58 protein-coding genes (1 of these 58 running past the window's edge) are annotated in these 55,935 nt (G+C 59.3%); 28 read left to right on the plus strand and 30 right to left on the minus strand.

Features of this window, described 5'->3' with window-relative positions; genetic code table 11:
* The 6 genes from K5E40_RS05460 to K5E40_RS05485 all read right to left on the minus strand — a co-directional run.
* A protein-coding gene (locus tag K5E40_RS05460; RefSeq protein ID WP_221729997.1) for a DUF1302 domain-containing protein crosses the window boundary here: on the minus strand, positions 1-1,749 show its 5' portion. Its footprint begins 45 nt before the window's first position; only the first 1,749 of its 1,794 coding nucleotides appear in the window; it begins with the start codon at positions 1,747-1,749; its stop codon lies beyond the left edge, outside the window.
* 514 nt (positions 1,750-2,263) lie between these two features.
* Positions 2,264-3,175 (minus strand): SDR family oxidoreductase, encoded by a 912-nt coding sequence (locus K5E40_RS05465; protein ID WP_221729998.1) that lies wholly within the window; start codon positions 3,173-3,175, stop codon positions 2,264-2,266.
* Positions 3,176-3,332: 157 nt separating this feature from the next.
* Positions 3,333-4,235, minus strand: a complete 903-nt coding sequence (locus tag K5E40_RS05470; protein WP_221729999.1) for an alpha/beta fold hydrolase — start codon at positions 4,233-4,235, stop codon at positions 3,333-3,335.
* A complete protein-coding gene (locus tag K5E40_RS05475; protein WP_221730000.1) occupies positions 4,235-5,017 on the minus strand; it encodes a class II aldolase/adducin family protein in 783 nt (260 codons plus the stop codon). The genes K5E40_RS05470 and K5E40_RS05475 overlap by 1 nt, the downstream gene beginning before the upstream one ends.
* Positions 5,018-5,148: 131 nt before the next feature.
* Positions 5,149-5,835: an LrgB family protein gene (locus K5E40_RS05480; RefSeq protein ID WP_221730001.1), complete on the minus strand. Its 687-nt coding sequence runs from the start codon at positions 5,833-5,835 to the stop codon at positions 5,149-5,151.
* Complete coding sequence (locus tag K5E40_RS05485; protein WP_221730002.1) at positions 5,825-6,211, minus strand: CidA/LrgA family protein; 387 nt, start codon at positions 6,209-6,211, stop codon at positions 5,825-5,827. Before K5E40_RS05485 ends, K5E40_RS05480 begins: the two co-directional genes overlap by 11 nt.
* A 95-nt stretch (positions 6,212-6,306) precedes the next feature.
* Between K5E40_RS05485 and K5E40_RS05490 the strand changes: the two genes are divergently transcribed.
* Positions 6,307-7,194, plus strand: coding sequence for a LysR family transcriptional regulator (locus tag K5E40_RS05490; protein WP_221730003.1), 888 nt, complete (start codon positions 6,307-6,309; stop codon positions 7,192-7,194).
* Here K5E40_RS05490 and K5E40_RS05495 read toward each other — a convergent pair.
* Complete coding sequence (locus K5E40_RS05495) at positions 7,184-7,639, minus strand: flavodoxin (RefSeq protein WP_221730004.1); 456 nt, start codon at positions 7,637-7,639, stop codon at positions 7,184-7,186. The genes K5E40_RS05490 and K5E40_RS05495 overlap by 11 nt on opposite strands.
* Before the next feature lie 153 nt (positions 7,640-7,792).
* Between K5E40_RS05495 and K5E40_RS05500 the strand changes: the two genes are divergently transcribed.
* Positions 7,793-8,251, plus strand: coding sequence for a PAS domain-containing protein (locus K5E40_RS05500; RefSeq protein WP_221730005.1), 459 nt, complete (start codon positions 7,793-7,795; stop codon positions 8,249-8,251).
* Positions 8,252-8,323: 72 nt separating this feature from the next.
* Complete coding sequence (locus tag K5E40_RS05505) at positions 8,324-8,929, plus strand: hypothetical protein (protein WP_221730006.1); 606 nt, start codon at positions 8,324-8,326, stop codon at positions 8,927-8,929.
* An 18-nt stretch (positions 8,930-8,947) separates the two neighbouring features.
* Here K5E40_RS05505 and K5E40_RS05510 read toward each other — a convergent pair whose 3' ends face one another.
* Entirely contained in the window at positions 8,948-9,907 is a 960-nt protein-coding gene (locus K5E40_RS05510) for a MerR family transcriptional regulator (protein ID WP_221730007.1), read from the minus strand.
* A gap of 213 nt (positions 9,908-10,120) precedes the next feature.
* Here K5E40_RS05510 and K5E40_RS05515 point away from each other — a divergent pair, with 213 nt between their 5' ends.
* From K5E40_RS05515 to K5E40_RS05540, 6 genes are all read left to right on the plus strand, one after another.
* Positions 10,121-10,696 (plus strand): antibiotic biosynthesis monooxygenase, encoded by a 576-nt coding sequence (locus K5E40_RS05515; RefSeq protein ID WP_221730008.1) that lies wholly within the window; start codon positions 10,121-10,123, stop codon positions 10,694-10,696.
* 110 nt (positions 10,697-10,806) lie between these two features.
* A complete protein-coding gene (folM, locus tag K5E40_RS05520) occupies positions 10,807-11,517 on the plus strand; it encodes a dihydromonapterin reductase (RefSeq protein WP_221730009.1) in 711 nt (236 codons plus the stop codon).
* 21 nt (positions 11,518-11,538) lie between these two features.
* Positions 11,539-12,099, plus strand: coding sequence for a GTP cyclohydrolase I FolE (folE, locus tag K5E40_RS05525; RefSeq protein ID WP_221730010.1), 561 nt, complete (start codon positions 11,539-11,541; stop codon positions 12,097-12,099).
* On the plus strand, positions 12,100-12,471 hold the full coding sequence (gene folX, locus K5E40_RS05530; RefSeq protein WP_221730011.1) for a dihydroneopterin triphosphate 2'-epimerase: 372 nt from the start codon (positions 12,100-12,102) through the stop codon (positions 12,469-12,471). It abuts the gene before it with no gap.
* Between the two features lie 99 nt (positions 12,472-12,570).
* On the plus strand, positions 12,571-12,867 hold the full coding sequence (locus K5E40_RS05535) for a DUF1244 domain-containing protein (RefSeq protein ID WP_038357554.1): 297 nt from the start codon (positions 12,571-12,573) through the stop codon (positions 12,865-12,867).
* Positions 12,860-13,198: a HopJ type III effector protein gene (locus tag K5E40_RS05540; RefSeq protein WP_221730012.1), complete on the plus strand. Its 339-nt coding sequence runs from the start codon at positions 12,860-12,862 to the stop codon at positions 13,196-13,198. Before K5E40_RS05535 ends, K5E40_RS05540 begins: the two co-directional genes overlap by 8 nt.
* 188 nt (positions 13,199-13,386) lie before the next feature.
* On the opposite strand, the gene trxB is transcribed toward K5E40_RS05540, so the two are convergent.
* Positions 13,387-14,349, minus strand: a complete 963-nt coding sequence (trxB, locus tag K5E40_RS05545; protein WP_221730013.1) for a thioredoxin-disulfide reductase — start codon at positions 14,347-14,349, stop codon at positions 13,387-13,389.
* A 310-nt stretch (positions 14,350-14,659) separates the two neighbouring features.
* Between trxB and cysZ the strand changes: the two genes are divergently transcribed.
* Both cysZ and K5E40_RS05555 read left to right on the plus strand, forming a co-directional pair.
* A complete protein-coding gene (cysZ, locus tag K5E40_RS05550; protein ID WP_221730014.1) occupies positions 14,660-15,412 on the plus strand; it encodes a sulfate transporter CysZ in 753 nt (250 codons plus the stop codon).
* 40 nt (positions 15,413-15,452) lie between these two features.
* Positions 15,453-16,652: a glycosyltransferase family 1 protein gene (locus tag K5E40_RS05555; protein WP_221730015.1), complete on the plus strand. Its 1,200-nt coding sequence runs from the start codon at positions 15,453-15,455 to the stop codon at positions 16,650-16,652.
* 107 nt (positions 16,653-16,759) lie between these two features.
* Here K5E40_RS05555 and K5E40_RS05560 read toward each other — a convergent pair whose 3' ends face one another.
* The 3 genes from K5E40_RS05560 to K5E40_RS05570 all read right to left on the minus strand — a co-directional run bounded on the left by K5E40_RS05560 (position 16,760) and on the right by K5E40_RS05570 (position 19,112).
* Positions 16,760-17,863 carry an NADH:flavin oxidoreductase gene (locus K5E40_RS05560; protein ID WP_221730016.1) on the minus strand — a complete coding sequence of 368 codons (1,104 nt, stop codon included), beginning with the start codon at positions 17,861-17,863 and terminating at the stop codon, positions 16,760-16,762.
* Positions 17,864-18,019: 156 nt separating this feature from the next.
* Entirely contained in the window at positions 18,020-18,502 is a 483-nt protein-coding gene (locus tag K5E40_RS05565; protein ID WP_221730017.1) for a glutathione peroxidase, read from the minus strand.
* Positions 18,503-18,626: 124 nt separating this feature from the next.
* The gene (locus K5E40_RS05570; protein ID WP_150604393.1) at positions 18,627-19,112 is read right to left on the minus strand and encodes a peptidylprolyl isomerase; all 486 of its coding nucleotides are present in this window, start codon (positions 19,110-19,112) and stop codon (positions 18,627-18,629) included.
* Between K5E40_RS05570 and K5E40_RS05575 the strand changes: the two genes are divergently transcribed.
* Genes K5E40_RS05575 through K5E40_RS05585 form a run of 3 tightly spaced genes read left to right on the plus strand, consistent with a single transcriptional unit; the run spans position 19,081 to position 22,473 of the window.
* Positions 19,081-19,407 carry a DUF3565 domain-containing protein gene (locus tag K5E40_RS05575; RefSeq protein WP_221730018.1) on the plus strand — a complete coding sequence of 109 codons (327 nt, stop codon included), beginning with the start codon at positions 19,081-19,083 and terminating at the stop codon, positions 19,405-19,407. The two genes, K5E40_RS05570 and K5E40_RS05575, sit on opposite strands and share 32 nt — an antisense overlap.
* Positions 19,408-19,467: 60 nt before the next feature.
* The gene (gene pta, locus K5E40_RS05580; protein ID WP_221730019.1) at positions 19,468-21,567 is read left to right on the plus strand and encodes a phosphate acetyltransferase; all 2,100 of its coding nucleotides are present in this window, start codon (positions 19,468-19,470) and stop codon (positions 21,565-21,567) included.
* On the plus strand, positions 21,568-22,473 hold the full coding sequence (locus K5E40_RS05585) for an acyltransferase (RefSeq protein WP_221730020.1): 906 nt from the start codon (positions 21,568-21,570) through the stop codon (positions 22,471-22,473).
* Between the two features lie 170 nt (positions 22,474-22,643).
* Here K5E40_RS05585 and cysN read toward each other — a convergent pair whose 3' ends face one another.
* From cysN to K5E40_RS05600, 3 genes are all read right to left on the minus strand, one after another.
* On the minus strand, positions 22,644-24,542 hold the full coding sequence (cysN, locus tag K5E40_RS05590; protein WP_221730021.1) for a sulfate adenylyltransferase subunit CysN: 1,899 nt from the start codon (positions 24,540-24,542) through the stop codon (positions 22,644-22,646).
* A 9-nt stretch (positions 24,543-24,551) separates the two neighbouring features.
* A complete protein-coding gene (gene cysD / locus K5E40_RS05595; RefSeq protein WP_098967227.1) occupies positions 24,552-25,469 on the minus strand; it encodes a sulfate adenylyltransferase subunit CysD in 918 nt (305 codons plus the stop codon).
* A gap of 256 nt (positions 25,470-25,725) precedes the next feature.
* Positions 25,726-26,484 (minus strand): Nif3-like dinuclear metal center hexameric protein, encoded by a 759-nt coding sequence (locus K5E40_RS05600; RefSeq protein WP_221730022.1) that lies wholly within the window; start codon positions 26,482-26,484, stop codon positions 25,726-25,728.
* A 103-nt stretch (positions 26,485-26,587) separates the two neighbouring features.
* Between K5E40_RS05600 and algW the strand changes: the two genes are divergently transcribed.
* From algW to K5E40_RS05615, 3 genes are all read left to right on the plus strand, one after another.
* A complete protein-coding gene (gene algW, locus K5E40_RS05605; RefSeq protein WP_221730023.1) occupies positions 26,588-27,745 on the plus strand; it encodes a Do family serine endopeptidase AlgW in 1,158 nt (385 codons plus the stop codon).
* Positions 27,746-27,832: 87 nt separating this feature from the next.
* A complete protein-coding gene (locus K5E40_RS05610) occupies positions 27,833-29,950 on the plus strand; it encodes a TonB-dependent siderophore receptor (protein WP_221730024.1) in 2,118 nt (705 codons plus the stop codon).
* Between the two features lie 12 nt (positions 29,951-29,962).
* A complete protein-coding gene (locus K5E40_RS05615; RefSeq protein ID WP_221730025.1) occupies positions 29,963-30,682 on the plus strand; it encodes a DUF4198 domain-containing protein in 720 nt (239 codons plus the stop codon).
* 104 nt (positions 30,683-30,786) lie between these two features.
* On the opposite strand, the gene hisC is transcribed toward K5E40_RS05615, so the two are convergent.
* From hisC to K5E40_RS05665, 10 genes are all read right to left on the minus strand, one after another.
* Positions 30,787-31,839, minus strand: a complete 1,053-nt coding sequence (gene hisC, locus K5E40_RS05620) for a histidinol-phosphate transaminase (RefSeq protein ID WP_221730026.1) — start codon at positions 31,837-31,839, stop codon at positions 30,787-30,789.
* Positions 31,840-31,841: 2 nt separating this feature from the next.
* Complete coding sequence (gene hisD / locus K5E40_RS05625; protein WP_221730027.1) at positions 31,842-33,167, minus strand: histidinol dehydrogenase; 1,326 nt, start codon at positions 33,165-33,167, stop codon at positions 31,842-31,844.
* Positions 33,168-33,291: 124 nt separating this feature from the next.
* Entirely contained in the window at positions 33,292-33,927 is a 636-nt protein-coding gene (gene hisG / locus K5E40_RS05630) for an ATP phosphoribosyltransferase (protein WP_221730028.1), read from the minus strand.
* Between the two features lie 127 nt (positions 33,928-34,054).
* On the minus strand, positions 34,055-35,320 hold the full coding sequence (gene murA, locus K5E40_RS05635; protein WP_045122295.1) for a UDP-N-acetylglucosamine 1-carboxyvinyltransferase: 1,266 nt from the start codon (positions 35,318-35,320) through the stop codon (positions 34,055-34,057).
* A gap of 22 nt (positions 35,321-35,342) precedes the next feature.
* Complete coding sequence (locus K5E40_RS05640) at positions 35,343-35,582, minus strand: BolA family protein (RefSeq protein ID WP_007912386.1); 240 nt, start codon at positions 35,580-35,582, stop codon at positions 35,343-35,345.
* A gap of 115 nt (positions 35,583-35,697) precedes the next feature.
* Positions 35,698-36,003, minus strand: coding sequence for a lipid asymmetry maintenance protein MlaB (locus K5E40_RS05645; protein ID WP_221730029.1), 306 nt, complete (start codon positions 36,001-36,003; stop codon positions 35,698-35,700).
* On the minus strand, positions 36,000-36,653 hold the full coding sequence (locus tag K5E40_RS05650) for a phospholipid-binding protein MlaC (RefSeq protein ID WP_221730030.1): 654 nt from the start codon (positions 36,651-36,653) through the stop codon (positions 36,000-36,002). Before K5E40_RS05650 ends, K5E40_RS05645 begins: the two co-directional genes overlap by 4 nt.
* Before the next feature lie 11 nt (positions 36,654-36,664).
* Positions 36,665-37,132, minus strand: a complete 468-nt coding sequence (gene mlaD, locus K5E40_RS05655; protein ID WP_095190863.1) for an outer membrane lipid asymmetry maintenance protein MlaD — start codon at positions 37,130-37,132, stop codon at positions 36,665-36,667.
* Positions 37,132-37,929: a lipid asymmetry maintenance ABC transporter permease subunit MlaE gene (mlaE, locus tag K5E40_RS05660; protein ID WP_221730031.1), complete on the minus strand. Its 798-nt coding sequence runs from the start codon at positions 37,927-37,929 to the stop codon at positions 37,132-37,134. The genes mlaD and mlaE overlap by 1 nt, the downstream gene beginning before the upstream one ends.
* Positions 37,929-38,738: an ATP-binding cassette domain-containing protein gene (locus K5E40_RS05665; RefSeq protein ID WP_221730032.1), complete on the minus strand. Its 810-nt coding sequence runs from the start codon at positions 38,736-38,738 to the stop codon at positions 37,929-37,931. The genes mlaE and K5E40_RS05665 overlap by 1 nt, the downstream gene beginning before the upstream one ends.
* Before the next feature lie 276 nt (positions 38,739-39,014).
* Here K5E40_RS05665 and K5E40_RS05670 point away from each other — a divergent pair, with 276 nt between their 5' ends.
* The 10 genes from K5E40_RS05670 to K5E40_RS05715 all read left to right on the plus strand — a co-directional run bounded on the left by K5E40_RS05670 (position 39,015) and on the right by K5E40_RS05715 (position 46,042).
* Positions 39,015-39,989, plus strand: a complete 975-nt coding sequence (locus tag K5E40_RS05670) for a KpsF/GutQ family sugar-phosphate isomerase (protein ID WP_221730033.1) — start codon at positions 39,015-39,017, stop codon at positions 39,987-39,989.
* Positions 39,989-40,513 (plus strand): HAD family hydrolase, encoded by a 525-nt coding sequence (locus K5E40_RS05675; RefSeq protein ID WP_221730034.1) that lies wholly within the window; start codon positions 39,989-39,991, stop codon positions 40,511-40,513. The genes K5E40_RS05670 and K5E40_RS05675 overlap by 1 nt, the downstream gene beginning before the upstream one ends.
* Before the next feature lie 8 nt (positions 40,514-40,521).
* On the plus strand, positions 40,522-41,094 hold the full coding sequence (gene lptC, locus K5E40_RS05680; RefSeq protein WP_221730035.1) for an LPS export ABC transporter periplasmic protein LptC: 573 nt from the start codon (positions 40,522-40,524) through the stop codon (positions 41,092-41,094).
* Positions 41,081-41,626: a lipopolysaccharide transport periplasmic protein LptA gene (lptA, locus tag K5E40_RS05685; protein ID WP_221730036.1), complete on the plus strand. Its 546-nt coding sequence runs from the start codon at positions 41,081-41,083 to the stop codon at positions 41,624-41,626. Before lptC ends, lptA begins: the two co-directional genes overlap by 14 nt.
* Positions 41,626-42,351, plus strand: a complete 726-nt coding sequence (gene lptB, locus K5E40_RS05690; protein ID WP_008085069.1) for an LPS export ABC transporter ATP-binding protein — start codon at positions 41,626-41,628, stop codon at positions 42,349-42,351. The genes lptA and lptB overlap by 1 nt, the downstream gene beginning before the upstream one ends.
* Positions 42,352-42,539: 188 nt before the next feature.
* Positions 42,540-44,033, plus strand: coding sequence for an RNA polymerase factor sigma-54 (locus K5E40_RS05695; RefSeq protein WP_221730037.1), 1,494 nt, complete (start codon positions 42,540-42,542; stop codon positions 44,031-44,033).
* 73 nt (positions 44,034-44,106) lie between these two features.
* Positions 44,107-44,415: a ribosome hibernation-promoting factor, HPF/YfiA family gene (gene hpf, locus K5E40_RS05700; protein ID WP_187676780.1), complete on the plus strand. Its 309-nt coding sequence runs from the start codon at positions 44,107-44,109 to the stop codon at positions 44,413-44,415.
* Between the two features lie 11 nt (positions 44,416-44,426).
* Complete coding sequence (ptsN, locus tag K5E40_RS05705) at positions 44,427-44,891, plus strand: PTS IIA-like nitrogen regulatory protein PtsN (RefSeq protein WP_221730038.1); 465 nt, start codon at positions 44,427-44,429, stop codon at positions 44,889-44,891.
* 2 nt (positions 44,892-44,893) lie between these two features.
* A complete protein-coding gene (gene rapZ, locus K5E40_RS05710; protein WP_221730039.1) occupies positions 44,894-45,751 on the plus strand; it encodes an RNase adapter RapZ in 858 nt (285 codons plus the stop codon).
* A 15-nt stretch (positions 45,752-45,766) separates the two neighbouring features.
* Complete coding sequence (locus K5E40_RS05715; RefSeq protein WP_221730040.1) at positions 45,767-46,042, plus strand: HPr family phosphocarrier protein; 276 nt, start codon at positions 45,767-45,769, stop codon at positions 46,040-46,042.
* 101 nt (positions 46,043-46,143) lie between these two features.
* Here the strand turns inward: K5E40_RS05715 and pmbA are convergent, their stop codons facing one another.
* Positions 46,144-47,496 carry a metalloprotease PmbA gene (pmbA, locus tag K5E40_RS05720; RefSeq protein ID WP_221730041.1) on the minus strand — a complete coding sequence of 451 codons (1,353 nt, stop codon included), beginning with the start codon at positions 47,494-47,496 and terminating at the stop codon, positions 46,144-46,146.
* Between the two features lie 102 nt (positions 47,497-47,598).
* On the opposite strand from pmbA, the gene yjgA reads away from it, so the two are divergent.
* Positions 47,599-48,123, plus strand: coding sequence for a ribosome biogenesis factor YjgA (gene yjgA / locus K5E40_RS05725; protein WP_221730042.1), 525 nt, complete (start codon positions 47,599-47,601; stop codon positions 48,121-48,123).
* A 51-nt stretch (positions 48,124-48,174) separates the two neighbouring features.
* On the opposite strand, the gene tldD is transcribed toward yjgA, so the two are convergent.
* The 4 genes from tldD to rng all read right to left on the minus strand — a co-directional run bounded on the left by tldD (position 48,175) and on the right by rng (position 55,880).
* Positions 48,175-49,617, minus strand: a complete 1,443-nt coding sequence (tldD, locus tag K5E40_RS05730) for a metalloprotease TldD (RefSeq protein ID WP_034154473.1) — start codon at positions 49,615-49,617, stop codon at positions 48,175-48,177.
* Positions 49,618-49,621: 4 nt separating this feature from the next.
* Positions 49,622-50,482: a carbon-nitrogen hydrolase family protein gene (locus K5E40_RS05735; RefSeq protein WP_221730043.1), complete on the minus strand. Its 861-nt coding sequence runs from the start codon at positions 50,480-50,482 to the stop codon at positions 49,622-49,624.
* A gap of 58 nt (positions 50,483-50,540) precedes the next feature.
* Positions 50,541-54,347 (minus strand): YhdP family protein, encoded by a 3,807-nt coding sequence (locus K5E40_RS05740; RefSeq protein ID WP_221730044.1) that lies wholly within the window; start codon positions 54,345-54,347, stop codon positions 50,541-50,543.
* A 75-nt stretch (positions 54,348-54,422) separates the two neighbouring features.
* On the minus strand, positions 54,423-55,880 hold the full coding sequence (gene rng / locus K5E40_RS05745; protein WP_221730045.1) for a ribonuclease G: 1,458 nt from the start codon (positions 55,878-55,880) through the stop codon (positions 54,423-54,425).
* Positions 55,881-55,935 lie beyond the last annotated feature (55 nt).

A 55,935-nucleotide genomic window follows, 5' to 3' on the forward strand; every position in this document is an offset into this window, starting at 1 on the left:
GAGGACGTTGTAATCGCCACCAAAGAAGTCGGTGTAACTGAGGCTCGCGGTGTAGGTGTTGCGGTAGTCGGCATCGACGCCGACGCTGATCGCTTTGGCGCCTTCGTTGAACAGGCCATTGGGGCCGTAACCGGCGACGTCATGCGACCACGACAGGTTCGGCTTGAGGTTGACCCCGCCAATCACGTTGGCGTAGTCGAGAATCGCCCGGGCGCGGTAGCCCCACGAAGTCGACGTGACGAAGCCATCGGTGTCGCCGCCGAAACCGTATTGGCCGTAGACCGAGTCGCGGCCGTAACGCAGCTTGCTGCGCGACTCCAGACCGCCGACCCGCACCACCGCCGCTTCACCGACGACGGTCAGGCGCTGGGCACCTAATACCTGATCAAAGAAGTGCGTGAGGGTGCTTTGGATCTGGGTGATTTCCTTGCGGCGATACCCCTTGTTGTCAGCACCGGGCGAAGTCGACAGTGGCGAAGCAGCGCCCCCGGCAATCGGGTTGAGCAACGCCAAGGTCAGGTCGTTGGTGTTGACCTGCACCGGAGCGTTTGGCCGGTAGCTGATCTCGCCGGTCCACGCGGTGCCGGTGGGCAGTGTGGTAGAGAAACTGGCGCCGTACAGACGAATGTCTTCCGGGTATTGGAGGTAATACTGACCGCGTCCCAGCATCACGCTTTGCGCCAGTCCCGAGCCGCTGCCGGGGGCCAGACCATTGGCGATGCCGACCATGCCCGGCAACGCGGCAAGCGTCGAACGCCCGGCCGTGGTGGTGCCCACCGTCGGTGTGCGGCTGTGGTAGTTCATGAAATAGAGGCCGTATTCGGTGTCGTCGCCGAGCCAGCGCAACGCCGTGCCCCACTGCCCGGAATCCCTTGCATCGCGATCGCCGCCCCGGGGCACCACGACGCCTTCGCGAGTCACCTCAATGCCCTGACCGAAGGCCTTGGTCAACGGCACAAACGGCGCAATCGCGGGGCTGCCGACGGTATACCCGTTGTTGCAACCGTCCGCCGCCACATCGACGCCGAAGAACGTACCGCAGTTGTCGAGAACGGTCTGGTCCCATTCCAGTTGGTAGAAACCTTCGACAGAGAGCTTGTCCGTCAGGCTTTGCGAGCCGAACAGCATGTTCACCGGGATCAGACCTTCCTTGATCTCGGCGCCAGGACGACGGAACGCCGACACGTCGATCGGGTTGATGCTGTTGATCGAGTTGCCGATAAAGGTACTTTCGCCCCAGCTCACCACTTGCTTGCCGGCACGCACGGTGCCCGGCAAGTCAGCGATGGAGTAGTTGTGATAGACGAACGCATCGAGAATCTGCGCGCCGGAAGACTTGGCGCCCTCCTTGCGCCCCTTGTCGCTGATCTGTTTGAACTCGCGGTCTTCATCCTTGAGTTCGAAGTCGTACCAGTATTTGCCACGCACAAACACCCCGGTGTCGCCGTACTTCAGTTCGAGGTCGTGAATGCCTTTGAAGATTTTCGAAAAGGTTTCGCCCTTCTTGAAGTTCAGGCGTCCGTCATCACCCGTCGAAGATTGCCCGGTACCACCGTTGACCGTGCCGACCAGCGACTTGTCAGCATCGCGCATGCCCCAGCTCGCACCGACCGACAGTGACGAGTCGAAGGTGCCCTCGATTTCCCCGATGTTGAACGAAACCGCGTGCGCCTGGGCACAGCAGCCCATAGCCACCGCGGCTGCCAGCGCCTGCGGTGTGAAGATGGCGCGCATTGTTCTTGTTTTCATGCGTCTTCCCCGGTGAGTGACAGAAGGCCCCACCCTACTGCCGGTTGACCGGGTCGATAAGCGCACCAAGGAGGTATTCGCGTTGTCGCTCGAAAGGATGAATACCCTTGCGGGTTAAGGCTTGGCGTCGTCCATGTGTCGGCTGGATGAAGGATCATCAGTGCCGCGCATGGTGCCGTTGGTGCGGGATGACTGTTACATGCCCCGTAACAGTTCATGTCCGCAATCGCTATTTTTCCTACAGACTCAAATCCGTATTCTGAGCGGGCTTTCACGGGACACGCCGCAAAGCACTCGGCCTTGGCGCCTTAACCACTCAAGCCATTGCTGACAGATTTCAGATCAGCCGAAGGTCTTCGGTTGATCGCCCCGGTGTTCACTGACGTTGATTTGTAGCTCCTTGATCCAACGTCTTACCTTGGCCGCTGCGTTTGCAGCGGCCTTTTTTATGGGTGACGGGTTTTAGCGGGGAGATGGCAGGGATGACGCAGCCCTGCCGATTGTTGCGCAGGGTTCAGAGCGAATATTTCTGCAAATTCGCCATCATTTCCTTCAGCGCCTCAATGTTGTCCTTGGGGTGCGCCGCGCCTTCAAAATCGCAAATCTGCTGCCAGTGCGCCGCGACATCGTCCGGCGAAAATCCAACACGCGGATCAAACCCGGCCCCCAAACTGCGCTCCCACCGCACCTTGCCCATCCAGCCACCACCGACCTCAAACAGCCCGGAAGTCTCCTGGCACTGTTCACTGGCCAGATACACCACCAACGGACTGACCAGTTCCGGCTTCAGTTGCTCGAATACTTGCGGCGGGATCAGGCCTTCGGTCATGCGCGTGCCGCCAGTCGGGGCGATGGCGTTGACCAGAATGTTGTTCTTGCGGCCCTCGATGGCAAGGGTGCGTGTCAAGCCGTACAGGCCAAGTTTGGCCATGCCGTAGTTGGACTGGCCGAAGTTGCCATAGATGCCTGAAGTCGACGCGGTGAAAATCACTCGACCGTAGTTTTGTTCACGCAGGTGCGGCCACGCGGCGCGGGTGACTTTGTAGGCGCCTTCGACATGGACGCGGTAAACCAGATCCCAGTCGGCATCGTCCATTTTGTGGAAGGTCTTGTCGCGCAGGATCCCGGCGTTGTTGACCACCACGTCGACGCGGCCAAAGACGTCGAGGGCGTTCTGCACCAGTTTGTCGCCGTCAGTGACCGAGTCGTGGTTGGCTTCGGCGATGCCGCCGGCCTCACGAATTTCCGCCACCACGCGGTCGGCGGCGCTAGCATTGGCGCCTTCGCCCTGGGTCGAGCCACCGAGGTCATTGACCAGCACTTTGGCGCCCTGTTTGGCGAACAGCAGTGCATGCGCCCGTCCAAGACCGCCACCGGCTCCGGTGACGATTACGACTTTATCTTCGAAACGCACAGACTCATTCATCAGGGCAACTCCAGCAGGCCAAAGGACAGAGAGCCCGAGTGTCAGGCACGGGGCTTTGGGTCACAACGAACACGGCTGAGGCTGAATGGTGCGCGATAAGGTGAGGGGATGATGCCAAGCAAGATCAATAGATCGCTGGCGGCGATCCATTGATCTTTCAGGAGCACGCCACTTTGCGCGGCGGCAGCACCAAACGGTCGCGGAACGCCAGGTAATGCGTGAGCACCTGCACCGGCGCTTCGGTCTGCGGATAGTGACCAATACCCGGCAACAGCACGGTGTCCGCGTCTGCAATCAACTCCCGGTACCGCTCGACCATGTGCGCACCGGAGATCGGATCGACTTCGCCATCGATCACCCGCAACGGGATTTCGCCACGCTGCATGGCCGCCACCCAACGGTCGCGCTGCACGCGACGCTCGGGGATGTAGCCAATCAGCTTGTGCATGATGCGCGGGCCTTGATGGGTGTCGATCAGACTCCAGAAATCATCCAGTTCGCTCTCGCTTGGCCGGGTCTGCGGGCCGAAAATCTGTCCGAAACTTTTCACCAGCGCGTCTCGGGTGAAAGCGCGACCGATCATCCAGCCTAAAGGGCTGAGCAGCAGTTTTTGCATCAACACCGGGCGGTGGGTTTCCGGGAACAGTCCACCGTTGAGGAACACGCAACTGGCGACCTTGATGTGCGCCTCGTAATGCCGGGCGAGCAGTTCCTGCGCGACGCTGTCGCCATAGTCATGAGCGAGGAGGTGTACCGGCTGCTCGACCTGCAGATGCGCGAGCAACGCCTGTTGCAGATCGGCTTGTTCCAGCAGGCTATAGCGGTGATTGACCGGTTTGGCCGAGTCGCCGAAACCGAGCATGTCACAGGCGATCACGCGATACCGTTGAGCCAGTGGCTGCCACAGGTAATGCCAATCCCAACTGGCGGTCGGGAAACCATGGATCAGCAGCAGCGGCTCACCCTGCCCCGCCGTCCAGTAACGGATCGACTGACCACCAAAAACAAAGGTCTGGCTGCGCTTGCGCCAGACACACAACGGAATCTCGGCAAGAGGCATCAGAGTTGATATCCAGGGTTCTGTTTATCGAGTTTGCGCAGCAATGCCGGCCACGCCAGCGCGCCGCCCATGCCTTGAGCACTTTTGGTGACGCCGGCGATCATCGCTTTGGCGCCCGCCAGAACCTGCGGTTCGATGGCAATGAGTTCAGCGCCGCCGGTCTGCGCCATCACCTGAATGTCGCAGGCACGCTGGAAGGTGAACATCATCAGAAAAGTGTCAGCGATAGTGCCACCACAGGTCAGCAGACCGTGGTTGTGCAGCATGAGGAAATGGTTATCGCCGAGGTCGGCCTGCAAGCGCGCCTTCTCCTCGTGATTGAGGGCCACGCCTTCATAGGCGTGATAAGCGAGGCTGGACAGGACAAACAGCGATTGCTGACTGATTGGCAGCACACCCTGCTTTTGCGCCGACACCGCAACCCCCGAGGCCGTGTGCGTATGCAGCACGCAAACCACATCGTGTCGAACTTCGTGCACGGCGCTGTGGATGGTGTAACCGGCGGGGTTGATTTCGTAAGGACTGTCCATGAGTTTGTTGCCGGCCTGATCGACTTTCACCAGGCTTGATGCGGTGATCTCGTGGAACATCAGGCCAAACGGATTGATCAGGAAATCTTCGGTGCCCGGCACCTTGGCCGAAATGTGCGTGAAGATCAGATCATCCCAGCCATGCAGCGCGACCAGACGATAGCAGGCGGCGAGATCGACTCGGGTCTGCCATTCCGCAGCGCTGACCTGATCTTTGACATTTAGGGACGATTGGACGGGGGCTACGCTCACTGTATGCACCTCTGCGTTCTTATTGTTCTGCACGTGTGAGCAGTCTAGTCAGGCGCAGGCCATCGCGTAGTTGCATTGGCAGCCAGCTTGATGACTGAACGAGTCAGCCCGGCAAACAGCTTGGATCCGTGTCAAAGCAACGACGCCAACAAAGGGGCCGCGAACAGATTGAGCAACCCGGTGAGGACCATCACCAGCCCCGCCACCGAGCCCTCCTCACCGCCCACTTCATGGGCGCGGCTGACACCGGCGCCATGGGCACCGACACCGAACAGGGCGCCACGGGCCAAGGCACTGCGCACTGGCAACCACTTCAAAAGAACGCCGCCGAGCATCGCGCCAAACACCCCGGTAAACATCACGAACACCGCCGTCAATTCCGGTACGCCGCCGAGATCATGAGCCAGCGGCATGGCGAATGGCGTGGTGATCGAGCGCGGCACCAGCGACATCGTCACCGAACTGTCCAGTGCCAGGGCCTTGGCCAGTCCGAACGAGGTGGCGATTGATGCCGTGCTGCCGGCAACCATGCCGAGCATCAATGCAGGCCAGTGCCGCATCAACAGATGCCGCTGCTGCCAGATCGGCACGGCGAAGGCGACTGTCACCGGGCCGAGCACCCGCATCAACCAATGGGTGTTGCTGGAATACTCGGCGTAAGCGGTGTGCAGCGGCACGGCCAGCGCCAACAACAGCGTTGGCACCAGAATCAGCGGCGACAGCAGGTAACGGCCGGTGCGCCGATAAATCCAGCGGCTGAACAGGTACGCCAGCAGGGTGAATGCGAGCCAGAACACTGGCATCAGTTCAAGCTTCATGGGACCGCCTCAGGCGCACGGCCCATTCAACGGTGAACGCCGTCACCAGCATGACCATCAACGTGCTGGCGGCGATCACCAACAGAATCCGCCAACCGTCATTGCGCAGCAGCGCACCATAATCAAGCAGGCTCATCAGCGCCGGGATGAAGAACAGCAGCATCTCCGCCATCAGCAGCCCCGCGCCTAACTGCAATGACTTCGGTTTGACCCAGCCAAAGGCGAACGCCAGCAGCAACAGCGCCATGCCGATCACGCCACCGGGAATCGGCCACGCCAGCCAAGCGGCGAGTTGGCAGCCAAGCAAGTAGAGACCGAGTAACACGGCCAGTTCGGCACTAAGACGGGAGAGATACTTTAAGGGTGCGGCGTTCATGGTTTTGCTCCTGACAGGGGCTTATTTTACGAACCGAGCCCCCATCCCAGAAGCGAATTGTTAGACTCGAAGCCATTCCAAAAAGGAATCAGGCCATGGAATTCAAACAACTGCGCAGTTTTGTCGAAGTCATGCATCAGGGTGGCTTTACCCAGGCCGCGAAAACCCTGCACATCAGCCAATCAGCCGTGAGCAAACAAGTCGCACAACTCGAACTAAGCCTGGGCACCCCGTTGCTCGAACGGCTGGGTTCGCAGTTGCGCCTGACCGCCGCCGGCAGCGTGGTGTTGCAACGAGCCGAAGGCATGCTGCGCTTGCGCAATGAATTGCTCAGCGAACTCGACGACCTCAGCCATCTGGCCCGCGGCGAATTGCGCCTGGGCCTGCCGCTGTTGGGCAGTGACACGTTATTCGCCGGGCTGTTTGCCGAATACCGTCGGCGCTATCCGAATATCAAGATCCAATTGCTTGAAGGCGGTAGCCGCCATATTGAGCAAGCCGTGTTGAGCGCAGAACTGGAATTGGGCGGCAGTTTGTTGCCCAAGGATGCGCAGTTCGACTATCAGCCGTTCTGCGATGAGAAGCTCGATGCTCTGTTGCCGATGGATCATCCGTTGGCTGAGCGAGGCGAAATCGGTCTGGAAGAGTTGGCCGATACGCCGTTTCTGCTGTATCAACGCAGTTTTGTGCTCAATGATCGCTTGCTCCAGGCGTGCCAGCAGATGGGCTTCACACCGAAGGAAGGCGGGCGCAGTGGTCAGGCGGATTTTCTGGTGTCACTGGTGGCCGCCGGGCAAGGCGTGGTGTTGCTGCCCAGCGTGGTCGCGCGTGGGCTGGTGCGGCCAGGCGTCGTGCGCCTGACCCTGAAAGCACCGGACTCTCTTCGCTGGGATATCGTTTTCATCTGGCGTCAGGGCGCCTATCTGTCGAAAGCTGCGCAAGCCTGGTTGTCTCTGCTGCGCGAGCGGCCGGTCAGCCCTTGAGCGCGCCGATGAAATCAGCCAGCCAAGGCTCGGCGTCAGTTTCCGGTGTCACGCTTTCGCTGGCGTCGATGCGCAGCATGTCCTGCACTTCGCGCACGCCCAGTTCGCCGAACAGTTCGCGCATCTGCTCGCCGCCGCCGCAGAAGGTGTCGCCGTAACTGGCGTCGCCCAGCGCAATCACCGCCCCCGGCAAACCGCGCCAGGCAGCGGGTAGTAGATCACGAAGGGTCGAATACAAAGGCTGCAGGTTGTCCGGCAACTCGCCCATGCCGGTGGTCGAGGTCACCGCCAGCAGCGCTTCAGGGCCAAAAGACTGAATGTCCGTCAAGCTGGCGCGCGAGTTGTAGAAGGTTTCAAAGCCGGCGGCTTTCAGCAGATTCTGGGCGTGGCGGGCGACTTCTTCGGCGGTGCCGTAGACCGAACCGGAGAGGATGGCGACTTTCATCAATCTGATCCTGGAGCTGAAAAAAAGAGCGTCGATATTAACAGCCTGAACGGCGAAGTTGCGATTAACTCCCAATAAGCGCTAATGACCTATAGACAGCCTCCGCCGATCTTCTAGAATGCCCGCCACTGACACCTCTGAAAGGATTCAAAGATGATCAACGCCAGCCTGCTGCAAATGGTGATCAACGCATCGAACGATGGAATTGTGGTCGCGGAAAAGGAAGGCGATCAGGACAACATCCTGATTTACGTCAACCCGGCCTTCGAGCGCTTGACCGGTTACGCCAGCGAGGAAATCCTCTATCAAGACTGTCGCTTTCTGCAATCCGGAGACAGGGATCAGGAAAACCTGACACTGATTCGCGAAGCGCTGCGCAATAGCGGATCTTGCCGGGAAATCCTGCGCAACTATCGCAAGGACGGCACACCGTTCTGGAATGAACTGTCGCTTTCAACGGTGAAAAACGCCGATGACGGACAAACCTATTTCGTCGGTGTTCAAAAAGATGTGACGGTTCAGGTCAAGGCCCAGCAACGCGTTGCGCAATTGGAAGCCCAGGTCGCCGCACTCAAAGCCGAACTGGCTGAACTGAAAGCGACAAACGGTTAAAACAAAACAGCGAACCAATTGTCATTAACTACAATCACCAAAGACTTTGTAACTATTCCTTTCGAGTCCGCCATGCAACGCGACGCCCTCCTCACTCAGGATGAGCTGGATTTCATCCAGACCATGCAACACAACCCGCAATTGAATGTGCGGGATGCGACGTCGAGCCTGCTGGTGAATGGTGGTTCGCAGATCCGTGACTTGCTCACGCGTCTGGCCGCTCACGAACAGGTCACCATCCAGGCCAACTTCGAAAATCAGCAGATGACCTTCCCGCTGCATTTGGTGGAGGACGAGTTTCACGCGCTGCATCTGCGCCTCGGCGTACCGAGCATTTACGAAGACGGCCCGATGGTTCGCCCATGGCGACTGGCTCTTGAAGAACCGGTGGCACTGGAGAACGCCAGAGGCCAGCCGGGCCCGCTGTGGGTACACGAGATCTCGCACAAAGGCGTATTGCTGGAAGTGCGCAACAAAACCAAACCGCCCAAGCATTTCGCTCTGTGGTTCAGCCCATCGGGTTATGAGCGGATTTCATTGCGTGGCCATTTCGAACGAGAAACCGAGCAAGGTTTCTTCGCCTACGAACTGAGCCAGACCGATGCCGATGAAACCGAACGTCTGCGCCAGTTCATCCTGCAACAACATCGCCTGACACACCCGGCCCTGCACACCTGAGCCTTTAAAACCTGACCTTCAGGTATCCAGCGTGCCCGCCATAAACTGCTTCAGACGCTGACGCATCGTCGCCCCTTCATTACCAATGCAACCGATTGAAGTTCCGGCCAGGCTCTCCTGCGCCAGATCGGAGGCATCCCCCGCCAGCAACACCTGACAATCAAGGCTCAACGCCAGCCGGCTCAAGCGCCGTGGAAGGTCGGCACTCGGCGCGTGGTTGGAAAACAATACCAGTACCTCAGGCCGGGTCCTTTCGCAGACCAGGGTGAGTTCATCGAACGGCTGGCCGGTGGTCAGCACGCGGACCCCTGCGCCACTACCACTCAGGAACAGTGCCGTCACCAGCGGTTCCAGCTCTCGGCATTGTCCGGCCAAGGCACTGACAATCACCCTGCGCGGTTTCGAGCCGCGCAGCATGACGATCCGCTGCAATACCCGAGCTCTGAGAAATCCATCGAAGAACAGCCATTCGCTGGTTTGCCCGAAAGCATCTTGTCGCTGCAGCAGTTGCAGCCACAAGGGCATCAGAATGTCCTGGAACACGACGGGCAACGCATAAGAAGAAAAGATCTGACCGTAGACCAGATCCAGTTGCTGATCATCGAACGAACTGATCGCATCCTGCAGTTGCACCTGCCATTGCAGATAATCGGCCTGCACCCGATCGTCGGGGATGATGTGCGCCAGCACTTTCAACGGCTCGGTCTTGGCCAGAATCTTGCCGACTTTGCTGACGGACACACCACGATCGATCCAGTCGAGAATGCTGCGAACGCGCTCGATATCGGCCATCGAATACAAGCGATGCCCACTTTCGGTGCGTGTAGGTTGAATCAAACCATAGCGCCGCTCCCATGCACGCAACGTGACCGGGTTAACGCCGGTCAATCGTGCGACTTCACGTATGGGGAACAGATCTTCACATCCCAGCGCAATGGATGCCTGCGAAGCAGGGCTTTTGTCCGTGATGACAGACATAAGACAATCAACTTCCTTGTTGGCGAATTGGATCCCATTCTAACCTTGATGGGGCATTAAGATTCAAGCGATGAACAGCGACCAAAGTCGCTGGTTAAATCGGTAAAATCCGGAATATTCCTTGCATACTGTAAAACGCTGGCCACTACCCCCGGCCCTGCGTCAGGCGAAACTCCTACCCGGAGCGGCGCACTCGAAATACGGAGATATACAATGTCTACTTCCCCCGTCACGCTGATGGTTGCGCGTCGCGTCGCCGATGGACGCTATCAGGATCTGATCGCCTGGCTGCGCGAAGGTGAACAACTGGCCACCGACTTCCCCGGTTATCTCGGCTCCGGTGTGCTCGCTCCACCGCCCGGCGATAACGAGTTTCAAATCATTTTCCGGTTTGCCGATGAGCACACACTGCATGCGTGGGAGCATTCGGCCTCGCGTACTGCCTGGCTGGATCGTGGCAGCGACCTGTTTGCGCACCCGAAGGAGCATCGCGTCAGCGGCATTGAGGGCTGGTTCGGCGCCGATGCGATCGGCCAGCGCCCGCCACGCTGGAAACAGGCTGTCGCGATCTGGCTGGCGTTCTTCCCGGTATCGCTGCTGTTCAACTTTGTCCTCGGTCCGCTGCTCAGTGAAATGAGCCTGCTGCCGCGGATGCTGATCAGCACGGCATGCCTGACGCCGCTGATGGTTTATTTCTTTATTCCATTGTCGACCCGATTACTGGCAAATTGGTTGAACCGCACGCCAGCGCGCCCCTTGCCGGTTACCCCTTGCGCCCAAAATCGCTGATCCCTCTGGGGGAGCGGGCTTGCTCGAACCCACCTGAAGTCGGTTCTGCAATAGGTGGGTCGCTCGTGTCGCTGTTATAGTTTTTACTTCAACCGCGACGCGAGCCGTACATGACCACAACCTCCGCCCCGATCCTCATCACCGGCGCCGGCCAGCGTGTCGCCCTGCATTGCGCGCAGCGTTTGCTTGCAGACGGCCACGCTGTGATCTTCAGTTACCGCAGCGAACGTCCTGGCGTGCAAGTGCTGCGTGATCTGGGCGCCACCGGCGTGTTTGCGGACTTTTCCAGCGAAGCCGGCATACTCGCCTTCATCGCCGAACTGAAAACCCACACCGACAGCCTGCGGGCAATCGTACACAACGCCTCCGAATGGCTGGCCGAAACCCCGGACAACGAAGCTGAAGCGCTCACACGCATGTTCAACGTGCACATGCTCGCGCCCTATCTGATCAACCTGCATTGCGCCGACCTGCTCACGCAATCGACGCCTGCGGACATCATCCACATCAGCGATGATGTCACCCGCAAGGGCAGCAGCAAGCACATCGGTTACTGCGCCACAAAGGCCGGGCTCGACAGCCTGACCTTGTCGTTCGCCGCTCGCTATGCGCCAGCGATCAAGGTCAACGGCATCGCCCCTGCCCTGCTATTGTTCAATCCCGATGACGACGCGGCGTACCGCGCCAAAGCGCTGGCCAAATCCGCGCTGGGTATCGAACCCGGCAGTGAAGTGATCTATCAGAGCCTGCGCTACCTGCTCGACAACCCGTATGTCACCGGCACGACCCTGACCGTCAACGGCGGACGGCACGTCAAATAATACCGCCCGCGAGGATGTTGCATGACCCGCTCCCTGCCCGAGCATTACCGCGACATACTGATCGGTCTTGGTGAAGATCCCGACCGCGAAGGACTGCGAGACACGCCGCTACGCGCAGCCAAGGCGCTGCAATACCTGTGTCACGGCTACGAGCAGAGCGTCGATGAGATCGTCAATGGCGCGCTGTTTGCCTCGGACAGCGACGAGATGATCATCGTCGCCGACATCGAGCTGTACTCATTGTGCGAACATCACCTCCTGCCCTTCATCGGCAAGGCCCATGTGGCTTATATTCCGACGGGCAAGGTGCTGGGGTTGTCGAAGATCGGGCGACTGGTGGACATGTTCGCCCGGCGCCTGCAAATTCAGGAAAACCTCACCCGACAGGTTGCCGATGCGGTGCAACAAGTCACCGATGCCGCCGGCGTCGCCGTGGTCATTGAGGCCAGACACATGTGCATGATGATGCGCGGTGTCGAGAAACAGAATTCGACCATGAACACCTCGGTCATGCTCGGCGCCTTTCGTGAGTCGAGCAACACCCGCCAGGAGTTCCTGCAATTGATTGGACGGAGCAAGTAAATGGCACAACTTCAACCGGGAATGGCGCGCATCCGGGTCAAGGATCTGCGCTTGCGCACCTTTATCGGGATCAACGAGGACGAAATCCTCAACAAGCAGGATGTGCTGATCAACCTCACTATCCTGTACGCGGCGCAGGAAGCGGTGCGCGACAACGACATCGATCATGCGCTGAACTACCGCACCATCACCAAGGCGATCATCGCCCACGTCGAGGGCAACCGCTTCGCGCTGCTCGAGCGTCTGACCCAGGAATTGCTGGATCTGGTGATGACCAACGGCTCGGTGCTGTATGCCGAAGTCGAAGTCGACAAGCCGCATGCATTGCGCTTTGCCGAGTCGGTGTCAATAACGCTCGCGGCCAGCCGCTGAGCTTCAAGCTTAGCGCTGCAAGCGATAAGCTACGGCACCCCACCATTGAAATCTTGCAGCTCGCAGCTCGCCGCTCGAAGCTGTCTCGCAGAGACTTTTATGACTGAGCAACAACGCCTCGAACTCGAAGCCGCCGCCTTCCGCCGGCTGGTCGCCCACCTGGACAGCCGCAAGGACGTGCAGAACATCGACCTGATGAATCTTGCCGGGTTCTGCCGCAACTGCCTGTCGAAGTGGTACAAGGCCGAAGCCGACGAGCGCCAGATCGAGGTCAGCCTCGATGACGCCCGCGAAGTGGTTTACGGCATGCCGTACGCCGAATGGAAAGCTCAATTTCAGCAAGAGGCCAACGCCGAACAACAAGCGGCGTTCGCCAAAGGAAAACCTCATGAGTGATCTGAACACCCTGCGCACCAGCCTCAAGAGCGGCGAGCACCTTTTTGCCGACACCTTGGCCTTCATCGCCGCCGGTTACGACTACCAGCCTCAGGCGTTCAACAACGGTGGCGTAGAAAACGCCGCCGGGCAGAACGAAGGCTCATGCAAGACCCTGGGTCTGGCAATGCTGGAAGGCTTTAGCGATGAAGAAGCACTGCTGGCATTCGGCGAACATTACCGCTCAGTGGTGGCCACGCCTGAGGGCAGTGATCACGGCAATATTCGTGCGCTGATCAAAAATGGTCTGGCCGGTGTGAAGTTCGAAAAACAGCCGCTGAGCCGCCGCTGATCCTGCGTTGCCACCCCGGTCCCCTTATGGGAGCGGGCTTGCTCGCGAAATCGGTGTGCCAGTCACCCAAAATATCGCCTGAAACGACGCCTTCGCGAGCAAGCCCACTCCCACCTTTGGACTGTGGCGCCTGTGAGTAACGGGCACAAAAAAACCGGCCGAAGCCGGTTTTTTTTGTGCCCGCGATCTTAGAACGAAGCGTTCTGCAGACCGTCCAGGTAACGCTCGGTGTCCAGTGCCGCCATGCAGCCGGCGCCGGCCGAGGTGATGGCTTGACGGTAAACGTGGTCAGCCACGTCACCAGCGGCAAAGACACCTTCGACGCTAGTTGCGGTGGCGTTGCCATCACGGCCGCCCTGCACTACCAGATAACCGTCTTTGAGGGTCAACTGGCCTTCGAACAGCGAAGTGTTCGGCGTGTGGCCGATGGCGATAAACACGCCGTCGACTTTGATCTCGTCGAAGCTGCCATCGTTGTTCTTCAGACGCGCACCGGTCACGCCCATGTTGTCGCCCAGCACTTCGTCGAGGTTGGCGTTCAACTTGAGGATGATCTTGCCTTCGGCCACACGGGCGTTGAGCTTGTCGATCAGGATCTTCTCGGCGCGGAAGGTTTCGCGACGGTGGATCAGGGTCACAGTGCTGGCGATGTTGGCCAGGTACAGCGCCTCTTCAACAGCGGTGTTGCCGCCGCCAACCACTGCAACAGGCTTGTTGCGGTAGAAGAAACCGTCGCAGGTCGCGCAGGCCGAAACGCCTTTGCCCATGAACGCTTCTTCCGACGGCAGGCCCAGGTAACGAGCGCTGGCGCCGGTGGCGATGATCAGGGCGTCGCAAGTGTAGGTCGCACTGTCGCCGGTCAGGCTGTAGGGCTTGGAAGCGAAATCAACGGCGTTGATGTGGTCGAACACGACCTCGGTTTCAAAACGCTCGGCGTGCTCGCGCATCCGCTCCATCAACACAGGACCGGTCAGGCCGTGGACGTCGCCCGGCCAGTTGTCGACTTCGGTGGTGGTGGTCAGTTGACCGCCGGCCTGCATGCCGGTGATCAGCAGTGGCTTGAGGTTGGCACGGGCCGCGTATACCGCAGCGCTGTAACCGGCAGGGCCGGAACCGAGAATAATCACTCGCGAATGACGGACTTCAGACATGACCTGCTCCTGTAGACCGGGCCGAAAAGCTGGCACGGATCGCCGGACTGCCGGCGGGAATAAAAAAGGACCGTGGAAACCTTGGGGAAGGCTTGAGCTCGACAGTCCTGTAAAAAGTTGGGTGCAGCGTATCGAGGGGGGCAAGATTAAGGAAATACGGTTTAACAATCCAGCTCATAGGTGGTCTCTATGCCGACCCACTGACGAGATGGACGTCTTTGTTACAGTGAATGTCGATCGCTCTGCCGCGCTTTCGCACATCTTGCAAAGTCGGTAAGGTCGGCGCGTTTTCCCTTGCTCGGAGCCCCTTATGCCCGCCCCTGTTCTGTCCGGCCCGCAATACCTGCGCGAAGGCCTCAAACTGGTTCTCAGCCCGGGCCTGCGCCTGTTCGTGTTGTTGCCGCTGGCAATCAACCTGGTGCTGTTCGTCGGATTGATCTATCTGGCCGGCCATCAGTTCAGCCTATGGGTCGATACGCTGATGCCGTCACTGCCCCAGTGGCTGAGTTTCCTCAGTTACATTCTGTGGCCACTGTTCGTGGTGTTGGTGGCTTTGATGGTGTTCTTCACCTTCACCATGCTGGCCAATATCATCGCCGCGCCCTTCAACGGCTTCCTCGCGGAAAAAGTCGAAGTGGTCGTGCGCGGTAGCGATGACTTCCCGGCGTTCAGCTGGGGCGAATTGATCGCGATGATCCCGCGCACCCTCGCCCGGGAAATGCGCAAGCTCGGCTACTTCCTGCCGCGGGCCATTGGTCTGTTCATCCTCTCGTTCATCCCGGTGGTGAACATCGTCGCCGCCCCGCTGTGGTTGCTGTTCGGCGTGTGGATGATGGCTATCCAGTACATCGACTACCCGGCGGATAACCACAAACTGGGCTGGAACGAGATGCTCGCCTGGCTGCGGCAGAAACGCTGGCAGAGCATGAGTTTTGGCGGGATTGTTTATCTGGTGTTGCTGATCCCGGTGGTGAATGTCCTGATGATGCCGGCCGCTGTGGCCGGGGCGACACTGTTCTGGGTGCGTGAGCGTGGTGCCGAGAACCTTGTAACCCAACGCTGACCCCGTCACAAATCCATCATCCGACCGTCACAAGCGCGACATGGCCTCAGCCGACACTGAGGTCATGACGACAGCTCTACACATCACACTGATCAGCGAAACCTTCCCACCGGAAATCAACGGGGTGGCCAATACCCTTGGTCGCTTGTGCGATGGATTGCGCGCGCGCGGCCATCAAGTTGACTTGGTGCGGCCGCGTCAGGGCGGTGATCCGCAGCGCAGTGACGACGATGCAGTGTTGTTGTGTCGTGGCTGGCCGTTGCCGGGTTATCCGGGGCTGCAATGGGGCCAGTCGTCGATGCACAAACTGCTGCGGCGCTGGAAGCACCAGCGTCCTGACGTGCTGTACATCGCCACTGAAGGCCCGCTCGGGTTGTCGGCGTTGCGTGCAGCGCGGCGCCTGGGGATCTCGGTGGTCAGCGGTTTCCACACCAATTTCCAGCAATACACCAGCCAGTACGGCCTCGGTCTGCTGACCCGGATGCTGACGCATTACCTGCGCTGGTTTCACAATCGTTCGGCGCTGACGCTGGTGCCCAGTGTCAGCCAGCGACTGGAGCTGGAGCGCCGGCATTTCGAGCGATTGGCGTTGTTGTCCAGAGGCGTGGACAGCCAGTTGTTCCACCCAACCAAACGCATGAACGCTTTGCGTGAGCAATGGGGGCTGGGTGAGCGCGACATTGCTGTGATTCATGTAGGAAGACTCGCGCCAGAAAAAAACCTCGGTTTGCTCAAACGCTGCTTTGAAAAGCTGCGCAGCACTTATCCACAGCGCAATCTGAAGCTGATCGTGGTCGGCGACGGGCCGCAACGTATGGCCCTGGAAAAAGATCTGCCCGAGGCGATTTTCTGTGGGGCGCAGCGCGGTGAAGCGTTGGCGGCGCACTATGCGTCCGGTGATGTGTTCCTGTTTCCGAGCCTTACGGAAACCTTTGGCAATGTGGTGCTCGAAGCGCTGGCTTCAGGGCTTGGCGTGGTGGCTTACGATCAGGCAGCGGCGGCGCAGCATATTCGCCATGGCTATAACGGCGTACTGGCGATGCCGGGCGATGAAGAGGCGTTCTGTGATGCGGCGGCGTGGTTGCTGGAGGTGCATGAGACATTGCGTTGCGTGCGCCTGAATGCGCGGCAACATGCAAGTCGCCAGGGATGGGCGGCGGTGATCGAACAGTTTGAAAGCCATTTGCGTGGGGCATGTGTCGGGGAGCAGGTGGTGCCGAATGCGCAGACATTGCCTTGATTACCGCTGGCTTTGAGCCGTCTTCGCGCGCAAGCCCGCTCCCACATTGGAATGCATTTCAATTGTGGGAGCGGGCTTGCTCGCGAAGGGGCCTATGAAGGCGCCCGTTAAACCAGCGTCATCAACGCCTCACGGCTGAACGGCAGAATGTCCTGCTCACGTCCTTCGCGCACTTTCTGCGCCCAGTCCGGATCCACCAGCAGCGCACGGCCTACTGCCACCAGATCAAATTCCTCTTTATTCAAACGCTCCAACAGGTTCTCCAGACTGGCCGGTTGGGCGACCTTGTCGGTGTTGACCATGAACTGCAGGAATTCGCCATCGAGCCCGACGCTGCCGACAGTGATGGTCGGTTTACCCGTTAGCTTACGCGTCCAGCCTGCCAGGTTGAGCTCGGACCCGTCGAACTCCGGTTCCCAGAAACGCCGGGTCGAGCAGTGGAAAATATCCACGCCTGCCTCGGACAATGGCTTGAGAAACTCGCCCAACGCTTGCGGGGTTTGCACCAGACGTGCGGTGTAATCCTGCTGCTTCCACTGCGAGAAACGGAAGATGATCGGGAAACCTTCGCCGACCGCCGCGCGTACTGCCTGAATAAGTTCGATAGCGAAACGCGAACGGTTGGCCAGGCTGCCACCGTATTCGTCGGTGCGCTGGTTACTGCCTTCCCAAAAGAACTGGTCGACCAGATAGCCGTGGGCGCCGTGGATTTCCACGCCATCCATGCCGATGCTTTGTGCATCTTTGGCCGCCTGAGCGAAAGCGGCGATCACGTCCTGAATGTCTTGTTTGCTCATGCCGTGAACCACGACCTGACCGTCCTTGAGTTTTTCCGACGGACCGTAACCCGGCACGCTGGCGTCCGGCTCGGTGCCGATACGACGTACGCTGCCGACGTGCCACAGTTGCGGAACAATCTTGCCGCCTTCAGCGTGGACGGCGTCGACGACTTTTTTCCAGCCGGCCAACGCGGCCTCACCGTAAAAGTGCGGCACGTTCGGATAGCCGTTCGAGGCCTTGTGGCCGACGGTGGTGCCTTCGGTGATGATCAGGCCGACACCAGCGGCTGCGCGACGGCGGTAATACTCGATGACTTTAGAGTTCGGTACGCCGCCCGGAGAAAACGAACGGGTCATTGGCGCCATGACCACGCGGGTCGGCAGTTCGAGGGCACCGAGGTGGAACGGTTTGAACAGGGCTTGAACGGGCATCACAAGGCTCCACGAAAACATTATCGACAGGGCATAACCCATATGATGGCGATAATATGAATAGTGACGCCAGCGCGGAAGCACTATTGATCTGAATGATTAAGGGTCAAAAGGCAGGCAAAAAAATCGCAGCGCGATGGCTGCGATTTTCAGGTTTCAGCTCAGCGCTTTTTCAATCGCATGAACAATGGTCGGATCGTCTGGCGCCGTGCGTGGCGAGAACCGGGCCAACACCCGGCCGTCCTTGCCGAGCAGGAACTTCTCGAAATTCCAGGTGATGTCACCGGGAAATTCCGCCCCCTCGCCCGCCAGCAAACGGTAGAGCTGGTGACGATCGTGACCGTTGACTTCGAGCTTGCTCGACAACGGAAATGTCACGCCATAGTTGAGGCTGCAGAATTCCTGAATTTCCTGTTCGGTGCCTGGTTCCTGACCGGCAAACTGGTTGCACGGCAGGCCCAACACACTGAAGCCTTTGCTTTTGAACTGCTGATAAAGGTTTTCCAGCGCCGCGTACTGTGGGGTCAAGCCGCATTTGGAGGCGACGTTGACCACCAGCACGACGTGGCCCTTGAAGGGCGCCAGCGGTAGCTCCTGACCATCCAGGGCTGTCAACTTAAGGTCGTGAAAAGCACTCATGACGAACTCCAGGATTCCCGTGTTCTACTCGAAACGGCCACTTGGCGAAGCTACCAAGGACAGCCGCGGACTAAAAAGGCGCCCGCAGGCGCCTCTCCAGTTCTCGAAAGCTTAGCGCAGAAAATCAGTGCTGATGGCCGCCTTCGCCATGGACGTGACCATGAGCGACTTCTTCCTGGCTGGCGTCACGGATAGCAACGATCTTCACTTTGAAGTTCAGGCGCTGACCGGCCAGTGGGTGGTTGCCGTCAACAGTCACATCGTCGCCGTCCAGGTCACGGATGGTCACGATCTGCATTTGGCCGTCCGGCGCCGATGCGTGGAACTGCATGCCGACTTCCAGTTCGTCAACACCTTCGAACATGCTGCGGCTCAGAGTGCTGACCAGTTCGGCCGCGTATTCGCCGTAAGCGTCTTCCGGCTCAACGGAAACTTCCAGCTCGTCACCAACAGCTTTGCCTTCCAGGGCTTTTTCCAGGCCCGGGATGATGTTGCCTGCGCCTTGCAGGTAGACCAGCGGAGCGCCGCCGGCGGAGCTGTCGATGACCTCACCAGCGTCGTTGGTCAGGGTATAGTCGATGGAGACAGCCTTATTGGCGGCGATCAGCATGGGGCGAGACCTTTTGCATAAGAATTTAGAAAGGCGAAGTTTAGCGAAGCAATCGCGCGAAAGCGAACACAACCCGGACAAACGGGATTCGACGATTACTGGCTTCCATCAGGACAAAGAGGATCACTGGGTGGCCGAGCTTTCCTGTGGCCACACTCAGCACCTGCGTCACCAGCCACCCTGGCAATCGCGGGCGTGGGTGCTGGACCCGGCGCAACGTATTGAAAAAATAGGCCAACCCTTTGCCTGCGGTTGGTGCGCACAAGGCTCGGTTAGCGATAACCTTGGCGACTGAAATTCGGCAGATCGTCAGAGATAGATGATCGCCATTGCCATGCACCCTTAGAGAATTCGCATGCAAACTTTTTTTATCGCGCCCACCGATTTTGGTGTGGGTCTGACCTCCATAAGCCTCGGGCTGGTGCGCATGCTTGAGCGAGCCGGGTTGAAAGTCGGTTTCTTCAAGCCGATTGCCCAGCCGCATCCGGGCGACACCGGCCCTGAGCGCTCCACCGAACTGGTGGCCCGCACCCATGGTCTGAAACCGCCACAACCGTTGGGCCTGGCCCACGTTGAGCGGATGCTCGGCGACGGCCAGCTCGATGAGCTGCTCGAAGAAATCATCACCCTTTATCAGCAGGCAGCCGTCGGCAAGGACGTGCTGGTCGTGGAAGGCATGGTGCCGACCCGCAGCGCCAGTTACGCCGCGCGGGTGAATTTGCACCTGGCCAAAAGCCTCGATGCCGAGGTGATTCTGGTGTCGGCACCGGAAAACGAAGTGCTCGCCGAACTCTCCGGCCGCGTCGAATTGCAGGCGCAATTATTCGGCGGCCCGAAGGACCCGAAGGTTCTCGGCGTGATCCTCAACAAGGTCAAGACCGACGAGAGCATGGAGGCCTTCGCCGCACGTCTGAAGGAGCACTCGCCATTACTGCGCAACGGCGATTTCCGCTTGCTCGGCTGCATCCCGTTCCAGCCCGAACTCAACGCACCACGCACCCGTGACGTGGCCGACCTGATGGGCGCGCAAGTGCTCAACGCCGGCGACTACGAAACCCGGCGCATGAGCAAAATCATCATTTGCGCGCGGACCATGCGCAACACCGTCGAGCTGCTCAAGCCCGGCGTGCTGGTGGTGACGCCGGGCGACCGCGACGACATCATCCTCGCCGTCAGCCTCGCGGCGATCAACGGCGTGCCACTGGCCGGCCTGCTGCTGACCAGCGACACCCTGCCCGATCCGCGCATCATGGACTTGTGCCGTGGCGCCTTGCAGGCCGGTCTGCCGGTGTTGTCGGTGAGCAGCGGCTCCTACGACACCGCCAACCTGCTCAATGGCCTGAACAAGGAAATCCCCATCGATGACCGCGAGCGTGCGGAAATCATCACCGATTTCGTCGCCAGCCATCTCGATGCCAACTGGCTGCACCAACGCTGTGGCACGCCACGGGAAATGCGCCTGTCGCCGGCGGTGTTCCGCTATCAATTGATCCAGCGCGCCCAAGCCGCCAACAAGCGCATCGTCCTGCCCGAGGGTAGCGAGCCGTTCACCGTGCAGGCAGCGGCGATCTGCCAGGAGCGCGGCATCGCCCGTTGCGTGTTGCTGGCCAAACCCGAAGACGTCGAAGCCGTGGCCCGTGCCCAAGGCATCGTCTTGCCGCCAGGGCTGGAAATCCTCGATCCGGACCTGATCCGCGAGCGCTATGTCGAGCCGATGGTCGCCCTGCGCAAGACCAAAAGCCTCAACGCGCCGATGGCCGAACAACAATTGGAAGACACCGTGGTGATCGGCACCATGATGCTGGCACTGGATGAAGTCGACGGGCTGGTTTCCGGTGTCATCAACACCACCGCCAATACCATCCGCCCAGCCTTGCAACTGATTAAAACCGCGCCGGGCTGCACGCTGGTGTCGTCGGTGTTCTTCATGCTGTTCCCCGAAGAAGTACTGGTCTACGGCGACTGCGTGATGAACCCGCACCCAAGCGCCGCCGAACTGGCCGAGATTGCCCTGCAAAGCGCTGACTCTGCCGCCGCGTTCGGCATCACCCCGCGCGTGGCGATGATCAGTTACTCCAGTGGCGAATCGGCCACAGGCGAGGAAGTCGAGAAAGTCCGCGAAGCCACCCTGCTCGCCCATGAGCAACAGCACTCGCTGCTGATCGACGGCCCATTGCAATACGACGCTGCCGCCAACGAGAACGTGGCACGGCAACTGGCGCCCAACAGTCCGGTCGCCGGTCGCGCCACGGTGTTCGTGTTCCCTGACCTGAACACCGGCAACACCACCCACAAAGCCGTACAGCGCAGCGCCGATTGCGTCAGCCTCGGCCCGATGCTGCAAGGCCTGCGCAAACCGGTGAACGACTTGCCACGCGGTGCACAGGTCGACGACATCGTCTACACCATCGCCCTCACGGCGATCCAAGCCGCCAACCGACCTATGGATGTGTAAATGCTGGACTTTCTACCTGCACCACTGCGCGGCGTGATCGCCTCGCTGCTGTTGGCGCTCAATACCATTGTGCTGTGCTCGTTTCTGTTCTGCGTGGCGCTGGTCAAGGCCTTGCCGTTCGCCGTCGCTCAGCGCATCGCCGGCTGGCTGATGCGCCACACCCACGAAGCCTGGATCAGCAACAACAAAGGCTGGATGAACCTGGTGCGCCGCACGCGCTGGCAACTTAGCGGCCTGCAAGGTCTTGACTATCAACACTCGTACCTGATCACCAGCAACCACCAGAGCTGGGTCGATATTCTGGTGCTGCAATACGTCCTCAACCGGCGCATCCAGCCACTGAAGTTCTTCCTCAAGCAGGAGCTGATCTGGGTGCCGGTGATCGGTCTGGCCTGGTGGGCGCTGGGCTTTCCGTTCATGAAGCGCTACTCCAAGGCTTACCTTGCCAAGCACCCGGAGAAGAAAGGCAAAGATCTGGAAACCACCCGCAAGACCTGCGCGAAATTTCGCAACAATCCGGTGGGGATTTTCAACTTCGTCGAAGGCACGCGCTTCACTGAAGGCAAGCATGCTCAACAGCAATCGCCGTTCAAATACCTGCTCAAGCCCAAGGCCGGGGGCATTGCCTTTGTACTGGACGCAATGGGTGAACAACTGGAGTCGATCGTCAACGTGACGATCCACTATCCGGCCGGACGTCCGGGTTTCTGGGACCTGCTGTGTGGGAATGTGCGGGATGTCGTGGTGCACTTTGAAGCGCTGAAGATCCCGCCGCAATTCATCGGCAAGAACTACGACCAGGACGGCGAATATCGCCTGCAGTTTCAAGGCTGGATCAATCAGCTATGGCTGGACAAGGATGCGCTGTTGGAACAGATGCACCGCGAATATCCAGACCGCCATTGATTCCTGTGGGAGCGGGCTTGCTCGCGAATACGGTTTACCATTCAAAGCTGATGCTGGCTGATCCACCGCTTTCGCGAGCAAGCCCGCTCCCACAGTTGACCGAGTTGGCCCGAAATAAAAAGCCCGCCGATGATTGCTCATCGGCGGGCTTTTTGGTTTGCAGCTAACGCTTAGATCGCACCACGCTGACGCAGCAGATCCAGCACTTGCTTGACGCTTTCTTCCAGCGACAGCGACTGGGTGTCGATCACCAGATCAGCATTGAGCGGCACGTCATACGGGAAGGATTCGCCCGGAATGTTGTCGCCACCGGCAGCATACAACCCTTGCGGATCACGCTCGGCGCACACAGTCGGCGAGGCCTGGACGTAGACCGTCAGCAGACGTTCCTTGCCGATCAGGTCCTTGGCCTGCTCACGCCCCTCTTCGCTGGGTGCCACGAATGCCGCCAGCGTCAGCAGACCCGCTTCGTTGAACTGACGCGCAACATGCGCGGCACGACGCCAGTTTTCGGTGCGACCGACGCGATCATGCGGCAGACCTTTGTTGAGGTCGTGACGCAGATTTTGGCCATCCAGCACGAATACCGCACGCCCCATGTCGAACAGCTTGCGCTCAACGGCGTACGCCAGCGTGCTCTTGCCCGCGCCCGACAAACCGCTGAACAACACGGTGGCCGGTTGCTGGCCGAAACGCTGAGCGCGCTCTTCGGTAGCAACATGGGCCAGTTTGCCGTGGTGCGTCGCGGTGCCGTGAGTCACGGGCTGCGCGACGATCATGCCGGCGCCGACGGTGCCGTTGGTCAAGCGGTCGATGATGATGAAGGCGCCAGTGGTGCGGTTGCTCTCGTAACCGTCGAGGGCGATCGGCGCGTCAAGCGCGATCCTCACCTTACCGATTTCGTTGAGCTGCAACGCGCTCGCCGGACCTTCTTCGAGGGTGTTCACATCCACTTTGTTGACGATGCTGGCGATGGAGCCCGGCACGTAACTGGTGGCGCGTTTGATGTCGTATTTCTTGCCCGGCAGCATCGGCTCTTCAGCCATCCACACCAGCATCGCTTCGAAGCTGTCGGTGACCGGCGGCACGTTGTCGGCATGCACCAGCAAATCGCCGCGGGAGATGTCGATTTCGTCTTCCATGGTCAGCGTCACGGCCTGACCGGGACCTGCGTGTTCCAACTCACCTTCGAAGGTGACGATGGATTTCACGCGGCTGCTCTTGCCCGACGGCAACACCACGACTTCGTCGCCCTTGTGCACGATGCCGCTGGCGAGCGTGCCGGCGAAACCACGGAAGTTCAGGTTCGGACGGTTGACGTACTGCACCGGGAAACGCAGATCGGTGAAGTTACGGTCGCCCGCCACTTCCACGGTCTCGAGAATTTCCATCAGCGACTGGCCGGTGTACCACGGCGAACGCTCGGACTTGTTCACCACGTTGTCGCCCTTCAGAGCCGACATCGGCACGAAGTGCATGCTGGTCGGCTTCATCTTCAAGCCTTCGGCGAACTTCAGGTAGTCGGCCTTGATCGACTCGAACACACCCTCATCGAAATCCTTGAGGTCCATCTTGTTGATGGCGACAACGATGTGCTTGATGCCCAGCAGCGAGGCGATGAAGCTGTGGCGACGGGTCTGGGTCTGCACGCCGTAACGGGCGTCGACCAGGATGATCGCCAGGTCACAGGTGGACGCACCAGTGGCCATGTTGCGGGTGTACTGCTCATGGCCGGGGGTGTCGGCGATGATGAATTTGCGCTTGGCGGTGGAGAAATAGCGGTAGGCGACATCAATGGTGATGCCCTGCTCACGCTCGGCCTGCAGACCGTCGACCAGCAATGCCAGGTCGATATCGTCACCGGTGGTGCCGACTTTCTTCGAATCGCGGGTGATGGCTTCCAGGTGATCTTCGTAGATCATCTTGGAGTCGTGCAGCAGGCGCCCGATCAGGGTGCTCTTGCCGTCATCGACGTTACCGCAGGTCAAAAAGCGCAGCAGTTCTTTACGTTCGTGCTGGCCCAGGTAGGCGAGGATGTCCTCGCTGATCAAATCAGATACGTGCGACATGACAACCCCTTAGAAATAACCCTGACGTTTCTTGTCTTCCATGGAGCCGGCGCCATCGTGGTCGATGACACGGCCCTGGCGCTCGGAAGTTCGCGTCAGGAGCATTTCCTGAATGATGTCCGTCAGGCTTTCAGCCTCGGACTCCACCGCGCCCGTCAACGGGTAGCAGCCAAGGGTACGGAAACGCACTTTCTTTTTGACGATGCGCGCTTTGTCCTCATCGGACAGGTGCTCGAGGATTCGGTCGTCGTCGATCATGATCAGCGTGCCGTTCTTCTCGATCACTTCGCGCTCGGCGGCAAAGTACAGCGGCACAATCGGGATGCCTTCGAGGTAGATGTACTGCCAGATGTCCAGTTCGGTCCAGTTCGACAACGGGAACACACGAATGGATTCGCCCTTGTTGACCTTGCCGTTGTAGACGTTCCACAGCTCTGGACGCTGGTTTTTCGGGTCCCAGCGGTGCTTGCTGTCACGGAAAGAGTACACGCGCTCTTTGGCGCGGGATTTTTCTTCATCGCGACGGGCACCGCCGAACGCTGCGTCGAAACCATGCTTGTCGAGCGCCTGTTTCAGGCCCTCGGTTTTCATGATGTCGGTGTGTTTGGCGCTGCCGTGGGTGAACGGGTTGATGTTCTGCGCCACGCCATCCGGGTTGATGTGCGTGATCAGGTCCAGGCCCAGCTCTTCGACCATTTTGTCGCGGAACTTGTACATTTCCTGGAATTTCCAGCGGGTGTCGACGTGCATCACCGGAAACGGCAGTTTGCCCGGGAAGAACGCCTTGCGTGCCAGGTGCAGCATCACGGCGGAGTCTTTACCGATGGAGTACAGCATCACCGGGTTATCGAACTCGGCGGCCACCTCGCGGATGATGTGGATGCTTTCCGCCTCCAGCTGTTTCAGATGCGTCAGTTTGTCGACCATGGCTACTCACGAAAGCTTTCTTATGAACGGCCAGCGGGCCGTGTTCGAGCGGGGAATCCTAGCACAGCGAGCTTCTTCTAATCAGGACGCCAACTAGATCGAAAGAGCATATGAATATGCCCACTCGTTTGGGCAGGAAGCGCCCTCCTGTGGGAGCGGGCTTGCTCGAGAAAGCGCAGGATCAGTCGAAATCATTTTTGAATGACACACCGCATTCGGGAGCAAGCCCCCTCCCACCTTGGATCGATGTGATACGTCAAATCGGGTTCGGGCAATCGATGAAGATGTGTTCGACAGCAAAACGCTTTGCCAGATAATCGCCCAGCGCCTGCACACCATAACGCTCGGTGGCATGGTGGCCGGCGGCGATGAAGCTGATGTCGTTTTCCCGGGCACTGTGAAAAGTCTGCTCGGATGCTTCGCCACTCAGGAACAGATCGACGCCCGCCGCCACACCCTGATCGATATAACCCTGGCCGCCGCCAGTGCACCAGCCAACCCGACGGATCATCGCGCTGCCTTCGACCAGCAACGGCTCACGGCCCATGACTTCCTGCACCTTGCGGGCGAAATCACGCGGGGTGACAGGTTCGCTCAGCGAGCCGACCAGACCGACGATTTTCAGATTATCCGGATCCAGCGGGCCTTCAACGGTGATGTCCAGTTGACGCGCCAGTTGCACGTTATTGCCCACGTCCGGGTGGAGGTCCAGCGGCAAGTGATAGGCGAGCAGGCTGATGTCGTGCTTGAGCAATGTCTTGAGTCGACGCTGCTTCATGCCGGTGATGCACGGGTTTTCGCCCTTCCAGAAATAACCGTGATGCACCAGCACCAGATCGGCCTCGGCCTCGACGGCGGCATCGAGCAACGCCTGGCTGGCGGTGACGCCGCTGACGATGCGCATCACCTGCGGACGGCCCTCGACCTGCAACCCGTTGGGGCAATAGTCGGCGATTTTTGCACTGCCCAGGTAACGATCGGCTTCTTCGACGAGGGTGCTGAGGGCGACGGCCATGAAAGACTCCTAAATATCCCGTTCAGAGGCGCGCGCGGCCTCGTATAATGCGCGACATTATGGGCGGTCTGACCCCGCCTGCAACTTTTCCAGGACGTGCTTAATGTTCAAGGCGCTACGTTTTATGGGCTGGCCGCTGTTGGCCGGTGTGCTTATCGCTCTGTTGATTATTCAGCGTTACCCGCAATGGGTCGGGCTGCCGAGCCTCGACGTCAACCTGCAACAGGCCCCGCAGACCACCAGCGTGCAACAGGGGCCGGTGTCCTATGCGGACGCGGTGACCACTGCCGCACCGTCAGTGGTCAATCTGTACACCACCAAAGTCATCAACAAACCGGCGCATCCATTGTTTGAGGATCCGCAGTTCCGCCGCTTCTTCGGTGACAACTCGCCCAAGCAGAAGCGCATGGAATCGAGCCTCGGCTCCGGCGTGATCATGAGCCCGGAAGGCTACATTCTGACCAACAACCACGTCACCAGCGGTGCCGATCAGATCGTCGTGGCGCTCAAGGACGGTCGTGAAACCCTCGCTCGGGTGATCGGCAGCGACCCGGAAACCGACCTCGCCGTATTGAAGATTGACTTGAAAAACCTGCCGTCGATTACCGTCGGGCGCTCCGACAATATTCGCATCGGCGATGTCGCGCTGGCCATCGGCAACCCGTTCGGCGTCGGCCAGACCGTGACCATGGGCATCATCAGCGCCACCGGGCGTAACCAGTTGGGCCTGAACAACTACGAAGACTTCATCCAGACCGACGCGGCGATCAACCCGGGCAACTCCGGCGGCGCGCTGGTCGACGCCAACGGCAACCTCACTGGCATCAACACGGCAATCTTCTCCAAGTCCGGCGGCTCGCAGGGCATCGGTTTTGCCATCCCGGTGAAACTGGCGATGGAAGTGATGAAGTCGATTATCGAGCACGGCCAGGTGATTCGTGGCTGGCTGGGTATTGAAGTGCAGCCCCTGACTCAGGAACTGGCCGAGTCGTTTGGCTTGTCGGGGCGCCCGGGGATTGTTGTCGCCGGTATCTTCCGTGACGGTCCGGCGCAGAAAGCCGGCCTGCAACTGGGTGACGTGATTCTGAGTATCGATGGCGAACCGGCCGGCGATGGTCGTCGCTCGATGAACCAGGTCGCGCGGATCAAACCCACCGACAAGGTGACGATTCAGGTGATGCGTAACGGCAAAGAACTCAAGCTCACCGCAGAAATCGGCCTGCGCCCACCACCAGCACCGGTGCAGGAAAAAGAACAGTAAGACTTTGTTCGCGCCGATGGCGCGAATAACAGATATTCTCAAAAGGCATGTTATGTTGTTTCAATTTAACGATTGGAACAACATAACATGTCGTCTCGAACAAAGGCCTCTCTACTGGGCCTGACTCTCGGTCTGCCCTTGGGTTTATTGGGCGATCCGGTCTTCGCCGAAGATCAAATACCGCTCGAACTCGACGCCATCAGCGTCACCTCCGATTACGAATCCCCCACCGGCCCGGTTAAGGGCTACCGCGCCACACGCTCCTCCAGCGCGACCAAAACCGATACCGCGATCCGCGACATCCCCCAAGCCATCAGCGTGGTGCCCGCCAGCGTGCTCAAGGATCTGGGCAGCACCAGCGTAGAGCGCGCACTGGATTTCGCCGGCGGCGTGTCGAAGCAAAACAACTTCGGCGGCCTGACCCTCTACGAATACAGCGTGCGCGGTTTCACCACTTCGGAGTTCTATAAGGACGGCTTCAGCGCCAATCGCGGCTATACGACCACGCCCGACGTCGCCAATCTCGAGCGCATCGAAGTGCTCAAGGGCCCGGCCGCCAGCCTGTACGGCCGCGGCGACCCTGGCGGCACGGTGAACATCGTCACCAAGAAACCACAACCCGAAGCCTTCACCACCCTGCAAACCAGCGCCGGCAGTTGGGATCGCTATCGCACCGCGCTGGACGTCAACACGCCGCTCGATGCAGAAGGTGACGTGCTCGCGCGAATCAACCTCGCCATCGAGGACAACCACAGCTTTCGAGATCACGTCGACAGCCAGCGTGTATTCGTCGCGCCTTCGATCAGTTGGCAACTGAACCCGGACACATCGCTGTTAGTAGAAAGCGAAATCGTCCGTCATAGCTCCACCTTCGATCGCGGCATTGTTGCGCCGAACAATAAATGGAGTGGCGTCTCGCGCGCGACCTTCCTCGGCGAACCGAACGACGGCAACATCGACAACCACAACAACCTGCTGCAGGCGACGCTTGAACATCACCTCAATGACAGCTGGAAACTACGCCTGGCCAGCCACTACAAGGAAGGCAAACTCTGGGGCTTCGCCTCTGAAAGTCGTGCGCTGAATGCCGACGGCCACACCGTCAACCGCCGTTACCGCGAGCGCGACAATCGCTGGCATGACAGCATCACCCAACTGGAACTGCGCGGCCTGTTCGACCTCGGCCCCTGGCAGCACGAACTGCTGATCGGCACCGAATACGAAAACTATCGCAAGAACGAACGAGTCACGACCTTCGCCGGCAGCCCTTACGCCATCGACATCTACCGGCCGATCTACGGTCAGCCAAAACCCGATGGCGCACGCTCGGGCACAGACTTCTTCGAACACGTCGAAAGCCACGCACTGAACCTGCAGGATCAAATCGTCTTCACGGACAAACTGCGCGGGATGATCGGCGCGCGTTTCGAACATTTCGACCAACGCATCGACGATAAAACCCGCAATGCCAGCAGCCGCCAAAGTCACGATGCCCTCACCCAGCGCGCCGGTCTGCTCTATCAGTTAACGCCCAATACCGGCCTGTTCGCCAACGCCTCGACGTCATTCAAACCGAACAATGGCCTCGACGCCGCCGGCAAATCCTTCGCCCCGGAAGAAGGCGTTGGCTACGAAATCGGCATCAAGAACGAACTGTTCGACGAACGCCTGAGCAGCACCCTCGCCTTCTTCCACATCGACAAGGAAAACGTCCTTGCCCTCGACCCGGGCACCGACACCCGCCGTGCGATGGGCAAGGCGCGTAGTCGTGGCTTCGACCTGCAAGTGACCGGGCAAGTCACCGATGCCGTAAGGGTGATCGGGGCATTTGCCTACATCGACGCCGAAGTGACCAAGGGCGACGCGGTGATTGCCACTGGCAGCCGAATTCTCGGCGTGGCCAAGCGCAGCGGCAGTTTGCTCGGTGTTTACGAATTTCAGGATGGTCACCTGCGCGGCTCGGACGTCGGCGCAGCGTTTACGTATGTCGGTGACCGTTCGGGTGAGTCGGGCAGTGACTTCGAATTACCGGCCTATCACACCGTCGACCTGCTGGCCCATTACAAGGCCAGCGACAACGTCACCGTTGGCCTGAACCTGAACAATCTGTTCGACGAAAAATACGACGAGCGCTCGTACAGCAACTACTGGGTCAACCCCGGCGAACCGCGCAATTTCACCGTCAGCCTGACACTCAACCTGTAAAAGGACGTCACCATGCAATACCGTAAAACCTTCCTGATCCTCGCCGCGCTGTTCGCCACACAAGCCACAGCCCATGGCCTGTGGACAGAACAACGTCGCGGCAACATCGAAGTGATCTACGGCCACGGCGCCGAAGACAATGCCTTCAAGGCCCAGAAAATCAGCGGCGCGTGGGCCTATGACGCGGGCGGCAAGATGATCCCGGTCAGCGTCGAGCGCCTTGCCGATCACGCCCGCCTGAAACCGCTGAAAACGCCGGCGGTCATGGCGGTGGCGCTGAACAACGGGATGTGGTCGCAAACGGCTGACAAGAAGTGGATCAACGAAGGTCGCAGCAAAGTGCCCGGTGCAATCGAAGCGACGCAGACGTTCAAATACAGCCTGGCGATTTATCAACCGGGAGCGAAGTTGCCCAAGCTCGATCAGATCAAACTGCTGATTTTGCCGGAGGTCGATCCGCTAACCGTCGGGCCGGGGAATTCATTGCCGGTACGGGTTTTGCTCGATGGCAAACCGGCAGCGGGCGTGAAGTTGATCGGCGATTATCGGAGCGCGCCGAATACGCTGAGCACCGAGACCGACAAGGACGGGCGCGCGCAGGTGTTGGTACGAAATGAGGGGTTGAATGTGATTGCCGCGCAGGTTGAGGTGCCGGTGAAGGACAGTGTTGATGTGAACAGTCGAGGGTTGTTCAGTTCGCTGACGTTTTTGGGGGAGCCACATCACGAGTAAGGCTCAGGATTCGCGGCGCTGCATTCGCAAGCAAGACCGCTCCCACATTTGATCTGTGTCGTGCACAAATCCACTGTGGGAGCGGGCTTGCTCGCGAAAGCGGTTTAGAGGTCGCCGAGCCCGTCGATCAACGCCTGATTCTGCTCCGGCGTGCCGATCGAAATCCGCAGGAACTGCGCAATCCGCGCCTGCTTGAAGTGCCGCACGATCACGCCTTGCTCACGCAATTTGGCCGCCAGCCCTGCGGCGTCATGTTGCGGATGCCGGGCGAAGATGAAGTTCGCCGCCGACGGTAGCACCTCAAAGCCCTTGGCCTGCAACTGCGCAATCACCCATTCACGGCTCTCGATGACCAGACGGCAAGTCTTGTCGAAGTACTCACGATCCTCGAACGCCGCCGCGGCACCGACATTCGCCAGACGATCCAATGGATAGGAGTTGAAGCTGTTCTTGATACGCTCCAGCGCCTCGATCAAGTCTGGATGCCCCACCGCCAAACCGACCCGCAGGCCCGCCAGTGAACGGGATTTGGACAGGGTCTGCGTCACCAGCAGGTTCGGATAGCGATCCACCAGGCTGATGACCGTCTCGCCGCCAAAATCGATATAAGCCTCATCGACCACTACCACCGAATCCGGGCTGGCCTTGAGAATCTGCTCAACCGCGTCCAGCGCCAGCAGGCAACCGGTGGGGGCGTTCGGATTAGGGAAAATGATCCCGCCGTTCGGCTTGGCGTAGTCCGCCGGGTTGATCTGGAACTGCGCATCAAGCGGTACCGCATCAAACTTGATGCCGTACAGACCGCAATACACCGGATAAAAGCTGTAACTGATGTCCGGAAACAACAACGGCTGCTCGTGTTGCAACAGGCCGTGGAAGATGTGCGCAAGCACTTCATCCGAGCCGTTGCCCAGGAACACCTGATTGCTCTGCACGCCGTAGTAGTTAGCAACCGCGTTTTTCAGCAAGTCGCTGTTCGGGTCCGGGTACAGACGCAGGTTGTCGTTGAGCTCGGTCTGCATCGCCGCCAGGGCTTTTGGCGACGGGCCATAAGGGTTTTCATTGGTATTGAGCTTGACCAGTTTGGTCAGTTTCGGCTGTTCGCCCGGTACATACGGCACCAGATCCTTGACGAACGGGCTCCAGAATTTACTCATGTTCAGTTCCCCTTCGATTCGTCTTTGATGCGGTATTCGGCGCTGCGCGCGTGGGCACTCAGCGATTCGCCACGGGCCAGCACGGATGCGGTTTTACCCAGCTGCGAAGCACCGTCCTCGGAACAGAAGATGATCGACGAACGTTTCTGGAAGTCATACACGCCCAGCGGCGAGGAGAAACGTGCAGTGCCGGATGTCGGCAATACATGATTGGGGCCCGCGCAGTAGTCGCCCAGGGCTTCGCTGGTGTGACGGCCCATGAAGATCGCACCCGCGTGGCGGATCTGCGGCAGCCAGGCTTGCGGGTCAGCGACCGACAACTCCAGATGCTCCGGAGCGATGCGGTTGGCGACTTCGATCGCCTGCGCCATGTCACGCACATGAATCAGCGCACCGCGACCATTGATCGAGGTTTCGATGATGGTCGCGCGATCCATGGTCGGCAGCAGTTTGTCGATGCTCGCGGCAACCTTGTCGAGAAACTCGGCGTCGGGGCTGACCAGAATCGCCTGAGCGTCTTCATCGTGTTCAGCCTGGGAGAACAGATCCATGGCGATCCAGTCAGGATCGGTCTGACCGTCGCACACGACGAGAATTTCCGAAGGGCCGGCGATCATGTCGATACCGACCTGACCAAAAACGTGGCGCTTGGCTGTCGCTACATAGATGTTGCCCGGGCCGACCACTTTGTCGACCTGCGGCACGCTTTCGGTACCGTAAGCCAGGGCGGCAACCGCCTGCGCGCCACCAATGGTGAACACCCGGTCGACACCAGCGATGCACGCCGCCGCCAGTACCAGTTCATTGATTTCACCACGCGGAGTCGGCACGACCATGACCACTTCGGTCACACCGGCGACCTTGGCCGGAATCGCGTTCATCAACACCGACGACGGGTACGACGCCTTGCCGCCCGGCACGTACAGCCCTGCGCGATCGAGCGGCGTGACCTTCTGGCCCAGCACCGTGCCGTCGGCCTCGGTGTAGCTCCAGGAATCCTGCTTCTGTTTTTCGTGGTAGCTGCGCACCCGAGCTGCGGCTTTTTCCAAGGCTTCGCGTTGCGGCACGGTGATGCGGGTCAGGGCAAGTTCCAGGCGCTCGCGCGGCAGGATCAGGTCAGCCATCGAGGCCACTTCCAGACCGTCGAACTTCTGGGTGAACTCGACCAGCGCTGCGTCACCGCGCTCGCGCACAGCCTTGATAATGTCCAGCACGCGCTGATTGACCGAGTCGTCAGACACACTTTCCCAGCTCAGCAGATGATCCAGATGATGCGCGAAATCCGGGTCAGCAGCGTTGAGTCGGCGAATTGCAGTCGGTGCGGTCATAGCGAGAGCCTCATAGGAATGGCAAAAACTCAGGCGCCCGAAACTACCATTCGATCCGCTTGGGCACCTGAGAATTCTGGCTATGAGGCGGATAGACGGCGCGACCTGGGGTCGCGCAAGTAAATCAGCCGCGGTGTCGAGACTCCACTGCGTTGCGCAGGGTGTCGATCAACGCCTGGATGCGGGCGTGTTGCATTTTCATCGAAGCCTTGTTGACCACCAGGCGCGAGCTGATCGTGGCGATCAGCTCCTGAGGTTCCAGGCCATTGGCGCGCAGGGTGTTACCGGTGTCGACCACGTCGATGATCTTGTCGGCCAGACCGATCAACGGCGCGAGTTCCATCGAGCCGTAAAGCTTGATGATGTCGACCTGACGGCCCTGCTCGGCGTAGTAACGCTTGGCGACGTTGACGAACTTGGTCGCCACGCGCAGACGGCCCTTGGGCTCGACCGCGCCGATCTTGCCGGCGGTCATCAGTTTGCACTGGGCGATCTGCAGGTCCAGTGGCTCGTACAGGCCCTGGCCGGTGTATTCCATCAACACGTCTTTACCGGCCACGCCGAGGTCGGCCGCGCCATGCTCGACATAGGTCGGCACGTCGGTGGCGCGCACGATGAGCAGGCGTACGTCTGCCTGCGTCGTGGGGATGATCAGCTTGCGGCTCTTGTCCGGATTCTCGGTCGGCACGATGCCCGCTTCAGCGAGAAGCGGCAGGGTGTCGTCAAGGATGCGGCCCTTGGACAGTGCGATGGTCAACATGGGAAACGTCAGTCCTTATCAAGGTACTCATGTCCGGTCACAATCGGCGCCGGACACACATCGAGCCGATACCGGCTCGATTCAAAACGAATTCAACGGGCACATCCTTGTGCCCATGCAGCAGCTATTAGCCCGGAACGCGACGGATCTTGGCGCCCAGCATCTGCAGTTTTTCTTCGATGCACTCGTAACCACGGTCGATGTGGTAGATGCGGTCGATCAGGGTATCGCCTTCGGCAACGAGCGCCGAAATCACCAGGCTGGCCGAAGCACGCAGGTCGGTTGCCATCACTGGCGCGCCTTTGAGGACTTCAGTACCGGTGACGATGGCGGTGTTGCCTTCGACCTGGATCTTGGCGCCCATGCGGTGCAGTTCGTAGACGTGCATGAAGCGGTTTTCGAAGATCGTCTCGATCACTGCGCCAGTGCCTTCGGCAATGGCGTTGAGCGAGATGAACTGTGCCTGCATGTCAGTCGGGAACGCCGGGTACGGCGCAGTGCGCACGTTGACCGCTTTCGGGCGCTTGCCATGCATGTTCAGCTCGATCCAGTCTTCACCGCTGGTGACCTCTGCGCCGGCTTCACGGAGTTTTTCCAAAACCGCTTCGAGGATGGTCGGATCGGTATCCTTGACCTTCACACGACCGCCGGTCACTGCAGCGGCCACCAGATAGGTGCCGGTTTCGATACGGTCAGGCATGACTTTGTAGAAGCACGACCCCAGACGCTCAACGCCATCAATGGTGATGGTGTCAGTGCCGGCACCGGAAACCTTGGCGCCCATGGCGTTGAGGAAGTTCGCCAGGTCAACCACTTCAGGCTCACGCGCCGCGTTCTGCAGCACGCTGCGGCCCTTTGCCAGAGCAGCAGCCATCATGATGTTTTCGGTACCGGTCACACTCACGGTATCGAAGAAAAAGCTCGCGCCGCGCAAGCCGCCTTCAGGCGCCTTGGCCTTGATGTAGCCGCCTTCGACGTCGATTACCGCGCCCATGGCTTCGAGGCCACGGATGTGCAGGTCGACCGGACGCGAGCCGATGGCGCAACCGCCAGGCAGTGCGACTTCGGCTTCACCGAAACGGGCAACCATCGGGCCCAGTACCAGGATCGACGCACGCATGGTTTTCACCAGTTCGTACGGAGCGATCAGGGTCTTGATGGTGCGCGGGTCGATTTCGACGCTGAGTTTCTCGTCGATCACAGGCTCAATGCCCATGCGACCGAACAGCTCGATCATCGTGGTGATGTCGTGCAGGTGAGGCAGGTTGCCAACCGTCACCGGGCCATCGCACAGCAGGGTGGCTGCCAGGATCGGCAGGGCGGAGTTCTTTGCCCCGGAGATGCGGATTTCGCCATCAAGACGAACGCCGCCGGTAATAATCAGTTTATCCATAAGAATCTCGACGCCCTTAGGCTCAGGTGCGCTCGGCCCAGGCCGCGCTGCTGAAAAATTTCATAGTGACCGCATGGATGCTGCCATCGGTGATCCATGGGTTCAAATGGGCATAGATCTGCTGCTGACGCTTCACCGGGCTCAACGCCGCCAGTTCATCGCTAATCACGTTCAGCTGGAAATTGCAGCCTTCGCCCTCAACTTCTACCAACGTTCCGGGCAGCTTTCCTTCAAGGAAGCTCTTCACTTCTACGGCCTGCATGCTCAACCTCAATCGGCGCCCTGTGCGCACGGGTCGGACATCATACAAAAAAGCCCCGCGCCTGCGAACCCCGCATGGCAGGACTCTGACGGGGGGCTTCTTTATCGATGCGAATTCAGTGTAGCGCCAGCACTTCGGTCAGCTCGCTGACCTGAGCGATTTCGCGCATGTCGTCGGGCATCGCCCTGATGCTGACAGCCTTGCCGGCCGCTTGAGCATCGCGCATGAAGCACAGCAGCAACGACAAACCGATGCTGCTGGACTTCTTTACGCCCGAGCAGTCGATGACCAGCGACGAAGCCTTGCTGGACTTGATCAGCGCCTCACCTTCCTTGCGCAGATCAGGCCCGGTGCGGTAGTCCAGCACTCCGCTGAGCAAAAGCTCATCGACATCACTCATACGCACTGCCGCCTCTTTCATTGCGCTGGCTTCACGGCAGCTTTGTCGGTTTCTTCTTTGGCTTTGGCGACTTCACCGGCCCAACCGTTGATGGTCGCGTCCAGGTTGTTGCCATTGCGCTGCATCGCATCAGAGAACTGATCACGGAACAGCTTGCCGATGTTGATACCGTTGATGATCACATTGCGCAGCTTCCACTCGCCGTTGATCTTCTCGAGCGTGTACTGCACGGGATAGATCGCGCCGTTGCTGCCCTTGACGGTCATGCCGACGCTGGTGCGATCGCCCGACTCGTCCTTGGCCGGATCAACGGTGATGCCCTGGTTGTTGTACTCAAGCAAGGCGTTGCCATAGAACTGGAACAGGCCTTTCTTGAAGTTTTCCTGGAATGTCTGCATCTGTGCCGGTGTCGCCTTGCGCGAATACTTGACCGTCATGATGCTTTTGGAAATGCCTTCGGCATCCACCACAGGGCCGACAATGTTGTTCAGCGCGGTATAGAAATCCTGCGGATCCTGTTTGTACTTTTCTTTATTGGCCGCCAGGTCAGCCAACATCCGGTTCGTGGTGTCCTGAACCAGATCGTGCGCCGACTGCGCCGCCACAGCAGTGCCCATCAATGGCAATGTCGCAAGCAGCACCAACAGTCCACGTCGCAAGGTAGAGATCATTCAAAAGCTCCTCATTTGGCGTCTTTGCTAACGGTATTGAGCAGGAATTTACCGATCAGGTCTTCCAGTACCAGTGACGACTGCGTGTCGTGAATGGTTCCACCATCCTTCAGACGGGCGTCTTCCCCGCCCACACTGATACCGATGTACTTCTCGCCCAGCAGACCAGCGGTCAGGATAGACGCTGTGGAATCGGTCGGCAGATTGTCGACTTTCTTATCCACTTGCAGGGTCACCCGACCGGTGAAGCTGTCGCGATCCAGATCGATTGCCGTGACCTTACCGATTGTTACGCCGGCCATGGTCACTTTGGCTCTGACCGTCAAACCGGCGATATTGTCAAAGTAGGCATAAAGTTTATAGGTGTCGGTGGTCGAAGTCGGAGACAGGCCACTGACCCGCAAAGCAAGCAGCAGCAAAGCCAGGATCCCTGCCAGCAGGAACAGGCCGACACCGATTTCCAGGGTGCGGTTTTGCATCAGAAATCTCCAAACATCAAAGCGGTCAGAATAAAGTCCAGGCCGAGCACTGCCAGCGAGGCAAACACCACGGTCTTGGTGGTGGCACGACTGATCCCCTCTGAAGTGGGCTCACAGTCATAGCCTTGGAATACGGCGATCCAGGTCACTACGAAGGCGAAAACGATACTTTTGATGACACCGTTGAGCACATCACTGGTGAAGTTCACGCTGTTCTGCATGTTCGCCCAATAGGAGCCTTCATACACGCCCAGCCAGTCGACAGCCACCCACGAGCCGCCCCAGATGCCCACCACACTAAAAATCATCGCCAGCACCGGCAGGGAGATGAAACCCGCCCACAGACGCGGCGCGATAATGTATTTGAGCGGGTCGACACCGATCATTTCCAGGCTGGAAAGCTGTTCGGTGGATTTCATGTTGCCGATTTCCGCGGTCAATGCCGAACCGGCACGCCCGGCAAACAACAGCGCCGTCACCACCGGGCCCAGTTCACGCAGCAGGGTCAAAGCAACCATCTGCCCTACCGCCTGCTCCGAACCGTAGCTCGACAGAATACTGAAGCCCTGTAATGCCAGCACCATGCCGATAAAGATACCGGAGACCACGATGATCACCAGCGACATGACGCCCACCGAATGCAACTGTTTGACCAACAGACCAAAACCGCCGCTGATGCCACCACGACCGATCAAGGCGTGAAACAGGAACAGCGTTGCACGACCAAACACCGCAATAGCGTCGATCGCCGCTTCGCCAAACCGGCGTACGCGTTCTATTAATGAAATTCTGCGCATCAGCGCTTCCCCAGAAGATCTGCGCGGTAATCCGTCGCTGGAAAGTGGTACGGAACCGGGCCGTCAGGGTCGCCCGTCATGAACTGACGAATACGCGGTTCGTCCGAGTTCATCAGTTCATCCGGCGTGCCCTGCCCCAGTACCTGACCGTCGCCGACTATATAGAGGTAGTCGGCAATGCTCGCGGTTTCAGCCAGATCGTGGGACACCACGATACTGGTGATCCCCAGCGCATCATTGAGCAGACGGATCAGACGCACCAACACACCCATGGCGATTGGGTCCTGACCAACAAACGGTTCGTCATACATGAGGATCTGTGGATCGAGCGCAATTGCCCTCGCCAGAGCCACGCGACGCTTCATGCCGCCGGACAGTTCGTCGGGCATCAAATCGATGGCGCCGCGCAGGCCAACGGCCTGCAGCTTGAGCAGGACGATGTCGCGGATCATTTCTTCCGGCAATTGGGTATGAACGCGCAGGGGAAAAGCGACGTTCTCGAAAACATCGAGATCGGTGAACAGCGCACCGCTCTGAAACAGCACGCCCATGTGCTTGCGTGCATCGAACAGATCGCTGCGCGAAAGCTGCGGCAGGTTCTGACCGTTCACCCAGACTTCGCCACTGGAAGGACGCAACTGTGCGCCCATCAACCGCAACAGGGTGGTCTTGCCACACCCGGAAGGCCCCATGATGCCGGTGACCTTGCCGCGCGGGATGCGGATATCGACGTTATTGAAAATGCTGCGCGCACCGCGCTTGAAGGAGACTCCCTTCAGCTCGACCGCGTAGGCGTTATCGGCACTCATCTAAACTCCTTGCGATGCAGCCTCTCACTCGGACGCCTGGCTCTCTTTAAAAAGCACTTACATCCCGGGCAGGCCGAACTGGCGGCGAACTATATCACTGCAAAGGCCAAGCGCCCAAGGCCTGTGCCGGGCTGTGTTCAGCGATAAAGGGGGGACTGGAGGCCGTTTTGCCGGGTTTTGGTAACGAGGAATGATAAAGCACGACGAACTTGCGTGAGGCTTTGCAACATAACCGCTATAATCGCCGCCTTTTCATCGGGCTATACGATTTCTGACATGAGCCAATCCAGCGACCTGATTCAATCGGCACAACGCACCATCCGCCTCGAAATGGAAGCCGTAGAAGGCTTGTTGCCCCATATCGACGCCGATTTCGTACGCGCCTGCGAGATGATTCTGGCCAGCAAAGGCCGTGTGGTGGTGGTCGGCATGGGCAAGTCCGGGCACGTCGGCAACAAGATTGCTGCGACCCTGGCCAGCACCGGCACCCCCGCTTTTTTCGTACACCCGGCCGAAGCCAGCCACGGCGACATGGGCATGATCACTCGCGATGACGTGATCCTGGCCCTCTCGAACTCCGGCTCGACCAACGAAATTGTCACCCTGCTGCCCTTGATCAAGCGTCTGGGCATCCAGTTGATCAGCGTGACCGGCAATCCGGCTTCGCCGCTGGCCAAAGCCGCCGAAGTCAACCTCAACGTTCACGTCGAGCACGAAGCCTGCCCGCTGAACCTGGCGCCGACCTCCTCGACCACCGCGGCACTGGTCATGGGTGACGCCCTGGCCGTTGCATTGCTGGAAGCGCGCGGCTTTACCGCTGAAGATTTTGCTTTCTCTCACCCGGGCGGTGCGCTGGGTCGTCGTCTGCTGCTGAAAGTGGAAAACGTCATGCACAGCGGGCAAGAGCTGCCGAAAGTGCAACGCGGCACTCTGCTCAAGGACGCTCTGATGGAAATGACCCGCAAGGGTCTGGGCATGACCGTGATTCTTGAAGCCGACGGCAAGCTCGCCGGGATCTTCACCGATGGCGATTTGCGCCGCACGCTGGATCGCAGCATCGACATCCGCAGCGCGACCATCGACCAGGTGATGACGGCCCACGGCAAGACCGCCCGGCCCGAAATGCTCGCCGCCGAAGCCCTGAAAATCATGGAAGACCACCGAATCAACGCGCTGGTAGTTGTCGATGAGGAAGATCGCCCGGTCGGCGCCTTCAACCTCTCCGACCTGCTGCGCGCAGGAGTGATGTAATGAGCACCGATCTGCTGCAACGCGCAAAAGCGATCAAACTGGCGGTTTTCGACGTCGACGGCGTCCTTACCGACGGACGCCTGTACTTCCTTGAAGACGGCAGCGAGTTCAAGACGTTCAACACCCTCGACGGTCAAGGCATCAAAATGCTGATGAACGCTGGCGTGCAGACCGCCATCATCAGCGGCCGTAAAACGCCCGTGGTCGAGCGCCGAGCGAAAAACCTCGGCATCGCGCACCTGTTTCAGGGCCGCGAAGACAAATTGGTGGTTCTGGACGGTCTACTTGAGCAACTGGGCCTAAGCTATGAACAGGTCGCCTACCTCGGTGACGACCTGCCCGACCTGCCGGTGATCCGCCGCGTAGGCTTGGGCATGGCCGTGGCCAACGCCGCTGATTTCGTCCGCGAACACGCCCATGGCGTGACCCGGGCCCGCGGCGGCGAAGGTGCCGCCCGTGAATTCTGCGAATTGATCCTGCGCGCCCAGGGCCGCCTTGATGCGGCCAACGCCGCGTACCTGTGAGCCAAAAAATGTTCAGCAAAAAATTTCGTAACTTCCTGCTCTTCGCCTGTATAGCCGCGATATTCGCGGCGGTCGGCTACTGGAACATCAGCCCGGAACGCTTTCTCGACAAACCTCCAACCTCGTCGGTAGACGCCCCTATCGACTGGTATGCGACCAACACGCATACCTTGCAATACCTTCCGGACGGCAAAGTGCAGTATGAAATGACGTCCGACAAGGCCGAACACGTCAAGGCGACCGACATCACACTGGTGACCAAGCCCGACCTGAGCATGTACCGCGGGACAGCGTTCCCATGGCACGTGACCAGTGAGCGCGGCGAAGTGAACTCGGGCGGCACCGAAGTCGAGTTGATCGACTCGGTACGCGTCAAGCGCACCGATGAAAAGAACCGCGACACCCTGATCACGTCGACTCGCATGACGGTGTTCCCGCAGCAGCAATATGCGCAGACCGCGCAACCCGTTAGAATCGACGGCGCTGGGGGTGTATCGACTGGCGTGGGAATGAAAGCGTATCTGAAGGAAAGCAGGATACACCTGCTATCGAACGTAAGAGGACAGTATGAGGCTCGTTAAAACCCTCCCTATTTTGCTCAGTCTGGGCGCAGCACTGGGAAGCGTGAGCGCCTGGGCTCTGCCGAACGATCAAGAGCAGCCGATCCGCATTCAGGCCGACGATGCCCAACTGGACGACAAGAATGGCGTTGCCACCTATAAAGGCGACGTGATCATCACTCAGGGCTCGATGAAGGTTACCGGCAACACCGTGACCATCACTCGCACTCCGGCCGGTGACATCGACGTGGTGACCTCGGTGGGCAACCTTGCCTACTTCGAGCAACTGCAAACCGCCGGCGACAAGAAACCCGTTCAAGGCTGGGGCGTAACGATCCAGTACCATGCAGCGCAGAACCGCGTCGTGCTGATCGACAAGGCCAAGGTTGTCGACAAGGACGACAACATCACCCAAGGCGAGAAAATCGTCTACGACACGGTGAAGAAACTGGCCAGTGCCGGTCGCGCTACCGGCAGCAAGGTCACCGAGTCGCGTCCACGCATCGACATGGTGATCCAGCCGAAGAAGAAAACCGACGAGAAAACCCAGTAATGGCAACTCTGAAAGCTCAGCACCTGGCCAAGGCCTATAAAAGCCGCCAGGTCGTGCGTGACGTCAGCCTGTCGATCGACAGCGGCCAGATTGTTGGCCTGCTCGGCCCGAACGGTGCCGGCAAGACCACATGCTTCTACATGATTGTCGGCCTGGTACAGGCCGATCAGGGCCGCGTGCTGATCGACGATCTGGACGTCAGCCACCAGCCAATGCACGGTCGCGCAAAGGCTGGTATCGGCTATCTACCGCAAGAGGCCTCGATCTTCCGCAAGCTGTCGGTGGCCGACAACATCATGGCCATCCTCGAGACCCGTCAGGAGCTCGACAAGGCCGGTCGTCGCAAGGAGCTGGAAAGCCTGCTGCAGGAATTTCACATCAGCCACATCCGCGACAACCTGGGCATGAGCCTGTCCGGTGGTGAACGCCGCCGAGTGGAAATCGCGCGCGCCCTGGCAACCGCACCGAAATTCATCCTGCTCGACGAACCGTTCGCCGGTGTCGACCCGATCTCGGTCGGCGACATCAAGCAGATCATCCACCACCTCAAGGCCAAGGGCATCGGTGTACTGATCACCGACCACAACGTGCGTGAGACGCTGGATATCTGTGAAACCGCTTACATCGTCAACGACGGCCAGTTGATTGCCGAAGGCGACGCAGAAACCATCCTGGCCAACGATCTGGTCAAGGAAGTGTATCTGGGTCACGAGTTCCGCCTGTAAACGCGACAGCGCCCGGAGAGACGCGCGGGCGCTGTATCGATTCAAGCAGGATTTAATACGCTTTAATTGTTACAACGCTCTAGGCAAACACTTCAGTTTCAGGCATATAATTTGCTTAAGTTTGGCGCTTCGGCGCTCTGTAGTGGATGGCGCATGTGCGCCGGCGAATAAGGTGTTAAGCCCCTGCCATGAAACCATCGCTAGTCTTGAGAATGGGCCAGCAGCTGACGATGACACCTCAGCTGCAACAGGCCATCCGTCTGCTCCAATTGTCGACCCTGGATCTGCAACAGGAAATCCAGGAGGCCCTGGAATCCAATCCGATGCTCGAGCGCCAGGAAGAAGGCGACGACTTCGACAACTCAGACCCTCTGGCCGACAACGCCGAGCAGAAGCCCAACACCGAAATTCAGGAACCGTCCTATCAGGAAACCGCTCCGACGGTGGACAATCTGGAAGATGGCGAATGGAGCGAGCGTATCCCCAACGAGCTTCCGGTCGACACGGCCTGGGAGGACGTCTATCAGACCAGCGCCAGCAGCCTGCCCAGCAGCGATGACGACGAATGGGACTTCACCACCCGCACCTCCGCTGGTGAAAGTCTGCAAAGCCACCTGCTGTGGCAGCTCAATCTCGCCCCGATGTCAGACACCGACCGACTGATCGCCGTCACCCTGGTCGACTGCATAAACAACCAGGGCTACCTGGACGAAACCCTCGAAGAAATCCTCGAAGCGTTCGACCCGGAACTGGACATCGAGCTGGACGAAATCGAAGCCGTTCTGCACCGCATTCAGCAGTTTGAACCCGCTGGCATCGGCGCCCGCAACCTCGGCGAATGCCTGTTGCTGCAACTGCGCCAGTTGTCGGCGAAGACACCATGGCTGACTGAAGCGAAACGTCTGGTCACCGACTACATCGACTTGCTCGGCAGCCGCGATTACAACCAGTTGATGCGGCGCATGAAACTCAAGGAAGATGAACTGCGTCAAGTCATCGAACTGGTGCAGAGCCTCAACCCGCGTCCGGGCTCTCAGATCGAATCCAGTGAAGCCGAATACGTCGTCCCTGACGTCATTGTGCGCAAGGACAATGAACGCTGGCTGGTCGAACTGAATCAGGAATCAGTGCCCCGCCTGCGGGTCAACGCCCAGTACGCCGGCTTCGTACGCCGCGCCGACACCAGCGCCGACAACACCTTCATGCGCAACCAGTTGCAGGAAGCCCGCTGGTTCATCAAGAGCCTGCAAAGCCGCAACGAAACCTTGATGAAAGTGGCCACCCAGATCGTCGAACATCAGCGCGGCTTTCTGGAATACGGGGACGAAGCCATGAAGCCACTGGTTCTGCATGACATCGCCGAAGCGGTTGGCATGCACGAATCGACGATTTCCCGAGTGACCACACAGAAGTTCATGCATACCCCGCGCGGTATCTATGAATTGAAATACTTTTTCTCAAGCCACGTCAGCACCTCCGAAGGCGGTGAATGCTCGTCCACGGCGATCCGCGCGATCATCAAAAAACTGGTTGCTGCGGAAAATCAGAAAAAGCCGTTGAGTGACAGCAAGATCGCTGGTTTACTGGAGGCACAAGGCATTCAGGTGGCTCGCCGCACCGTCGCCAAGTACCGCGAATCCCTTGGGATCGCGCCTTCGAGCGAACGCAAGCGGTTGATGTAAGCCACGTTACAGCGTTCCAGTGGCAGGCTATCCAGCCTGCCGCTTTATGCACTGGCAACGAAGGAGAAGCTGTATGCAAGTCAACATCAGTGGACACCAACTGGAAGTGACCGAACCTCTGCGCACCTACATCAACGAGAAACTCGAACGATTGGAGCGCCATTTCGACAAGATCACCAACGTACAAGTCACGATGTGCGTCGAAAAGCTCAAGCAGAAAATCGAAGCCACCTTGCATATTCCCGGCAGTGAAGTGGTCGCCAACGCGGAACATACCGATATGTACGCCGCGATCGACGCCCTGACCGACAAGCTGGATAAACAACTCAAAAAGCATAAGGAAAAGACCCAGAGCCTGCTCCAGGGCGCTACCGGTCGATAACCCCCCACTCCATGATCCGACTTGAAAATATCCTGACCCCCGGCCGTTCTCTTGTGAACGTGCCGGGCGGCAGTAAAAAGAAAGCCCTCGAACAAATTGCCAACCTGATCGCTCGCGAAGTGCCGGCGCTGGAGATGCAAGATGTCTTCGAGGCCCTGATTGCCCGTGAAAAACTCGGTTCCACCGGTTTTGGCAACGGCATCGCCATTCCTCACTGTCGCCTCAAGGGTTGCGAGTCGCCAATCAGCGCCTTGATGCACCTTGAAGCGCCGATCGACTTCGACGCCATCGATGGTGCGCCGGTTGATCTGTTGTTCGTGCTACTGGTACCCGAAGCTGCCACCGATGCGCACCTGGAATTGCTGCGCCAGATTGCCAGCATGCTGGACCGCAAGGATGTGCGCGATAAATTGCGCAGTGCTTCGAGCAACGAAGCCTTGTACCAGGTCGTCGTGGACGAACAAAGCGGGCATTAATCATGCGCTTGATCATCGTCAGTGGCCGCTCCGGCTCGGGCAAAAGCACCGCACTGAATGTCCTTGAGGACAGCGGTTACTACTGCATCGACAACCTGCCGGCAGGCTTGTTGCCAGAACTGGCTGAACGCGCACTGATACACACTGAATTGGCACAACCGCTGGTGGCAGTGTCGATCGATGCGCGCAACCTGCCGAGCCATCTCTCGCGCTTCCCCGAGTTGCTGGAAGAAGTCCGCAGCCGCCACATCCAGTGCGATGTGCTTTATCTGGACGCCGACGAAGAAACCCTGCTCAAGCGTTTTTCGGAAACCCGTCGGCGCCATCCACTGAGCACCGCCAACCGCTCACTGGCCGAAGCGATCAGCGATGAAACCGCTCTGCTCGGCCCAATCGCCGATCTGGCCGATCTGAAGATCAACACCACCCACCTGAACCTGTACCAGTTGCGCGACACCATCAAGTTGCGCCTGCTCAATCAGCCTGAACCCGGAACAGCATTTCTCGTTGAGTCATTCGGCTTCAAACGCGGCATGCCGGTCGACGCAGACGTGGTGTTCGACGTGCGCTGCCTGCCCAACCCGTACTGGAAGCCAGAACTGCGCGCGCAATCAGGGCTCGATGCGCCGGTGGCCGAATACCTGGCGGCGCAGCCGGAAGTCGAGGAAATGTTCCAGGACATTTACGCCTACCTGCACAAATGGCTGCCGCGTTTCGCCGCGAGCAATCGCGCCTACGTCACCATTGCCATTGGCTGCACCGGCGGGCATCACCGCTCCGTCTACCTGACCGAACGCCTGGGTCAGGCCCTGCACAAAACCCTGAAGAACGTCCAGGTTCGCCACCGCGACCTCACTTAAAGGATTCACACCGCGATGCCTGCTCTGGAAATCGAAATCATCAACAAACTGGGCTTGCACGCCCGGGCGTCGGCCAAGTTCGTCGGGATTGCAGGCCAGTATCCGGATTGCACGATCAGAGTAGGCCGCACGCCAGAAACGGTGGTGGATGGTAAAAGCATCATGGCGATGATGATGCTGGCTGCCGGCAAGGGCACAAAAATCTATTTGAGTACTGAAGGACATCAGGAACAAGAAGCGCTGGATGCGTTGGTGGAGTTGATCAACAACTTCTTCGACGAAGGCGGCTGATCGTCAAACAATCAAAAAATCGCAGCCTCGGCAGCTCCAGGGCATAAAAAAGGCGCGCCACCCAATCGGATGGCGCGCCTTTTTTGTGTCGCGCGCGGGGCTTAGCTGCCCGCCACCGTCATCCGCTCGATCAACACGGAACCTGTGCGAATGTTGCTGCGCAGTTCCAGATCGTTACCGACCGCGACGATCTGCTTGAACATATCGCGCATGTTGCCGGCGATAGTCACTTCCTGCACCGCGAACTGGATTTCGCCGTTCTCGACCCAGAACCCCGCCGCCCCGCGCGAATAGTCACCCGTAACCATATTCAAACCATGGCCCATCAACTCGGTGACCAACAGCCCACGCCCCATGCGTCGCAGCAGTGCGGCCTGATCCTCATCGCCATGGGTGACAAACAGGTTGTGTACGCCGCCAGCGTTGGCAGTACTCGGCATACCGAGCTTGCGACCGGAATAGGTGCCAAGGATGTACGACACCAATTCACCTTTTTCGACAAACGGTTTGGCATAAGTCGCCAGGCCATCACCGTCATACCAGGCGCTGCCCATGGCACGCATCAGATGCGGACGTTCGTCGATGGTCAGCCATTCCGGGAACAGCTTCTGCCCCAGCGTGCCTTCCAGGAACGACGATTTGCGATACAGACTGCCGCCGGATACCGCCGACAAGAAACTGCCAAACAAACCGCCTGCCAGTTCTGCAGAAAACAGCACCGGCACTTCGCAAGTCGGCACCGGACGCGCACCCAGACGGCTCGCCGCACGTTGTGCAGCGCGCTGGCCGATGCTTACCGGATCCGCCAGCAAAGTGCCCTGACGGTTCACGTCATACCAGTAATCGCGCTGCATCTGGCCGTCGGCCTCGGCGATCATCACGCAACTCAGGCTGTGTCGCGTCGACGCGTAGCCACCAATGAAACCGTGGCTGTTGCCGTAAACGCGGCAGCCTTGATGAGTGCTGAGGGTGGTGCCATCGGCGTTCTTGATCCGAGCATCAGCATCAAATGCCGCCGCCTCACAGATCAAAGCCTTCTCGATGGCCTGCTCCGGCGTGATATCCCATTCGTGGAACAGATCGAAATCCTGCTGATCCTTGGCCATCAGCGCAGCATCAGCGAGGCCAGAAGCTTCGTCCTCGGACGTGTGCTTGGCAATGGCCAGTGCGGCGGCAACGGTTTCGCGAATCGCGTCAGGCCCCGTGGCGGACGTGCTGGCAGAGCCCTTGCGCTGACCGACGTACAGCGTGATGCCAAAGCCCTGATCGCGGTTGAACTCGACCGTTTCGACTTCGCGCTGGCGTACCGATGTCGAAAGGCCCTGCTCCAGCGACACCGCCACTTCACAGGCACTGGCGCCCTGACGCTTGGCTTCGGCGATGATCTGCTCGACTTGTTCCTGCAGTGCCGGCAATGCCTGCGGGCCGACGCTTTGAACTGCACTCATGCTCATCTCCACTCAAATTCTGCTTTCGGCTGGGGCCATCGAGCGACCGGGCCGGACAAGCGGCCCCCGACTGGTTATCATGGCGGCGTTTCTTTGCGGACTGCCACCATGGTTGATTCTTACGACGACTCCCTCGATACGGGAGAAAAAAGCAAATCTCAGGTCAAACGCGAGCTGCATGCTCTGGTTGACCTCGGCGAGCGCCTTACAACACTCAAGCCTGACTTGATCGCAAAACTGCCGCTGACCGACGCCATGCGCCGGGCCTTGGCCGATGCGCCCAAGCACACCGCGAATATCGCGCGTAAGCGGCATTTGCAGTTCATCGGCAAACTGATGCGCGATCAGGACACTGACGCGATTCTGACTTTGCTCGATCAACTCGATGCCTCGACTCGTCAGTACAACGAGCGTTTCCACAATCTCGAACGCTGGCGTGATCGCCTGATCGCGGGCGACGATGCCGTGCTGGAGAAATTCGTCGTCGACTACCCGGACGCCGATCGCCAGCAACTGCGTTCCCTGATCCGTCAGGCTCAGCACGAGGTTGCGCAAAACAAACCTCCTGCTTCCAGCCGTAAAATCTTCAAATACATCCGTGAGCTGGACGAGACTCAACGCGGTCTGCGTTGATATTCGTCATCGGGTGGTCGCCCTGTGCGCCACCCGCAGCTTTACCCCTTCTTATGCGCCCGTGCCACCCACGGTGATCGCATCGATTTTCAGCGTTGGCTGTCCAACACCGACCGGCACCGACTGTCCATCCTTGCCACACGTCCCCACACCGCTGTCCAGCGCCAGGTCGTTACCGACCATCGACACCCGGCTCATCGCCTCAGGGCCGTTACCGATCAACGTCGCACCTTTGACCGGCGCGGTGATCTTGCCGTCTTCGATCAGATAAGCCTCGCTGGTGGAGAACACGAACTTGCCACTGGTGATGTCGACCTGACCGCCGCCGAGGTTGGCGCAGTAGATGCCTTTCTTCACCGAAGCGATGATTTCTGCCGGGTCGCTTTCGCCGCCCAGCATGTAGGTGTTGGTCATCCGTGGCATCGGCAGATGTGCATAGGACTCACGACGCCCGTTACCGGTGCGGGCCACGCCCATCAGGCGTGCATTGAGCTTGTCCTGCATGTAACCCTTGAGTACGCCGTTTTCGATCAGCGTGGTGCACTCGGTCGGCGTGCCTTCGTCGTCGACGCTCAGCGAGCCACGACGGCCGCTCAAGGTACCGTCATCGACGATGGTGCAGAGCTTGGAAGCAACCATTTCGCCCATGCGACCGCTGTAAGCCGAGCTGCCCTTACGGTTGAAGTCGCCTTCCAGACCGTGGCCGACCGCTTCGTGCAGCAGCACGCCAGACCAGCCCGAACCCAACACCACCGGCAAAGTGCCGGCCGGCGCCGGAATCGCTTCGAGGTTCACCAGCGCCTGACGCAGCGCTTCACGGGCATAGCCCATGGCGCGGTCTTCGGCGAGGAAATAACGGTAGTCGGTACGCCCGCCGCCGCCATGTCCGCCACGCTCGCGACGGCCATTTTGCTCAACGATCACACTGACGTTGAAACGCACCAGCGGCCGCACATCCGCCGCCAGGCCACCGTCGGTGGACGCCACCAGAATGCGTTCCCAGACCCCGGCCATGCTCACGCTGACTTGCTGGATACGCGGGTCGAGGGCGCGAGTGGCGACGTCGATGCGTTTGAGCAGTTCGACCTTCTCGGCACGGCTCAGCACTTCCAGCGGATTGTCCGGCGCATACAGTTGCGCAACGTCTTGGGTGGTGAATGCCTGCACCGTGCCGTTCTGCCCGGCGCGGGAGATCGAACGAGCCGCACGCGCCGCAGCGCCGAGGGCTTCAAGGGTGATCGCGTTGCTGTAGGCGAAACCGGTTTTCTCACCGGACTGCGCCCGCACACCCACACCCTGATCGAGGTTGAAGCTGCCTTCCTTGACGATGCCATCTTCCAGCGCCCAAGACTCGGAGATCTGACCCTGAAAATACAGGTCGGCGGCATCGATGCCCGGGCCGGCCAGATCGCCGAGCACGCCTTGCAGGCTCTCGATCGTCACGCCGCCGGGCGCCAACAGGTGATCACTGACTGAGGACAACAACTCGCTCATAGGTTTACGCCTTAAATTCGTGTTCTGAGGCAGGCCGCTGTGCGCCCTGCGAGAAAAACCGCCGATGACTCGTCACCGGCATCCGCGCCCTGATGGACGCTTGTTCATCGCTATCGCGTTCGGCCAACAACACCGCTTCGCCTTGATCCTGATGCGCCAGCACTCGGCCCCACGGGTCGATGATCGCCGCGTGACCGAAGGTTTCCCGCGGTCCCGGATGTATCCCGCCCTGCGCTGCCGCCAGCACATAACATTGAGTCTCGATGGCCCGCGCGCGAATCAGCACATCCCAATGCGCCGCACCGGTCACCGCGGTGAAGGCTGACGGTACGGTAATCAACTCGGCACCGGCCGCGCGCAATTCGCTGTACAGCTCCGGGAAGCGCAGGTCGTAACACACCGTCAGACCGACACGGCCGACCGGCGTTTCCGCCACCACCACGCCACGGCCATAAGCATAGTCATCGGATTCGCGGTAACGGCCGCGATTGTCCGCTACATCGACATCGAACAGATGCAACTTGTCATACCGTGCAACGATTTCGCCCTGATCATTGACCAGCAGCGAGCAGGCATGTGGCTTGGCCTCTGGCTGATCCAATGGCGGCAACGGCAACGTACCGGCCACTATCCATAACCTGAGGTCACGGGCGGTCTGTTTCAACCACGGCAGGATAGGCCCTTCGCCCAATGCTTCGGCTCGACCGATGTCGGCGATGTCGCGACGGCCCATGGCGGCGAAGTTTTCCGGCAACACGGCCAGCTTCGCGCCACCGGCCGCCGCCTGCTCAAGCAGGCGCCGGGCCTGGGCCAGATTGGCCAGCACGTCACTCTGGCTAACCATTTGAATCACCGCTAAAGACATGGCGAACTCCGCAAGAGGTAGGCGGCCATGCTACTCCATCGGTTCAGGGGCTGGCTGTTCAAAAAGGCTTGTCGAAAGTGATTTTGGGCTCTTTCCATGGCCCTTTGACGGTGTATTTCACACTGGCAAAGCGCGCCACACGATCACCGATCAGCTTGTCGATCAGGAACAGAGCACCACCGATCGCCGGTGCGCCAACGATCAGCGCGGCAATCGGCAGGTTGTTGGTCACAGGCAATGTCACCAGCAATTTGGCGTCAACCTGATCGGCGACCAGATCCAGCGTACCGTCCAGTTCGAAGTTGCTCGAAGGCCCGGTCAGACGTATGGGCTCGCGGGTCACATACACACCGTTGTTCGCCACCAACAGACCTTTGACCCGGTCGTAGCTCAAACCTTTGCCGAACAGATCGGAGAAATCCAGACGTAAACGCCGGCCGATGGCATTGAAGTTGAGCAAACCGAACACGCGCAATGCCTGGGTACCGCCCTCCACTTCGACAAACTGGCCCTTGTTCAGCGATGCATCAAGGGTGCCGGAAAAACGCTTGGTCGCCAGCCACGCGGGCGAGCCCGGCCAGCGGCCATCGACATCCATATGGAATTCTTCGCTGGTCACGCTCGGCGCAAAGCCCCAGCCCTTGAGGACATCGGCAAGGTTCTTGCCGCTAATCCGGCCTTTGAACCAGCTTTTGGTCGCACCCGGCGCCCCCTCCCAACCGCCATTGCCCTGCAACAGGATGCCTTTGAGGCCCATGTCGAGGTTATTCAGGACGATGCCTTTGCCGGTCGGTCGCACCTTGAGCGACCAGCCACCGACCAAGTCCTGGCCCAGGAACAGTTGATTGATGGTGATATCCAGCGCGGGGATTTTCGCAGGGTCAACCGACGCCAGCGGATCTGGAGAATTCTCGTCGGCCTGCTCCTCCGGATCCGGTGCCGGCAAACGCACATATTGAAGGTTCACCCCAATCGGTGTGTTTTTCGCGTCGGCAAGGCTGGCAGAGCCTTTGACCTGCTGACTGTCGAGCGCCAGGTTCCACGCCGCGGATTTACGATCGACCTGCACCGAGGCCTGATCCAGCGTGGTACCGAACGCCGTCAACTTGCCGACCTTGAAGTCAGCGCTACTGAGCAGTTGCTTGGCGCTGCCACCCGGGTCCTGCCCGGCGTACTTATTGAGCAGATCCTGCCACGGCGCGATATCAAGTTCCGACAGCACACCACGAATTCGCAAGCCCTTGGCGCTCGGCAGCACGGCTTCGCCTGCACCGAGGAACAGTTCACCGCGACCCTCGGCGAATTGGGTCGGCGGCGCTGTAAAGGTGAAATTGGCCAATTGATCGTAATTGACCCAGTAACGCCGCTCCTGCCCCTGCAGGGTCATGCGCAACACCGTGTCACGACCGACATCCGCCGCCATGCCGAACGGTGCCGGCAGATCGACCGCGACGCCTTTCATGCCGGAACTGACCATCAACTGGCTGTTGGCACCGTCCAGGTTCAGTTGCAACTGATAGGGAATCGTCCCGGACACTGGCAACGGCTGTGTCACACCCAGCCAGTCAGTGAGTTTCTTGACCTCGACCTGCCCCGATGCCGCGACCCGGGTTTTGAGCTTGCCGGGACTACCGTCGGCAAAAATTTGCGCGGTGACCGGTTTATCGAACGCTCGCGCCGCAATGTTCTGACCACTGAGGCCTTTGGCGCTGTCGAAACGGAAATCACCCTTGAGTTGAGTCAGTTCCAGCTTCGGCTCGGCCAGTTTCAGCCGCGCATTGGCAGTCTTGAAGTCGACCAGGATTTTCGGCTGATCGCCGCCCTTGTCCAGCGGGATATCCAGTTTGAGTTTGCCCTGCAGGTCGCCCGCACCTTCCCAGCCGGCGAACGTTTCACCCGTGCCAATCGGTGCGTCTTGAAGAATCTTCAGTCCGTCACCCAAACCGCCGGCAAATGCCCCATCAAGGAACATATGCGTATGTTGCCCAGCAGGCACATGGGGAATATTGACGAAAACGTCGCTGATCTGGGTGTCGAGTAATTGGCCCTTGCTGGCCAGAATTCGCACACCACTGTCCTCAATGAACACATCGCCACTGACCTTGCTCACATGCGGCCAGCCCGGCTGGAAGGCCAGTTCGGCGTCATGCACCCTGAAGAACAGACTGATGCTGCGGTCGGCGTCCCCTGCGTTCTTGCTCAGAGAACCTTGATACTGGAAGAAGCCCTGATCCACCGCGCCTTTCAGGATTGCCGTGCGCAACCACTCGTCGAGCGCCGGGCTGAGGACTTGCGGCAAGTACTTGGCGGTGTAGCGACCATCGCCATCGACCAGACCGACCCGCAGGTCCATGTAGTCTTCCTGGCTGTGATCAAAATGCAGGCGGATCAGGAAGTCGCCGGCAATCTTGCCTTCTTCGCCCAGTACCTTCAGGTACGGCGCGATCAGGGTGAAACCTTCCTTGTCGAGCTTCCAGGTCAGCCGGGCGTTGGCCTGAATGTATTGCCAGGGTTTGGCGAAAATCGGATCGAGGTGCAGGACGAAATCCTTGCTGTCCATGCGCAACTCGCCACCGTCGAGGTTGCCCGTCAGGCTACCGCTGACATTTCTTGCCGCCGGCGCACCGTGATAGGCGTCGAAACCGATGCTGTCGAGGTTGGCAGCGAAGCCGAACTTTGTGCCGTCAGTGGCATTCGGACGCAAATCCAGCAGCACGTTGCGTAGCCCGCCGGTCACTTTCAGGCGCTCGACCACCGTGGCAACCCCCTGCGGTAGCGGGCCCAATGCATTGAGGAGCGGTGTGATCGGCGTCAAATCGAGACGATCGGCCTGCAAATGCCAGCGTTCGTCGACCTTGTCGGTAGCGCGCGTCTGCTGGAGCTGCACGTGAGATTCCCAGCGGGTTTCACCGAAGTTCATCGCCAGCGAATCGAGGGTGACGGTTGCGCCATCGGCGCTGTTTTCGTAGTAGGCATTGAGCGCCAGATTGTTGATCTGGATCGGCTTGCGCTCGGCGTAAGCGCCGCTCAGTTGCGGGGCATTCAAACGCAGCGCCGCACTTTGCAAAGTGCCTTTAGCCCAGTTCACCCATAGCTCGCCGCCGGCCTTGATCTCGGAGAAATTCCATTGCTGGGTCAGGCGCTCGGGTAGCCACTTCGACCAGTCACTTTGCGGCAGACTGACGTAGCCTTCCAAGGCGCTGTCCTGCCATTGGCCGGCGCGAATCCGCGTGCGCAGGCTCAGCGCGACCGGTTGGCCATCAGGTAAGGTCAAGCGTGCGTCGAGGCGTTGATGACTGGCACCGGTTTTCAGATTGAGACCAACATAGGTGAGGGTCATCGGCGCGTGATCCAGGGGCTGCAGGGTCACTTGGCTATCGAGGACAGACAACTGCCGAATCATTTGCGAGCGATTGAACAGTTGCTCCGCATCCAGTGGCTGATCCTTCTGCACCGGCAAGCCTTCCAGCGCCCAGCTGCCGTCCTGCGCTTCCTTGAGGCTGATTTTCAGACCATTGAGTTCCAGATGGGCGATACGCACTTCGCGAGCCAACAGGCTGGCCCAAAGATCCGGCACTGCCCGTACCCGATCGAGGCGCAAGGCATTGGCGCCCTCGCCGACCATCACGTCATGGGCCAGCAGGATCGGCGCAAATCCCCTCCAATTGCCCTCCAGTTCACCGATCTGAAGCGGCATACCGAGGGCAGCGCTGGCTTTATCTTCGATCTCGGCGCGGTACTCGGCCACCAGCGGCGTCAGTTCGCGGCCAAGGCTGACATACAACGCCATCAACACCAGAACCAACGCGCACAGGCTCAGCCCCCATCGGGTGAGTGCGGCCAGAATACGTGTCAGACGGTCCATGTCAGTTGGCTCCCATGGCAAAAAAACTGCGAAAAGCTGAGGCCAGCCGCTGTTGAAAAAGGGTGATGCAAGGTTTCAGAGCAGCACCACGTCGTATTGTTCCTGGGAATACATGGTTTCCACCTGGAAGCGTATGGTGCGGCCGATAAACCCTTCAAGCTCGGCGACGTTACCTGATTCTTCATCAAGCAAACGATCCACCACTTTCTGGTTCGCCAACACGCGATAACCCTCGGCCTGATAGGCCCGGGCTTCACGAAGGATCTCGCGGAAAATCTCGTAACAGATGGTCTCCGGCGTCTTTAACTTGCCGCGCCCCTGACAACTGCTGCACGGTTCGCACAGCACTTGCTCAAGACTTTCGCGGGTGCGCTTGCGAGTCATCTGCACCAGACCCAACTCGGTGATGCCGATGATGTTGGTCTTGGCGTGATCACGCTCCAGTTGTTTCTCCAGCGTGCGCAATACCTGGCGCTGGTGCTCTTCATCTTCCATGTCGATGAAGTCAATGATGATGATCCCGCCCATATTGCGCAGGCGCATCTGCCGGGCAATCGCGGTGGCCGCTTCGAGATTGGTCTTGAAGATGGTTTCTTCGAGATTGCGATGGCCGACGAACGCGCCCGTGTTGACGTCGATGGTGGTCATGGCCTCGGCCGGATCGACTACCAAGTAACCGCCGGACTTCAGCGGAACCTTGCGTTCAAGGGCTTTCTGGATTTCGTCTTCGACACCGTACAGATCGAAAATCGGTCGCTCGCCCGGATAGTGTTCCAGACGATCGGCGATTTCCGGCATGAGTTCGGCGACGAATTGCGTGGTTTTCTGGAAGGTTTCCCGAGAATCGATGCGGATTTTCTCGATCTTCGGGTTAACCAGATCACGCAACGTGCGCAGGGCCAGACCGAGGTCTTCGTAGATCACGCTTGGCGCTGCGATGGTTTTGATCTGCTCGTTGATCTGATCCCACAGGCGTCGCAGGTAGCGAATGTCCATGAGAATCTCATCGGCCCCGGCACCTTCGGCGGCGGTACGCAGAATGAAGCCGCCGGCCTCTTTGATGCCTTCTTTGGCCACGCAGTCGCTGACCACCTGCTTGAGCCGCTCGCGCTCGGCCTCGTCTTCGATTTTCAGGGAAATACCGACGTGAGCGGTGCGCGGCATGTACACCAGATAGCGCGACGGAATCGACAGTTGCGTGGTCAACCGCGCACCCTTGGAGCCGATCGGGTCCTTGGTGACTTGCACTACCAGGCTCTGGCCTTCGTGCACCAGCGCGCTGATGCTTTCCACCGCAGGGCCTTCGCGCAAAGAAATTTCGGCCGCGTGAATGAAAGCGGCACGATCAAGACCGATGTCGACAAATGCTGCCTGCATACCCGGCAGCACCCGGACAATCTTGCCTTTATAGATGTTGCCGACGATCCCGCGTTTTTGCGTGCGCTCGACATGGACTTCTTGCAGCACACCGTTTTCGACCACCGCCACGCGCGACTCCATCGGCGTGATGTTGATCAGAATCTCTTCACTCATGGCAGGATCTCGTTCAGGCATGTTCACGATAATGGCCGCATCTGAATTCATACGA

The sequence above is a fragment of the Pseudomonas baetica genome (assembly GCF_019733355.1).
Lineage (GTDB): Bacteria > Pseudomonadota > Gammaproteobacteria > Pseudomonadales > Pseudomonadaceae > Aquipseudomonas > Aquipseudomonas baetica_A.

Coding starts and splice junctions, on each gene's coding strand:
- K5E40_RS05615 (WP_221730025.1), top strand. CDS start 29,963: ATGCAATACCGTAAAACCTTCCTGATCCTCGCCGCGCTGTTCGCCACA.
- lptA (WP_221730036.1), top strand. CDS start 41,081: ATGAGGCTCGTTAAAACCCTCCCTATTTTGCTCAGTCTGGGCGCAGCA.
- K5E40_RS05465 (WP_221729998.1), bottom strand. CDS start 3,175: ATGAATGAGTCTGTGCGTTTCGAAGATAAAGTCGTAATCGTCACCGGA.
- K5E40_RS05600 (WP_221730022.1), bottom strand. CDS start 26,484: ATGGCCGTCGCCCTCAGCACCCTCGTCGAAGAAGCCGATCGTTACCTG.
- trxB (WP_221730013.1), bottom strand. CDS start 14,349: ATGTCTGAAGTCCGTCATTCGCGAGTGATTATTCTCGGTTCCGGCCCT.
- K5E40_RS05480 (WP_221730001.1), bottom strand. CDS start 5,835: ATGAAGCTTGAACTGATGCCAGTGTTCTGGCTCGCATTCACCCTGCTG.
- K5E40_RS05500 (WP_221730005.1), top strand. CDS start 7,793: ATGATCAACGCCAGCCTGCTGCAAATGGTGATCAACGCATCGAACGAT.
- K5E40_RS05510 (WP_221730007.1), bottom strand. CDS start 9,907: ATGTCTGTCATCACGGACAAAAGCCCTGCTTCGCAGGCATCCATTGCG.
- K5E40_RS05555 (WP_221730015.1), top strand. CDS start 15,453: ATGGCCTCAGCCGACACTGAGGTCATGACGACAGCTCTACACATCACA.
- mlaD (WP_095190863.1), bottom strand. CDS start 37,132: ATGCAAAACCGCACCCTGGAAATCGGTGTCGGCCTGTTCCTGCTGGCA.
- K5E40_RS05515 (WP_221730008.1), top strand. CDS start 10,121: ATGTCTACTTCCCCCGTCACGCTGATGGTTGCGCGTCGCGTCGCCGAT.
- K5E40_RS05665 (WP_221730032.1), bottom strand. CDS start 38,738: ATGAGTGCCGATAACGCCTACGCGGTCGAGCTGAAGGGAGTCTCCTTC.
- folE (WP_221730010.1), top strand. CDS start 11,539: ATGACCCGCTCCCTGCCCGAGCATTACCGCGACATACTGATCGGTCTT.
- yjgA (WP_221730042.1), top strand. CDS start 47,599: ATGGTTGATTCTTACGACGACTCCCTCGATACGGGAGAAAAAAGCAAA.
- folX (WP_221730011.1), top strand. CDS start 12,100: ATGGCACAACTTCAACCGGGAATGGCGCGCATCCGGGTCAAGGATCTG.
- hpf (WP_187676780.1), top strand. CDS start 44,107: ATGCAAGTCAACATCAGTGGACACCAACTGGAAGTGACCGAACCTCTG.
- cysD (WP_098967227.1), bottom strand. CDS start 25,469: ATGGTCGACAAACTGACGCATCTGAAACAGCTGGAGGCGGAAAGCATC.
- pta (WP_221730019.1), top strand. CDS start 19,468: ATGCAAACTTTTTTTATCGCGCCCACCGATTTTGGTGTGGGTCTGACC.
- hisG (WP_221730028.1), bottom strand. CDS start 33,927: ATGTTGACCATCGCACTGTCCAAGGGCCGCATCCTTGACGACACCCTG.
- hisC (WP_221730026.1), bottom strand. CDS start 31,839: ATGAGTAAATTCTGGAGCCCGTTCGTCAAGGATCTGGTGCCGTATGTA.
- K5E40_RS05740 (WP_221730044.1), bottom strand. CDS start 54,347: ATGGACCGTCTGACACGTATTCTGGCCGCACTCACCCGATGGGGGCTG.
- rng (WP_221730045.1), bottom strand. CDS start 55,880: ATGAGTGAAGAGATTCTGATCAACATCACGCCGATGGAGTCGCGCGTG.
- K5E40_RS05575 (WP_221730018.1), top strand. CDS start 19,081: ATGGAGACAGCCTTATTGGCGGCGATCAGCATGGGGCGAGACCTTTTG.
- ptsN (WP_221730038.1), top strand. CDS start 44,427: ATGATCCGACTTGAAAATATCCTGACCCCCGGCCGTTCTCTTGTGAAC.
- pmbA (WP_221730041.1), bottom strand. CDS start 47,496: ATGAGCATGAGTGCAGTTCAAAGCGTCGGCCCGCAGGCATTGCCGGCA.
- K5E40_RS05570 (WP_150604393.1), bottom strand. CDS start 19,112: ATGCTGATCGCCGCCAATAAGGCTGTCTCCATCGACTATACCCTGACC.
- rapZ (WP_221730039.1), top strand. CDS start 44,894: ATGCGCTTGATCATCGTCAGTGGCCGCTCCGGCTCGGGCAAAAGCACC.
- K5E40_RS05535 (WP_038357554.1), top strand. CDS start 12,571: ATGACTGAGCAACAACGCCTCGAACTCGAAGCCGCCGCCTTCCGCCGG.
- K5E40_RS05485 (WP_221730002.1), bottom strand. CDS start 6,211: ATGAACGCCGCACCCTTAAAGTATCTCTCCCGTCTTAGTGCCGAACTG.
- folM (WP_221730009.1), top strand. CDS start 10,807: ATGACCACAACCTCCGCCCCGATCCTCATCACCGGCGCCGGCCAGCGT.
- cysN (WP_221730021.1), bottom strand. CDS start 24,542: ATGTCGCACGTATCTGATTTGATCAGCGAGGACATCCTCGCCTACCTG.
- K5E40_RS05695 (WP_221730037.1), top strand. CDS start 42,540: ATGAAACCATCGCTAGTCTTGAGAATGGGCCAGCAGCTGACGATGACA.
- murA (WP_045122295.1), bottom strand. CDS start 35,320: ATGGATAAACTGATTATTACCGGCGGCGTTCGTCTTGATGGCGAAATC.
- K5E40_RS05675 (WP_221730034.1), top strand. CDS start 39,989: ATGAGCACCGATCTGCTGCAACGCGCAAAAGCGATCAAACTGGCGGTT.
- mlaE (WP_221730031.1), bottom strand. CDS start 37,929: ATGCGCAGAATTTCATTAATAGAACGCGTACGCCGGTTTGGCGAAGCG.
- K5E40_RS05470 (WP_221729999.1), bottom strand. CDS start 4,235: ATGCCTCTTGCCGAGATTCCGTTGTGTGTCTGGCGCAAGCGCAGCCAG.
- K5E40_RS05560 (WP_221730016.1), bottom strand. CDS start 17,863: ATGCCCGTTCAAGCCCTGTTCAAACCGTTCCACCTCGGTGCCCTCGAA.
- K5E40_RS05540 (WP_221730012.1), top strand. CDS start 12,860: ATGAGTGATCTGAACACCCTGCGCACCAGCCTCAAGAGCGGCGAGCAC.
- lptB (WP_008085069.1), top strand. CDS start 41,626: ATGGCAACTCTGAAAGCTCAGCACCTGGCCAAGGCCTATAAAAGCCGC.
- K5E40_RS05565 (WP_221730017.1), bottom strand. CDS start 18,502: ATGAGTGCTTTTCACGACCTTAAGTTGACAGCCCTGGATGGTCAGGAG.
- K5E40_RS05610 (WP_221730024.1), top strand. CDS start 27,833: ATGTCGTCTCGAACAAAGGCCTCTCTACTGGGCCTGACTCTCGGTCTG.
- cysZ (WP_221730014.1), top strand. CDS start 14,660: ATGCCCGCCCCTGTTCTGTCCGGCCCGCAATACCTGCGCGAAGGCCTC.
- K5E40_RS05670 (WP_221730033.1), top strand. CDS start 39,015: ATGAGCCAATCCAGCGACCTGATTCAATCGGCACAACGCACCATCCGC.
- K5E40_RS05650 (WP_221730030.1), bottom strand. CDS start 36,653: ATGATCTCTACCTTGCGACGTGGACTGTTGGTGCTGCTTGCGACATTG.
- K5E40_RS05735 (WP_221730043.1), bottom strand. CDS start 50,482: ATGTCTTTAGCGGTGATTCAAATGGTTAGCCAGAGTGACGTGCTGGCC.
- K5E40_RS05640 (WP_007912386.1), bottom strand. CDS start 35,582: ATGCAGGCCGTAGAAGTGAAGAGCTTCCTTGAAGGAAAGCTGCCCGGA.
- K5E40_RS05715 (WP_221730040.1), top strand. CDS start 45,767: ATGCCTGCTCTGGAAATCGAAATCATCAACAAACTGGGCTTGCACGCC.
- K5E40_RS05585 (WP_221730020.1), top strand. CDS start 21,568: ATGCTGGACTTTCTACCTGCACCACTGCGCGGCGTGATCGCCTCGCTG.
- K5E40_RS05495 (WP_221730004.1), bottom strand. CDS start 7,639: ATGAAAGTCGCCATCCTCTCCGGTTCGGTCTACGGCACCGCCGAAGAA.
- lptC (WP_221730035.1), top strand. CDS start 40,522: ATGTTCAGCAAAAAATTTCGTAACTTCCTGCTCTTCGCCTGTATAGCC.
- K5E40_RS05505 (WP_221730006.1), top strand. CDS start 8,324: ATGCAACGCGACGCCCTCCTCACTCAGGATGAGCTGGATTTCATCCAG.
- K5E40_RS05490 (WP_221730003.1), top strand. CDS start 6,307: ATGGAATTCAAACAACTGCGCAGTTTTGTCGAAGTCATGCATCAGGGT.
- hisD (WP_221730027.1), bottom strand. CDS start 33,167: ATGACCGCACCGACTGCAATTCGCCGACTCAACGCTGCTGACCCGGAT.
- algW (WP_221730023.1), top strand. CDS start 26,588: ATGTTCAAGGCGCTACGTTTTATGGGCTGGCCGCTGTTGGCCGGTGTG.
- K5E40_RS05645 (WP_221730029.1), bottom strand. CDS start 36,003: ATGAAAGAGGCGGCAGTGCGTATGAGTGATGTCGATGAGCTTTTGCTC.
- tldD (WP_034154473.1), bottom strand. CDS start 49,617: ATGAGCGAGTTGTTGTCCTCAGTCAGTGATCACCTGTTGGCGCCCGGC.